Annotated in this window: 53 protein-coding genes (1 of these 53 cut by a window edge); 22 read left to right on the top strand and 31 right to left on the bottom strand. The window is 73.6% G+C overall.

What is annotated here, in order from left to right; genetic code table 11:
• Positions 1-70 precede the first annotated feature (70 nt).
• On the bottom strand, positions 71-307 hold the full coding sequence (locus tag AB0M92_RS22595; protein WP_366104067.1) for a hypothetical protein: 237 nt from the start codon (positions 305-307) through the stop codon (positions 71-73).
• A 218-nt stretch (positions 308-525) separates the two neighbouring features.
• Between AB0M92_RS22595 and AB0M92_RS22590 the strand changes: the two genes are divergently transcribed.
• Positions 526-792 (top strand): protealysin inhibitor emfourin, encoded by a 267-nt coding sequence (locus AB0M92_RS22590; protein ID WP_366104066.1) that lies wholly within the window; start codon positions 526-528, stop codon positions 790-792.
• Positions 793-867: 75 nt separating this feature from the next.
• Here AB0M92_RS22590 and AB0M92_RS22585 read toward each other — a convergent pair whose 3' ends face one another.
• The 4 genes from AB0M92_RS22585 to AB0M92_RS22570 form a co-directional block, all read right to left on the bottom strand.
• Positions 868-1,095, bottom strand: a complete 228-nt coding sequence (locus AB0M92_RS22585; protein ID WP_366104134.1) for a DUF5133 domain-containing protein — start codon at positions 1,093-1,095, stop codon at positions 868-870.
• A gap of 190 nt (positions 1,096-1,285) precedes the next feature.
• Positions 1,286-1,552 (bottom strand): DUF4235 domain-containing protein, encoded by a 267-nt coding sequence (locus AB0M92_RS22580; protein ID WP_366104065.1) that lies wholly within the window; start codon positions 1,550-1,552, stop codon positions 1,286-1,288.
• 105 nt (positions 1,553-1,657) lie between these two features.
• The gene (locus AB0M92_RS22575) at positions 1,658-1,852 is read right to left on the bottom strand and encodes a hypothetical protein (RefSeq protein WP_366104064.1); all 195 of its coding nucleotides are present in this window, start codon (positions 1,850-1,852) and stop codon (positions 1,658-1,660) included.
• Between the two features lie 53 nt (positions 1,853-1,905).
• Positions 1,906-2,274 (bottom strand): PRC-barrel domain-containing protein, encoded by a 369-nt coding sequence (locus tag AB0M92_RS22570; RefSeq protein WP_366104063.1) that lies wholly within the window; start codon positions 2,272-2,274, stop codon positions 1,906-1,908.
• A gap of 251 nt (positions 2,275-2,525) precedes the next feature.
• Here AB0M92_RS22570 and AB0M92_RS22565 point away from each other — a divergent pair, with 251 nt between their 5' ends.
• On the top strand, positions 2,526-3,758 hold the full coding sequence (locus tag AB0M92_RS22565; protein ID WP_366104062.1) for a M20 family metallopeptidase: 1,233 nt from the start codon (positions 2,526-2,528) through the stop codon (positions 3,756-3,758).
• Positions 3,759-4,105: 347 nt separating this feature from the next.
• The gene (locus AB0M92_RS22560; RefSeq protein ID WP_366104061.1) at positions 4,106-4,525 is read left to right on the top strand and encodes a subtilase-type protease inhibitor; all 420 of its coding nucleotides are present in this window, start codon (positions 4,106-4,108) and stop codon (positions 4,523-4,525) included.
• Positions 4,526-4,553: 28 nt separating this feature from the next.
• Here the strand turns inward: AB0M92_RS22560 and AB0M92_RS22555 are convergent, their stop codons facing one another.
• Positions 4,554-6,203 (bottom strand): FAD-binding oxidoreductase, encoded by a 1,650-nt coding sequence (locus AB0M92_RS22555; protein WP_366104060.1) that lies wholly within the window; start codon positions 6,201-6,203, stop codon positions 4,554-4,556.
• 61 nt (positions 6,204-6,264) lie between these two features.
• On the opposite strand from AB0M92_RS22555, the gene AB0M92_RS22550 reads away from it, so the two are divergent.
• Complete coding sequence (locus AB0M92_RS22550; RefSeq protein WP_366104058.1) at positions 6,265-6,945, top strand: TetR/AcrR family transcriptional regulator; 681 nt, start codon at positions 6,265-6,267, stop codon at positions 6,943-6,945.
• Between the two features lie 14 nt (positions 6,946-6,959).
• Here the strand turns inward: AB0M92_RS22550 and AB0M92_RS22545 are convergent, their stop codons facing one another.
• Positions 6,960-8,003 carry an aldo/keto reductase gene (locus tag AB0M92_RS22545; RefSeq protein ID WP_366104057.1) on the bottom strand — a complete coding sequence of 348 codons (1,044 nt, stop codon included), beginning with the start codon at positions 8,001-8,003 and terminating at the stop codon, positions 6,960-6,962.
• A gap of 100 nt (positions 8,004-8,103) precedes the next feature.
• Between AB0M92_RS22545 and AB0M92_RS22540 the strand changes: the two genes are divergently transcribed.
• Entirely contained in the window at positions 8,104-8,736 is a 633-nt protein-coding gene (locus AB0M92_RS22540) for a TetR/AcrR family transcriptional regulator (protein ID WP_366104056.1), read from the top strand.
• Positions 8,737-8,770: 34 nt separating this feature from the next.
• Here the strand turns inward: AB0M92_RS22540 and AB0M92_RS22535 are convergent, their stop codons facing one another.
• The 6 genes from AB0M92_RS22535 to AB0M92_RS22510 all read right to left on the bottom strand — a co-directional run bounded on the left by AB0M92_RS22535 (position 8,771) and on the right by AB0M92_RS22510 (position 12,761).
• Entirely contained in the window at positions 8,771-9,553 is a 783-nt protein-coding gene (locus AB0M92_RS22535) for a polysaccharide deacetylase family protein (protein ID WP_366104055.1), read from the bottom strand.
• A gap of 171 nt (positions 9,554-9,724) precedes the next feature.
• The gene (locus AB0M92_RS22530; protein WP_366104054.1) at positions 9,725-10,477 is read right to left on the bottom strand and encodes a hypothetical protein; all 753 of its coding nucleotides are present in this window, start codon (positions 10,475-10,477) and stop codon (positions 9,725-9,727) included.
• Positions 10,478-10,578: 101 nt separating this feature from the next.
• Positions 10,579-11,142 carry an SRPBCC domain-containing protein gene (locus tag AB0M92_RS22525; protein WP_366104053.1) on the bottom strand — a complete coding sequence of 188 codons (564 nt, stop codon included), beginning with the start codon at positions 11,140-11,142 and terminating at the stop codon, positions 10,579-10,581.
• A complete protein-coding gene (locus AB0M92_RS22520; protein ID WP_366104052.1) occupies positions 11,139-11,480 on the bottom strand; it encodes a metalloregulator ArsR/SmtB family transcription factor in 342 nt (113 codons plus the stop codon). The genes AB0M92_RS22525 and AB0M92_RS22520 overlap by 4 nt, the downstream gene beginning before the upstream one ends.
• Before the next feature lie 4 nt (positions 11,481-11,484).
• Positions 11,485-11,859, bottom strand: coding sequence for a VOC family protein (locus AB0M92_RS22515; RefSeq protein ID WP_366104051.1), 375 nt, complete (start codon positions 11,857-11,859; stop codon positions 11,485-11,487).
• A 68-nt stretch (positions 11,860-11,927) separates the two neighbouring features.
• Entirely contained in the window at positions 11,928-12,761 is an 834-nt protein-coding gene (locus AB0M92_RS22510) for a methyltransferase domain-containing protein (RefSeq protein ID WP_366104050.1), read from the bottom strand.
• Positions 12,762-13,063: 302 nt separating this feature from the next.
• Here AB0M92_RS22510 and AB0M92_RS22505 point away from each other — a divergent pair, with 302 nt between their 5' ends.
• Positions 13,064-14,104, top strand: a complete 1,041-nt coding sequence (locus AB0M92_RS22505; protein ID WP_366104049.1) for a substrate-binding domain-containing protein — start codon at positions 13,064-13,066, stop codon at positions 14,102-14,104.
• Here the strand turns inward: AB0M92_RS22505 and AB0M92_RS22500 are convergent.
• Genes AB0M92_RS22500 through AB0M92_RS22490 form a run of 3 tightly spaced genes read right to left on the bottom strand, consistent with a single transcriptional unit; the run spans position 14,088 to position 17,745 of the window.
• On the bottom strand, positions 14,088-14,798 hold the full coding sequence (locus tag AB0M92_RS22500; protein WP_366104048.1) for a sulfite exporter TauE/SafE family protein: 711 nt from the start codon (positions 14,796-14,798) through the stop codon (positions 14,088-14,090). The two genes, AB0M92_RS22505 and AB0M92_RS22500, sit on opposite strands and share 17 nt — an antisense overlap.
• On the bottom strand, positions 14,795-16,231 hold the full coding sequence (locus AB0M92_RS22495; RefSeq protein ID WP_366104047.1) for an amidohydrolase family protein: 1,437 nt from the start codon (positions 16,229-16,231) through the stop codon (positions 14,795-14,797). The genes AB0M92_RS22500 and AB0M92_RS22495 overlap by 4 nt, the downstream gene beginning before the upstream one ends.
• Positions 16,228-17,745, bottom strand: coding sequence for a uracil-xanthine permease family protein (locus AB0M92_RS22490; protein ID WP_366104046.1), 1,518 nt, complete (start codon positions 17,743-17,745; stop codon positions 16,228-16,230). Before AB0M92_RS22490 ends, AB0M92_RS22495 begins: the two co-directional genes overlap by 4 nt.
• Positions 17,746-17,943: 198 nt before the next feature.
• On the opposite strand from AB0M92_RS22490, the gene AB0M92_RS22485 reads away from it, so the two are divergent.
• Together AB0M92_RS22485 and AB0M92_RS22480 are read left to right on the top strand one after the other, a co-directional pair.
• Complete coding sequence (locus AB0M92_RS22485; protein WP_366104045.1) at positions 17,944-20,118, top strand: DUF4139 domain-containing protein; 2,175 nt, start codon at positions 17,944-17,946, stop codon at positions 20,116-20,118.
• A 7-nt stretch (positions 20,119-20,125) separates the two neighbouring features.
• Positions 20,126-21,685, top strand: coding sequence for a mucoidy inhibitor MuiA family protein (locus AB0M92_RS22480; RefSeq protein ID WP_366104044.1), 1,560 nt, complete (start codon positions 20,126-20,128; stop codon positions 21,683-21,685).
• Between the two features lie 105 nt (positions 21,686-21,790).
• Here AB0M92_RS22480 and AB0M92_RS22475 read toward each other — a convergent pair whose 3' ends face one another.
• Together AB0M92_RS22475 and AB0M92_RS22470 are read right to left on the bottom strand one after the other, a co-directional pair.
• Positions 21,791-24,136 carry a SpoIIE family protein phosphatase gene (locus AB0M92_RS22475; RefSeq protein WP_366104133.1) on the bottom strand — a complete coding sequence of 782 codons (2,346 nt, stop codon included), beginning with the start codon at positions 24,134-24,136 and terminating at the stop codon, positions 21,791-21,793.
• Between the two features lie 127 nt (positions 24,137-24,263).
• Entirely contained in the window at positions 24,264-27,731 is a 3,468-nt protein-coding gene (locus AB0M92_RS22470) for a HAMP domain-containing protein (protein WP_366104043.1), read from the bottom strand.
• 187 nt (positions 27,732-27,918) lie between these two features.
• On the opposite strand from AB0M92_RS22470, the gene AB0M92_RS22465 reads away from it, so the two are divergent.
• Positions 27,919-28,401 carry an ATP-binding protein gene (locus AB0M92_RS22465; protein WP_366104042.1) on the top strand — a complete coding sequence of 161 codons (483 nt, stop codon included), beginning with the start codon at positions 27,919-27,921 and terminating at the stop codon, positions 28,399-28,401.
• Here AB0M92_RS22465 and AB0M92_RS22460 read toward each other — a convergent pair.
• The gene (locus AB0M92_RS22460) at positions 28,396-28,743 is read right to left on the bottom strand and encodes an STAS domain-containing protein (protein WP_366104041.1); all 348 of its coding nucleotides are present in this window, start codon (positions 28,741-28,743) and stop codon (positions 28,396-28,398) included. The genes AB0M92_RS22465 and AB0M92_RS22460 overlap by 6 nt on opposite strands.
• 296 nt (positions 28,744-29,039) lie before the next feature.
• Between AB0M92_RS22460 and AB0M92_RS22455 the strand changes: the two genes are divergently transcribed.
• From AB0M92_RS22455 to AB0M92_RS22430, 6 genes are all read left to right on the top strand, one after another.
• Positions 29,040-29,840 (top strand): SigB/SigF/SigG family RNA polymerase sigma factor, encoded by an 801-nt coding sequence (locus AB0M92_RS22455; protein ID WP_366104132.1) that lies wholly within the window; start codon positions 29,040-29,042, stop codon positions 29,838-29,840.
• Positions 29,841-29,848: 8 nt separating this feature from the next.
• Positions 29,849-30,157 carry an STAS domain-containing protein gene (locus tag AB0M92_RS22450; RefSeq protein ID WP_366104040.1) on the top strand — a complete coding sequence of 103 codons (309 nt, stop codon included), beginning with the start codon at positions 29,849-29,851 and terminating at the stop codon, positions 30,155-30,157.
• A complete protein-coding gene (locus tag AB0M92_RS22445; protein ID WP_366104039.1) occupies positions 30,157-31,107 on the top strand; it encodes a sensor histidine kinase in 951 nt (316 codons plus the stop codon). The genes AB0M92_RS22450 and AB0M92_RS22445 overlap by 1 nt, the downstream gene beginning before the upstream one ends.
• A gap of 121 nt (positions 31,108-31,228) precedes the next feature.
• Positions 31,229-31,693: an ATP-binding protein gene (locus tag AB0M92_RS22440; protein ID WP_366104038.1), complete on the top strand. Its 465-nt coding sequence runs from the start codon at positions 31,229-31,231 to the stop codon at positions 31,691-31,693.
• Between the two features lie 69 nt (positions 31,694-31,762).
• Positions 31,763-31,885 (top strand): hypothetical protein, encoded by a 123-nt coding sequence (locus AB0M92_RS22435; protein WP_260145957.1) that lies wholly within the window; start codon positions 31,763-31,765, stop codon positions 31,883-31,885.
• A 49-nt stretch (positions 31,886-31,934) separates the two neighbouring features.
• On the top strand, positions 31,935-32,597 hold the full coding sequence (locus AB0M92_RS22430; protein WP_366104037.1) for a DUF4230 domain-containing protein: 663 nt from the start codon (positions 31,935-31,937) through the stop codon (positions 32,595-32,597).
• Here AB0M92_RS22430 and AB0M92_RS22425 read toward each other — a convergent pair.
• A complete protein-coding gene (locus tag AB0M92_RS22425) occupies positions 32,588-33,652 on the bottom strand; it encodes a mechanosensitive ion channel domain-containing protein (RefSeq protein ID WP_366104036.1) in 1,065 nt (354 codons plus the stop codon). The genes AB0M92_RS22430 and AB0M92_RS22425 overlap by 10 nt on opposite strands.
• Before the next feature lie 215 nt (positions 33,653-33,867).
• Between AB0M92_RS22425 and AB0M92_RS22420 the strand changes: the two genes are divergently transcribed.
• The 3 genes from AB0M92_RS22420 (at position 33,868) to AB0M92_RS22410 (ending at position 35,887) form a co-directional block, all read left to right on the top strand.
• A complete protein-coding gene (locus tag AB0M92_RS22420; protein ID WP_366104131.1) occupies positions 33,868-34,317 on the top strand; it encodes an SRPBCC family protein in 450 nt (149 codons plus the stop codon).
• A gap of 5 nt (positions 34,318-34,322) precedes the next feature.
• Entirely contained in the window at positions 34,323-35,147 is an 825-nt protein-coding gene (locus tag AB0M92_RS22415; RefSeq protein ID WP_366104035.1) for a DUF1206 domain-containing protein, read from the top strand.
• Positions 35,148-35,275: 128 nt separating this feature from the next.
• Positions 35,276-35,887, top strand: a complete 612-nt coding sequence (locus AB0M92_RS22410; RefSeq protein WP_366104034.1) for a response regulator transcription factor — start codon at positions 35,276-35,278, stop codon at positions 35,885-35,887.
• A gap of 7 nt (positions 35,888-35,894) precedes the next feature.
• Here the strand turns inward: AB0M92_RS22410 and AB0M92_RS22405 are convergent, their stop codons facing one another.
• The 5 genes from AB0M92_RS22405 to AB0M92_RS22385 all read right to left on the bottom strand — a co-directional run bounded on the left by AB0M92_RS22405 (position 35,895) and on the right by AB0M92_RS22385 (position 42,938).
• On the bottom strand, positions 35,895-37,673 hold the full coding sequence (locus tag AB0M92_RS22405) for an ABC transporter ATP-binding protein (protein ID WP_366104033.1): 1,779 nt from the start codon (positions 37,671-37,673) through the stop codon (positions 35,895-35,897).
• Entirely contained in the window at positions 37,670-39,445 is a 1,776-nt protein-coding gene (locus AB0M92_RS22400) for an ABC transporter ATP-binding protein (RefSeq protein WP_366104032.1), read from the bottom strand. Before AB0M92_RS22400 ends, AB0M92_RS22405 begins: the two co-directional genes overlap by 4 nt.
• A gap of 75 nt (positions 39,446-39,520) precedes the next feature.
• Entirely contained in the window at positions 39,521-39,661 is a 141-nt protein-coding gene (locus tag AB0M92_RS22395; RefSeq protein ID WP_366104031.1) for a SapB/AmfS family lanthipeptide, read from the bottom strand.
• Positions 39,658-42,291 (bottom strand): class III lanthionine synthetase LanKC, encoded by a 2,634-nt coding sequence (gene lanKC, locus AB0M92_RS22390; protein WP_366104030.1) that lies wholly within the window; start codon positions 42,289-42,291, stop codon positions 39,658-39,660. The genes AB0M92_RS22395 and lanKC overlap by 4 nt, the downstream gene beginning before the upstream one ends.
• 98 nt (positions 42,292-42,389) lie before the next feature.
• A complete protein-coding gene (locus AB0M92_RS22385; protein ID WP_366104029.1) occupies positions 42,390-42,938 on the bottom strand; it encodes a VanZ family protein in 549 nt (182 codons plus the stop codon).
• A gap of 2 nt (positions 42,939-42,940) precedes the next feature.
• On the opposite strand from AB0M92_RS22385, the gene AB0M92_RS22380 reads away from it, so the two are divergent.
• Entirely contained in the window at positions 42,941-43,927 is a 987-nt protein-coding gene (locus AB0M92_RS22380) for a YihY/virulence factor BrkB family protein (protein ID WP_366104028.1), read from the top strand.
• Positions 43,928-43,989: 62 nt separating this feature from the next.
• Here AB0M92_RS22380 and AB0M92_RS22375 read toward each other — a convergent pair whose 3' ends face one another.
• Positions 43,990-44,145 (bottom strand): DUF6131 family protein, encoded by a 156-nt coding sequence (locus AB0M92_RS22375; RefSeq protein ID WP_167352600.1) that lies wholly within the window; start codon positions 44,143-44,145, stop codon positions 43,990-43,992.
• Positions 44,146-44,285: 140 nt separating this feature from the next.
• Between AB0M92_RS22375 and AB0M92_RS22370 the strand changes: the two genes are divergently transcribed.
• Positions 44,286-44,708, top strand: a complete 423-nt coding sequence (locus tag AB0M92_RS22370; RefSeq protein ID WP_366104027.1) for a YjbQ family protein — start codon at positions 44,286-44,288, stop codon at positions 44,706-44,708.
• Positions 44,709-44,728: 20 nt separating this feature from the next.
• Here the strand turns inward: AB0M92_RS22370 and AB0M92_RS22365 are convergent, their stop codons facing one another.
• Positions 44,729-45,874 (bottom strand): glutamate--cysteine ligase, encoded by a 1,146-nt coding sequence (locus AB0M92_RS22365; RefSeq protein ID WP_366104025.1) that lies wholly within the window; start codon positions 45,872-45,874, stop codon positions 44,729-44,731.
• A gap of 160 nt (positions 45,875-46,034) precedes the next feature.
• On the opposite strand from AB0M92_RS22365, the gene AB0M92_RS22360 reads away from it, so the two are divergent.
• Entirely contained in the window at positions 46,035-48,290 is a 2,256-nt protein-coding gene (locus AB0M92_RS22360) for an ADP-ribosyltransferase domain-containing protein (protein WP_366104024.1), read from the top strand.
• Here the strand turns inward: AB0M92_RS22360 and AB0M92_RS22355 are convergent.
• The 4 genes from AB0M92_RS22355 to AB0M92_RS22340 are packed head-to-tail and all read right to left on the bottom strand — an operon-like array spanning position 48,250 to position 53,100.
• Positions 48,250-49,317: a peptidogalycan biosysnthesis protein gene (locus AB0M92_RS22355; RefSeq protein ID WP_366104023.1), complete on the bottom strand. Its 1,068-nt coding sequence runs from the start codon at positions 49,315-49,317 to the stop codon at positions 48,250-48,252. The genes AB0M92_RS22360 and AB0M92_RS22355 overlap by 41 nt on opposite strands.
• Positions 49,314-50,567, bottom strand: a complete 1,254-nt coding sequence (locus tag AB0M92_RS22350; RefSeq protein ID WP_366104022.1) for an MFS transporter — start codon at positions 50,565-50,567, stop codon at positions 49,314-49,316. The genes AB0M92_RS22355 and AB0M92_RS22350 overlap by 4 nt, the downstream gene beginning before the upstream one ends.
• Positions 50,564-51,841 carry an ATP-grasp domain-containing protein gene (locus tag AB0M92_RS22345; RefSeq protein ID WP_366104021.1) on the bottom strand — a complete coding sequence of 426 codons (1,278 nt, stop codon included), beginning with the start codon at positions 51,839-51,841 and terminating at the stop codon, positions 50,564-50,566. The genes AB0M92_RS22350 and AB0M92_RS22345 overlap by 4 nt, the downstream gene beginning before the upstream one ends.
• Before the next feature lie 5 nt (positions 51,842-51,846).
• Entirely contained in the window at positions 51,847-53,100 is a 1,254-nt protein-coding gene (locus AB0M92_RS22340; RefSeq protein ID WP_366104020.1) for an ATP-grasp domain-containing protein, read from the bottom strand.
• A gap of 219 nt (positions 53,101-53,319) precedes the next feature.
• Between AB0M92_RS22340 and AB0M92_RS22335 the strand changes: the two genes are divergently transcribed.
• Positions 53,320-54,132, top strand: partial view of a radical SAM protein gene (locus tag AB0M92_RS22335; RefSeq protein WP_366104019.1) — the 5' portion only. Its footprint extends 636 nt past the window's final position; 813 of the gene's 1,449 nt are visible here — the first part of the coding sequence; it begins with the start codon at positions 53,320-53,322; its stop codon lies off the right edge, out of view.

The following is a 54,132-nucleotide window of genomic DNA, read 5'->3' as shown; positions in this document are numbered from 1 at the left end:
AGCCCGGCGACGCCGAGGGGTACCGGAGTGCGCCCCCGCGCGGTGAGTGGCGCCCGGTCCGGCCGCGGTGTCACACGCTCCACGGCTCCAGGACGCTCCACGTGCCCCCGACCGCCCCGAAGACCAACTCGGAGCCCTCGAAGACCTCCTGCCCGCTCCCCGGCCGAAGGCTGCCGAAACGCTCAGCGCACAGGTCGACCTGCAACAGCCCGTCGAACCGGGTGAACTGCGGGGGGTCGTAGAGCACCCCACCAGGAGAGCCCTGGCTCTCCTCGACCCGGAAGCGCTTCACGTCGACCCGGGACACCGAACCCAGAGGCCGCGGCAGGACGCGACCGGCCGGCCCGGGACGCACCCCGTGGTGCGGGGCCGCGGCCACTTTCGGACATCTCCCGCCGATGCCGTGCGCAGAGGGCGCATGGAGGGCTTTCGGGGGCAGGCGAGAGGGTGTCCCCACCGCGTGCCACGCACACCCGGCCGAGCGGGCCGGCCACGCCGTGGCACTCGACTCAAGGAGGTTTCACCATGCTGATCACCGTCACCCGTACCGGCGGCTTCGCGGGCAGGGAACGTACCGCCTGCCTCGACACGGAGTACCGCGGCGACGGCGCCGAACTGGAGCGGCTGGCGGAGCGGGCCCTGAGCGGGGAGTGCCCCGCGGACCGCGGGCCCGTGCCGGACGGATTCGGCTACGTCGTCCGCGTCGACGGCAAGCTGGTGGAGTTACGGGATCCGTACCTCACCGACGAACAACGGCAGCTGATCGCCACCGTCTTGGGCGAAGGCGCCTGACCGGCCCGGCGCGCCGGCGCCGTACCGGGCTCCCGGGCCCGGTACGGCGCCGGCGCGGTGCGCGGCGCGGCGGCCTCAGGCCGCCGCCTCCGCGGCGTCGACGTCGACGATCCAGGCGGCGGCCATCCGTTCCCTGGCCGAGGCCAGGGCGGCTTCGACATCGCGCGTCCCGGTCGACACGCACAGCGTGTAGACCACGTCCTCCAGGCGCTGCCGCAGCGGTTCCCGACGGTCGCCGGCCCGGAGCTGCGACACCATCTCGTACTCCTCCACCAGACGCGCCAGCACCGCAGGGTGAGCCATCAGCACGATCTCGCTCCTTCTCACGTCGCCCTCACGGGGCCGGAACACCACCTGCGCACCATGTGCCCCGGGCCGGGCGTCCCATGCGCCACACGTGTCGTACTGGCCGATAGTGCGTCGTGTCGTAGCGCGGGCCCGCCCTTCTCGGCAGGGCGCTGCCGAGAAGGGCGGGCCCGGCGAGGTCCCGGGTTCAGGCCGGCCACGTACCCGACACGCGGCGTACGGCCACCGCCCCGGACCGCTGGACGGCCGCTTTGACGAGGGCGAAGATCGCGCCCTGGATGGCGGCGGCGATCAGGATCTCGCGCCAGCGCCGATCCTCGTCCGTGGCGTCGGGCGCGTCGTCCTGGTGCCCGGCGAGTTTCCAGACTTCCTTGAAGAGCGCCCCGGCCAGCAGACCGGCGCCGGCCCCGAGGGCCAACCCGACCGGCTTGTAGGCGACTTTCGATGCCTTCATCGCACGCACGCCTCCTCTTTCCCACTCTCTTTCCGTCACCGCGCAGCCCGACACGGCTCCTCGACACCCGAGCACCGGGAGCCGCCCGCGGGTCCGCCGCCGGGATCAGTCCCCGGAGCGGTCCCGCTCGCCCGCCCGGCGCCGTGCTCCGGCACCGGGCGTCAGCGCGTCTCCCGCCTCGCCGTCGTGGCCGCCCGGCACGACCGCCTCTTCGGCCTCCTCGCGGGCTTCGCGGTCGCCGCTCTCCCCCGGCGCCTTCGAGGGCGGGGTCGTCGGCTCGTGCTTCTCGTGCTCGGTCACCGTGCATGCTCCTCGCGTCGAGGGCGCTGCCGTCCCCACGACGGCGCGCCGGATCAGAAGATGCGGCCGCCGAACGGGCCGCCGATGCCGTAGTACGTGCCGATTTCCGCTCGGTAGGCCTCGTCCTGCAAATGCGTGTCGCGGTGGAACTCGGGGGCGCTCTTGATCTGTTCCTTGGTCCGGTCGACGTAGATCCTCTCCTCGTCCACGTCGACGCGGGAGACGGTGCCGGCCGGGAGGAGGACCTCCTTGCCGAAGATCCACGGACCGGTGTCCACCACGATGTACGCGGAGCCGGCCTCGTCGGAGTGCTTGTCCACCTTGCCGATGCCGCCGTCGACGGCCTCGACCTTGAATCCCGTGAGGTCGACGCCCTGCGGGCGGCCCGAGGTCTCGCGATAGCCCCACACGTTGTCCGTCATGAAAATGCCCTCCGTGGTGGTTGGGTCGGACTCTCGTCACAGCGCGCCTGCCCCTCGTCCGCGCTCCCACACCCGGCCATCCGGATTCCGTGGCTCCGCGAACTGACGGCCCGTCTCCGTCCTCCGCGCGCCGCAGCCGCCGCCGGGCACGCTCCCCCTCTACCCTCTGCGGTCAGAGTGGTGCGCGATCACGGGCGAGGTGCATGCGGCGTGGAACGGGAGCTGCCCGAGGGCGCCGTGGGGGCGGGCCGGTGACCGCCGCCCGGGAGGTGTTGTCGGGGCTGCTCGCGCAGGCGCACGCCCTCCAGCCCGACACCGTTGCCCTGCGCCGCGCCATCCACCGCCACCCCGAGCTCGGGACGCACCTGCCCCGCACCCAGCGGGCCGTCCTGGACGCACTGGCCGGGCTGCGGCTGCACCTCACCACCGGCTCCGGCCTCAGCTCCGTCACCGCCACCCTCGACGGCGCCCTGCCCGGCCCGACGGTCCTGCTGCGCGCCGACATGGACGCCCTGCCCCTGAACGAGGAGAGCGGCCTGGACTTCGCCTCCCGGGTGCCGGGGGCCATGCACGCCTGCGGACACGACGCGCACACCGCCATGCTCGTGACGGCCGCACGGCTGCTGTCGGCCCGGCGCGCGGAGCTGGCCGGGCGCGTGGTCTTCATGTTCCAGCCCGCGGAGGAGTCCGGCGGGGGCGCCCTGCGCATGATCGACGAGGGCGTGCTGAGGACCGCGGACGGCGGGGTGGTGGACCGCGCCTTCGCCCTGCACCTCACCACCCGCTTCGACAGCGGCACCCTCCACCTGCGCCCCGGGCCGACGTTCGCGGCGTCCGACCTGTTCCGGGTGGTCGTCCGCGGTCGCGGCGGGCACGCCTGCGCCCCGCACCTCGGCCTGGACCCGGTGCCCGTCGCGTGCGAGATCGTCCAGGCCCTGCAGGGCATGGTCACCCGTACCGTCGACGTGCACGATCCGGCGGTGGTGACCGTCGCCTCGGTCCACGCCGGTACCGCGGCCAACGTCATCCCCGACACCGCGGAGATCGTCGGAACCTTCCGCACCCTCTCCCCCGCCACCCGGCAGCTCGTACGGGAGGGCATCACCCGCGTCGCCCGCCACGTCGCCGCCGCCCACGCGGCCCGCGCCGAGGTCACGCTGACCGAGGGCTACCCGCCCGTCGTCAACGACCCCGCGCGCACCGCCGCCCTCCACGACACGGCGGTCGCGCTCCTCGGGGCCGGCCGGGTCCACCACCTGCCCCGGCCGTTCATGTGGGCCGAGGACTTCTCGTACGTCCTGGAGCGGGTTCCGGGCGCGATGGCCTTCCTGGGGGCCCGGCCACCCGCGATCGCACCCGCGGAGGCCGCCGACCTGCACTCCTGCCGGGTCGTCTTCGACGAGGAGGCACTGGCCGCAGGGGCTGCCCTGCACGCGGCGGCGGCCCTGCGGGCCGGGGACACGAGCGTGCCGGAACGCGGCTGAACCGGTGTGCGGTGCACGGCCGTTCGTTCGGAGCCCGGTGCGCAACGGCACTATCCGGTCAGCCTGGATGGCCGTTCGGTGAATCGCGCGCGGCCGACAGCAGGTCAACGGCCTGTGATGGGCCCCTCACCCCCGGTGTCACGCTCCGTCCGCGCCTGATCGCGAAGGGCACGCACCAGGGGTGAGCTGGCAGAACGACCGTTCGGTCGCCGGTAATCGAACGTCGTGTCCGTAAATCGGTCCTCGATGTGCGCACGACCTTCGCACCAGCAAGACTCAACGTCGTCAAGCCGATACACCGCAGCCAAATGCTGCATCCACCCTTCGAATTGAAAGAGAGTACTGTCGTGCGTCACCGCATCGCTGCTGTCACCGCCGCCGCCCTCCTCCCCCTCGCCGGGGCCACCGGGATCGCCGAGGCACAGCCCGCGAGCCTGTACGCCCCGTCCGCCGTGGTCCTCGCGGTCGCCCCCGGAGGGGACGACGCGGCCGTCTCACGTGCGGTCACCCTCAGCTGCGCACCGACCGCCCAGGGCACGCACCCCGACCCGCAGGGGGCCTGCGCGGCCCTCGCCGCCACCGGCGGCAGCCTCAACCAGCTGCTGGCGGCTCCGGACCGCGGCCGGGCCTGTCCGATGCACTACGACCCCGTCACCATCACCGCGGACGGCGTCTGGAAGGGCGGCCGCATCTCCTGGAAGCACACCTTCTCCAACGCGTGCACGATGTCCGCGACCCTCAACGGGAACGCCGCCTTCTCGTTCTGATCCCGCCGCGCAGCGCCGTCGGCCCGGCTCAGCTCCGCTCCCCGTCGAAGAGCACTCCGGGGTTGAGGATCCCCGCCGGGTCGAGCGCGTCCTTCGCGGCCCGCAGCGCCCGGGCGAACGGCTCCGGGCGCTGCCGGTCGTAGCCGGGCCGGTGGTCCCGCCCGACGGCGTGGTGGTGGGTGACGGTCGCCCCGTGCGCGCCGAGCACCTCCATCGCGGCGGACTTGATCTCGTCCCACATCGCGACCTCGGCGCCCCGCCTCGCGGGGGCGATGACGGTGAAGTAGGGGGCGGCGCCGTCGGGGTAGACGTGGGTGAAACGGCAGTTGATCATCCCCTCGGCACCGGTGACCTCGCGCACGACGGCGCCCAGGTCCCGGTGCACGGCCTCGTACAGGGCGTCGACACGGTCCCAGGTGCAGGCCGTTTCGAAGGTCTCGCTGATCACGCTCATCCGCGCGAGTCCGTCGCGCAGGTAGGGCATGCGCAGGAACGCGGAGCGCCACGCGCCGGCCGCAGTGTCGTCGGCGGGGCGGGCGGCGGATTCCGCGCCCGTGCCTCCGGCCGGCGAACCGCCGTGGTCCCGCGCCAAGGCGCCCAGTTCGGCGAGCCGGTCGGCGACGGGGACGTGCGCGGACTCCACTCCGAGGACGAGTACGCTCCGGCCGCCGCCGGCCACGCCCGCGAGCGCCGCCTCGCCCGGATCGAGCAGCCGGCAGTTGGCCGGGTTCAGCCCCGACTGCGCGATGGCGCGCACCGCCGCGGCCGCGGCCTTGAAATCGCCGAACACGAACGAGGCGGAGGCCTTGTGGCGGGGCCGGTCCTGGAGCCGCATCCACGCCTCGGTGATCACTCCGAGCGTGCCCTCCGATCCCAGGAACAGCCGGTCGGGGGAGGGCCCCGCACCCGAACCGGGCACACGCAGCGACTCGTTGACCCCGACCGGGGTGACCACGCGCAGGGATTCGGTCAGATCGTCGATGTGGGTGAGGAGCGTGGCGTAGTGGCCGCCCGCCCGGGTCGCCAGCCAGCCGCCGAGGGTGGAGAACTCGAAGCTCTGGGGAAAGTGGCGCAGGGTCAGCCCGTGCGGGCGCAACCGGGCTTCGAGGTCGGGCCCGAGCACGCCCGCCTGGATCCGCGCCGCCCTGCTGGCGGTGTCGATGTCGAGTACGCGGTCCAGGCCGGCGAGGTCCAGCGAGACCACACCGCCCCGCCGGTCCCCGCGGTACTCCACTCCCCCGACCACGGAACTGCCCGCCCCGTACGGCACGACGACCACGTCCGCGCCCGCGGCCCAGTCGAGCACGTCCACGACGTCCTGCTCGCTGCGGGGGAAGGCGACCTGGTCGGGAGCCGCACCGAGTTCGCCGCGCAGAGCCCGTACGACGTCGCGGTAGGCCTTGCCGTAGGTGTGCGAGGCACGGTCCAGCGGGGTGTCGGACATCAGGTGTGCGAGGGAGGAGGGCGGGGCGACCCTGGGCTTCGGCAGCTCGACGGACCGGACGTCGGGCACGGGCAGCGGGGTGCCGGCCGCTCCGGGGACCAGCGCGCCGAGCGCGACGCACTCGCTGTCGGGCAGGGCCTTGTCCGCGACGCCCCAGCCCCACCAGGAGCGGCGCGGGCGGGGCGGGGCGCCGGAGGCGGGGGCGGAGGGCGCGGCGGGTGCGGTCTCGGCCATGGAGATATAACCCTTCGGTAATTTACCGCTTGGTAATTTACTTCACCGTATAGTTCACCTCATGGATTCCACAAGCACCGGTGCGGAACCGGCCGCACTCCCCGCCGCCCCGCCCCCGCCGGGCAGGCGCCGGGGCCGACCGGCCGGGACGAAGGGCGTACCGCGCGCCGAGCGCGAGGAGCAGATCCTCGCCGCCGCGGTGGAGGAGTTCGGCCGGCACGGACACGCCTCCGCATCGATGGCGGCGATCGCCGCCCGGGTGGGCGTGACCAAGCCGATGCTCTACGCCTACTTCGACTCGAAGGACGGGCTCTACCTCGCCTGCCTCGAACGCACCGCCACCCGCGTCATCGAGGCCATCGACACGGCGATGGCCGGCGCAGCGGCCACCGCGGCCGGGGAGCGGCTCCCCCACGCCGTCCTCAGCGGGCTCTTCACGGCCCTCGAAAAGCGGCGCCACGCCTGGTTCGTCCTCTACGACCGGACCTTGCCGCCGGGATCCGAGCTGCGTCTCGCCGCCCAGCGGCACCGCGAGGCCATCGACGCGCTCGCCGCGACGGGCACCGCCGCCCTGCTGAGCGGCCACGGCAACGAGGACCCCCTCGACGCCGACGCCCTGAAACACGTGTGGACGGGCACCGTCAGCGCCCTCATGGGCTGGTGGATCGCCCACCCCGACCAGTCCGCCCGGGACATGAGCGCCCGCTGCGCCCGTCTGCTCACGGCCGTCCGCACCCCCTGACCCGGAGCCCGTCGTCAGTGCGCCTGGAACACCGGGGGGTTGAGGCGGGCGAAGCCCGGCTGACGGTGGTAGGGGAAATGGGGGTAGGGGGCCGGGCGGGCGCTGGCCCGGTCGAGCCTCGCCATGTGCTCCGGGTCGAGCGTCCAACCCACGGCCCCGAGGTTCTGCCGCAGCTGCTCCTCGCCCCGCGCACCGATGATGACGGAGGACACGGTCGGCCGCTGCAACAGCCAGCGCAGGGCTATCTGTGGAATCGCCTTGCCGGTTTCCCGGGCGATCCCGTCGAGGGCGTCCACCACCCGGTAGAGGTGTTCGTCCTCGACCGGCGGCGCGAACTCGGCGGTCTCGTGCAGCCTGCTGCCGGCGGGCAGCGGCCGGCCCCGGCGGATCTTGCCGGTGAGCCGCCCCCACCCGAGGGGGCTCCAGACGATCGCCCCGAGCCCCTGGTCGAGTCCGAGCGGCATCAGCTCCCACTCGTAGTCGCGGCCGACGAGGGAGTAGTAGACCTGGTGGGCGACGTAGCGCTCCCGGCCGCGGCGGTCGGCGGTGGCGAGGGACTTCATCGTTTGCCAGCCGGAGAAGTTGGAGACGCCGAGGTGGCGGATCTTCCCCGCCCGGACCAGGTCGTCGAGGGCCGAGACCACCTCCTCCACGGGAGTGCCGGCGTCGAAGGCGTGCAGCTGGAAGAGGTCGATGTAGTCCGTGTCGAGGCGGCGCAGCGCCTTGTCGACGGAAGCGATCAGGCGGGACCGGGAGGTGCCCGCGTCGCCGGGGGCGTCGCTCGTGGGCAGGCCCGCCTTGGTGGAGATGAGCACCTGGTCGCGGCGGCCCTTGAGGGCGGCCCCCAGCACCTCCTCCGACGCGCCGTCGGAGTAGACGTCGGCGGTGTCGAACATCGTGATGCCGGCATCGATGCAGATGTCCACGAGGCGACGCGCCTCCGCCACGCCCGTGCTGCCCCAGGCCCCGAAGAGCGGCCCCCGCCCGCCGAAGGTCCCGGCGCCGAAGCTGAGGGCCGAAACCTGAAGCCCGGACGCACCCAGTCGCCTGTACTCCATGACGAATCCCCTCTCACGCACCCAGCTAATGGGGCTGTGGTTCCGTTAAGATGGCCTCAGCGTAGCAACGCGAGACGGTTAATGGAACTGGAGTCCCGTTATGGAGTTCACGGAAGCCGCGTCCGATCCGGGGACCGCCCGGCCCGGGGGGCGTACGGCGCGGGTACGCGCGGCGGTGCTGGGCGCCACCGCGGACGTCCTGGCCGAACAGGGCTTCGCCCATCTCGACCTCGCCGACATCGCGCGCCGCGCGGAAGTGGGGAAGACGACCGTCTACCGCCGCTGGGGGACGGTCACCGCTCTCGTGACCGATCTCCTGCTCGACATGGCGCAGCAGTCCGTACCGCGCACGGAGACGGGCTCGCTCCTCGGGGACCTGACGGCCAACGCCCGGCTGGTGCGGCGGACGCTGGCCGATGCGCGGCAGGGGGCGCTGTTCAAGGCGGTGATCGCGGCGGCGGCCGGCTCCGACCCGAAGGCGGCGGAGGCGCTGTACGGCTTCTACTCGGCCCGCGTCGACGAATGGGCCCCCTGTGTGGAACAGGCCGCCGCCCGCGGCGAGGTGCCCGAGGGCACCGACGCCCGCGAGGTGATCCGGGCGACGTCCGCCCCCCTCTACTACCGCCTGCTGACCACGGCGTTCCCGCTCGACGAGGCCGACGCCGACCGCGCCGCGAGGGCCGCGGCGGTGGCGGCGCGCGCGGGGGTGTACGTACGGGAGCCCGCGGCCTGAGCACCGGAGCCCGGGCCCGGGCCCCGTCGGCGCCCTACGGGGTGGTGCGGGTCGGGAAGGTGAAGTGGTAGCCCTGCCCCGCGAGCCAGGGCAGGTACTGCTTGAGCGCCGCGACCGTCTCGCTGCGGTCGCCGCCGCCGTCGTGGAAGAGCACGGTCGGCTGCGGGGGCAGCTTGCCCTCCAGGGCGGTGACGATCGCCGGCAGGCCCGGACGGCTCCAGTCCTTGGGGTCCACGCTCCAGCCCAGCGGCCGCATCCCGCTCGCGGCGGCGATGGCACGGCTGTCGGGCGTGAAGGCACCGCCCGGTGCGCGGTAGTAGTTCACGGCGACGCCCGGCACGGCCTTCTCGATCATGGCCTTGCCGTCGAGTATCTGCCGCCGCTGGTAGTCCACGGGCTTGTGGTCCATCGTCACGTCGTGGTCGACGGAGTGGTCGCACAGCTGGTGCCCGTCGGCGGCGACCTGGCGCACCAGTTCCGGGTACTTCTGCGCCCTGGTTCCGATCATGCAGAAGGTGGCCTTGACGTGGTTCTGCCTCAGCACCTTGAGGACCTGCGGGGTCCAGCGGGGGTCCGGACCGTCGTCGATGGTGATGGCGACGTCGCGGCCCGGGCCCTGGGCCAGCCGCGATATCCCCAGCGGGATCCCGGTGGCGCCGTGGGCCGGCTCGGAGCCGGCCCCGGAACGCCCCGCCGAGCCGTCCGTGGCGGCGAAGGCCGGCGTGCCGGCCGCCGCGAGGAGAAGGGCGAGGACGGTCCCCGCCGCGGCGGATCCCGCCCGTCGACGACGCACGGAACTGCTGGTGGTGATGCCCATGGACGCGCTCTTCCTTTGCGCTCGACCCCCGGAACCCGTGATTGCGATCCAGGGTAGGTCACACGCGGGAGCGGCCACCTCGCCCGAATGGCCCATTCGCCCCGCCCCGGGCCGCAGGAAGATCCGACAGGCCCGGGGAGGCACGTTCGCGGCGGCCGCGGTACGGGCCGGTCAGGCGGTGGCCGGCGCCGGAGTGTTTTCCGTCTCCTTCTCCGTCCCGGCCGCCGCCCCGTCGGCGACGGCCGGGGCCGCACCCGACTCGCCGTGGTGCGGCAGGGCCGTGTAGTAGACGGTCGCGCCCTGCTTGACGCGCTCCGCCAGGCTGCGGGCCACCAGTCGCTCGGTGGTCGTGCGCACCAGGTTGTCGCTGACTCCGCGGTCCGGGTCCGCGGCCTTCAGCGCCTGAGCGATCTCGCGAGCCGTCTTCGGCTCCGCCTGGCCGCTCAGGTGCCGGTGGATCAGCTCGGTCAACGGGACCTGCTTCTCCTTGGCGGCGACGGCCTTCGCCCTGGCGGGCTCCTTCACGGCCTTCACGGGCTTCACGGGCTTCTCCGGCGCCGCCTTCACGGGCTTCTCCGCCGCGGCCCGCACGGCGGCCGCCTTGCCGCCCGTCGCCTTCTTGGCAGCCGGCTTCTTGACGGCCGCCTTCCGGGGCGCCGCCTTCTTCGCGGTGGCGGTCGTCGCGGCCGTGGCCGTCGCGGCCTTCCTGCCGGTGCGCGGGGCGGGCACCGCCGTCACGCCGTCACCGAGGGCCGCCCGCATCCCCACGAGGAGTGCGTGGTCCTGCTCCAGACCGGCCAGGCGCTCCTGGAGGGAGGTGATCTCTTCGCGAATGCGTTGCTGCTCACCGGTGTTCAGGTCGAGGTCGGCGGCGACCTTCTCTGCGTACTGGGACTTGAGGGTGGGAATCTCCCGAGCGGACATGACGGCTCCTCCGATGGACAGTGTTGCGCGCGGACTCTACCCAGGTGACCTGTGAGGTGTGTGAGTTTGAGCAGTACACGACCCAAAGGATGCGCCTGCGGTCACAGTTGTCCGGCGACCCGGACCAGCGCGTCCATGATGTGGGTCCGCCAGCCGCCCCCCATGATCTTGCGGGCCATCATCTGCAGGTCGTCGTCCGGATCGAAGCCCTCGTGGACGAGGAACAGGCGGGTGCCGCGGCCCTCGGGGGCGAGGGTCCAGGTGATCGTCCAGTCCGCGCGGTTCGTGCCGGAGGCGTCCTGCCAGCGGACGGCGAGCATGCGGCCCGGCTCGAAAGCGAGGACCTCCGCCGCCGTGGTGCCGGAGAAGCCGGTGTTGGGCCGGGGCGCGGTCGTCATCGTGTAGCGGTGGCCGACCTCCAGGCGGAAGTCGCACGGCATGAGCCACTGGGCGATCAGCTCGGGCTCGGTCAGGGCCCGCCAGACCTTGGCGGGCGGGTGGGGCAGGAACTGGTCGACCCGTACGCTCGTCAGGTCGTCGTACGCGTGGGGCCCGTCGTACGCGTGGGGCCCGTCGTACGCGCCGGGCCCGTCGTACGCGTGGGGCCCGGCGGCGTGTTCGGGCGCGGACGCGGACGCGGGATCCGGATCGGGTTCAGGGGTCATGTCTCATCGTCGGGCATGCGGTCGAGGAGCCTTCCGAGCTCTCCCAGCCTGCCGCGCCAGTACCGCTCGTATGGATGCAGCCAGTCCTGGACGTCGGCCAACGGGGCGGCTTCGAGCCGGTAGATCCGTTGCCGTCCGGCGCGTTCCTCGGATACGAGCCCGGCCTCCCGGAGCACCTTGAGGTGTTCCGAGAGGCTGGGACGGCGCATGTCGAAGTGGTCCGCGAGGGCCTGCACGGGCTGTGGGCCGCGCTCGCGCAGGAGGCGCAGCACTTCGCGGCGGGTGCCGTTGGCGAGCGCGGCGAACACGCGGTCTTCGTCGACACCCGTCGTGACCATGGGGCTAACGGCCTTCCTTCTCCGTGACCAGCATGAGGCCGTTGCCGTCGGGGTCGCGGAAGCCGGCCATCCGCCCCCAGGGGGCGTCCTGCGGACCGCTCACCTCGACCCCGGCCGCGACGAGCTTCGCGCAGTCGGCGTCGACGTCAGCCGTGACCAACATGATCCCCCGGGTGGAGCCGGGCGTGAAATCCCCCATGCCCGGGCCGGAGAGCGTGAAGACGGTCTCGGCCCCCTCGGGGGCGACCTGGAGCCAGCGCACGGGGCCGACCCGGCGGTCCGCACGGACCTCGAATCCGAGGACCCCGGTGTAGAAGGCGAGGGCCCTTTCCTGGTCGGTGACGGGGAGCGTGACGAAGGAGGCGTGCTTGATGTCCATGACTCCACGATAGGTAGGTGATTTCCTACCTGTCAAACGTAGGGAACTTCCTACCTATCGCGGGTGGGCTACGGGCGGGTGGCGGTGACCAGGTAGTAGTCCAGGATCCGCTGCTCCCAGGCGGCGTGGAAGTTCCGGGGCCAGGTGCCCGGAGCCCAGAGGCGTGCGAGCCACCGGTCCCAGCCCGGCCAGACCTGCGGACCGATGGAGGTGATCCGTACGTCGGTGAAACCGGCGTCCGCCAGGGCCTCGTCGAGCCGGGAGACGGGCCGGGCGATGTCCAGGCCGCTGGCGAACGAGTCGAGCAGCCCCGCGAGCCGCTCCGCCGCGGCGGACGCGCCCTCGACGCTGAAGAAACTGGCGACCGCCACCCGCCCGCCGGGGCGCAGGACCCGCGCCGCCTCGCGGGCGAACGCGGGCAGGTCCGGGAAGTGCTGGGCGGCCTCGACGCTGTAGAGGCAGTCGAACTCGGCGTCGCCGAGCGGCAGGCTCTCCGCCGCCCCGAGCACGAAGCGCAGCCGGGGCGGCCGGGCTTCGAGGAGGGGGGCGTTCGCCTCGCGGGCCCGCCGGAGCTGCTGGGGGTGGATGTCCACGCCGGTCATCTCCGCGGGCCCGTACTCCTCCAGGGCGAGGGCGCAGCCGAGGCCGAGACCGCAGCCGATCTCCACGGCCCGGCCGCCCGCGGGACCGACGGCGTCGAGCACGTGCCGGTAGAGGTCCCGCTCGCTGCGGATCCGGTCCCCCTGGGACAGCGGCCGTTCGAGATCGACCGCCTGCCAGTAGCCGAAGTTGATGAACCCGCCGGCGAACACCGGTACGGCGCTGAGATCGGCCGGCCCGTACGTCTCCCACACCTCGGGCCGCACGACCGGAGCGGGCTGCTCTTGCGGGGTCCCCGACACCGTCCCACCACCTCCTCGCGACGGGGCGCCGCGCCCCGAAATCCCCAGTGTGGCCCGTGGATCCCCGCCGCGACAGAGGACCCGCCCGGCCACGCCGGACGGGCGCGTGAGGTGTTGACGCGTGATGCGCGCCATGTGCGACGTGTTGACGCGTGACGTGTGACGCGCGTGAAGGAGCCCGCCCGCGCGGCCGCGGGACCGGGTCCCGGGCGATCATTGGCCGACCCGCAGGGCGCTTCCGCCGGGCGGTTCGGCGAGGATGACGGGGTCGCCCGTCCGCAACACGTGAGGAGTCCGCGCAGATGCCCGCGTCCGGTCCCGGTCCCAAGCCTCCGACGATCGCCGATGTCGCCCGGGTCGCCGGGGTGTCGCGCACGACGGTCTCGCACGCCCTCAACGGGCTCGGCAAGGTCGACCCGCGCACCCGGGAGCGGATCAAGCAGGTCGCCGCCGAGCTCGGATACCGGCCCAACCTCAGGGCCCAGCGGCTGCGGCACGGGCAGGCCAAGGCCATCGCGCTCGCCTCCTCGATGCCGTTCGCGGTGGCCGGCGGGCCCTCGCGGCTCGGGTTCTACATGGAGATCGCCGCCGCCGCGGCCGAGAGCGCCCTGCTGCACGACTACGCGCTCGTCCTCGTGCCGCCCGTCCAGTCCGGCTCCGGGCTGCACTCCGTCGACATCGACGGGGCGATCGTCGTCGAGCCGGACGTGAACGACCCCGCGACGGCCCGGCTGCGCGAGCGCGGGCTGCCGTACGTGGCGCTCGGCAGGCCCGTCTCCCCGGACGAGCAGGCTCCGTACGTGGACCTGCACGGCGGGCTCGTGGCCGAGATGCTCCTGGCCCACCTGCGCGAGCAGGGCGCCGAACGGCCGGCGCTGATCATCGGGTCCGGCGAACGGCACTCCTCCGTCGACGCGCGCGAGGCCTACGGACGCATGGCCGCGGAGCACGGCTGGCCGCCGGTCGTGGCCACCGCCCCCGAGGCGGGCGGCGAGCAGGCCGGGTACGAGCGCTGCGCGGCCCTGCTCGCCGAGCATCCCGGGACCGACGCCGTCTGCGCGCTGGTGGACGCCTTCGCCGTGGGCGCGGTCCGGGCGATCCGCGACAGCGGGCGGACCGTACCGGACGACGTCATGGTCGTCACCCGGTACGACGGACTGCGCGCCCGCACCTGCGATCCGCTGCTCACCGCCGTCGACCTGCACCTGGACCGGGCGGCGGCCGACGCGGTGGAGCTGCTGCTGGGACGGCTGCGGGGCGCGGAGGGCGTGCCGGCGGTGGTGGCGCCCGCGCCCCGGCTGGTCGTACGGGCGTCCTCGCTGCGGGTCAGGCCCCCAGCATGAGGACCACACCGGAGACCAGGGCGAACACCAGGACGAACACGCGCATCCTGCGGGCGTCCAGGCGGTGGTGCACCGAGCGGCTGAGCCACGCCCCGGCGGCGATCGCCGGAAGCAGCAGGAGCGCCCGGCCCAGGTCGCCGACACGGCCCTGCCCGGTGGCGAACAACAGGGCCAGCGAGGCCACTTCACCGATGAGGAAGCAGACGGCGACGGTGGCGCGCAGCTCGGCGGGCGGCCGGTGCTGGTACACCAGGGCGAGCGGCGGGCCGCCCACGCCGGTCGCGGTCTCCGTCAGCCCCGTCACGGCGCCCGCCCCGACGTAGGCGGCCCTGCCGGGGGTGAACGCGGGAGCGGCGAGACTCGCCACCGCCGCCAGGACGGTGGCGACGCCCACGAACAGGCCCAGGCTGCGGTCCGGGATCAGCCAGAGCAGGGCCAGGCCGCCGGGGGTCGCGGCGAGCCGGGCGGCGGTGATCCAGCCGGCGCCGCGCAGGTCCAGCGCGGCCCGCTCGCGCCAGGCGACGTACAGGTTCAGCGGGATCATCGACGCCAGCACGAACACCGGGAGCAGGCCGGGGTCGAGGATCCCCGCCACCGGGGCGACGATCAGGGCGAAGCCGAGCCCGCTGCTGCCCTGGACGAAGGCGGCCAGGGCCACGGTCAGGGCGAGCGCCGTCAGCGTCGCGGCGCTCATCGCGCGGTGTCCCGGGCGCGGGCCGCCGTGGACGTGGGGTGGACCCGGGTGATGGGCGCCCCCTCCACGGCGACGCGCGCCAGTTCGGCCGCTCGCCGTACGAGCGCGGGGCCGTCCCATCCGGTGGGCAGGCCGCGCCACAGGCGCATCCGGCCCGCGACGAACACGGCGGTGATCTGGTCGCGGTTGCCTCGCCGTACCAGCTCCCACGGCAGGTCCCAGGAGAGTGCGAGTTCGGGGTTGGTGACGTCGACGAGGAGGAAGTCGGCGGCCGGGCCCGCGGCGACGGTGCCGGTACGGGCGCCGAGGCCCACGGCGTCGGCTCCGCCCCGCGTGGCGTGTTCGAGCCAGGTCCACCCGGCGCCGCACGAGGAGTCGCCGGTGGCGAGGCCGTACGCGATGCGCTGGGCGAACTCGGCCGCGTCGGCGAGCCGGAACCCGTCGCCCCGGGTGCCGTCGGTGCCGAGCCCGAAGCGGACGCCGCGATCGGCCATGGCGGTGGCCGGGGCGACGGCGTTGCCCTTCCAGGCGCTGGCGACGGGGTTGTAGCTGACGGCCGTCCCCGTGTCGGCGAGCAGGGTCAGCTCGCGTGGGGTGAGCAGGGTGGCGTGCGCGGCGAGCAGCTGTGGGCCGAGCGCGCCGATGTGGTGAAGGTGTTCGAGCGGGCGCCTGCCGTGGCGCACCAGCGATCGTTCGACGCCCGCCAGGTGCTCGTTCACGTGGATCTGCACGGTGGCCCCGGCTTCCGCGGCGAGGGCGGCGGTGCCCCTGAGGGTGGGCTCGGTGGCCGCCTCGGGGACGGACACGGCGAGGGAGGCGTGGACGAGCGGGTCGCCTTCGTACCGGGCCAAGTGCTTGACCGCGGCGCCCAGTACGGAGTCGGGTACCGGGGGTTCGCCCGTCGCGGCGTCGTCGCAGACGAGTCCCAGGACGCAGCGGATGCCGGCGTCGCGGGCGGCCGAGGCCACGACGTCGACGTCCACGCCGGTGCGGTTGCCGGCGTCGGCGACGGTGGTGAACCCGCCGCGCAGCGCTTCGAGCGCCGCCAGTTTGGCCGCCGTGTACGCCGACTCCTCGTCCAGGGCGCCCTCCAGCGGCACCCAGACCCGGCGGAAGATCTCCGAGGGCTCCCCGTAGGCGAGCGCGGAGCCGAAGCTCTGCGTGAGGTGGTGGTGGGCGTCGACGAAGCCGGGCATCAGGAGATGGCCGGGCAGCCGGACGGGGTCGAGCCGCGGATGGGTGCGCCCCAGCTCCTCGGCGGGGCCCACGGCTTGGAACCGGCCGTCGGCGACGACGACGGCCGTGCCGTCGGCGGGGCCTTCGGGCAGCAGCACGGCGTCGGGTACGAGGAGGAAGGGGCCGGCCCCGCCGAGGAGTTCGCGAGTGAGGCCGGGGGTGAGGTCGGGGGTGAGGTCGGGGGTGGGCTGGTTCATCGGTCGCTTTCCGTACGGGCCACGGCAAGGCGCGCGGCGACACCGGGCCTGACGTGGTGGAAGAGGAAATGGAGCAGGGCGGCCGTGAACGCGCCGACGGCGACGCCGCTCTCCAGGAGGATGCGGAGGTTCGGCGGAAAGCCCGCGTACACGCCGGGGACGAGGATGGGCAGCAGGCCGAGCGCGAGGGCGACGGCGCAGACGAAGGTGTTGGCGTGCCGGTCGAGGTCCGAGCGGCCGAGCAGCTGGATCCCGAGCACCGTGATGACGGCGAAGACCACCACGGCCGTGCCGCCGATGACGGCGGGCGGGATGACGCTGATGGCGCGGGTCACGGGCGCGAGGAAGCCGGCGGCGATGAGGACGAGGCCTGCCGCGGCGGTGACGAAGCGGCTGCGCACGCCGGTGACGCGGACGATCCCGATGTTCTCGCCGCTGGTCACCATCAGCGGCAGTCCGAGGAAGCCGCCGGCGAGGGAGGTGAGCGCGTCGCCCCGGATGGTCCGGGGGACGGCGGTGCGCCGGTCGATCTCCTTGCCCACGGCCTCGGCGTTGATGACGGTCTGGCCGGTGGCCTCCGCCATGGAGGCGAGGCTGTAGAGCATCAGCGGCAGCGCGGCGACGAGGTCGAACCGCGGTGAGCCGAAGGGCAGCGGCTGCGGCGCGTTGAACAGGCCGCCCCCGGCGGCGCGGCCGAGGTCGACGGCGCCGAGGACCGCCGCGAACGCGGTGCCGGCGAGCAGGCCCAGCATGACGGCGAGTTGGCGCAGGACGCCGGTGCACAGCAGGTAGCAGACGACGGTGAAGCCGATCGTGGCCATGCCGAGCCCGAGGTTCACGGGGTCGGCGAAGCCCGGCTCGCCGGGACGGCCGGTGACGAGGACGGCCCCGACCTTCACCAGGTTGACGCCGACGATGACGATCATCGTGCCGATGACGAGGGCGGGGAAGAAGGCCAGCAGCCGCGAGAAGACGGGGAGGACGACGAAGGAGAAGAGCGCGGTGAGGATGACCGCCCCGGTGGCCGTGCGCAGGCCGTGCTGCTCGGCGATGGCGAGGAAGAGGACGAGGGGCGCGCCGCCCGGCAGCATCACGAACGGGAGCCGGGGGCCGAACTTCCAGGGCCCGAGCGACTGGATGAGGGAGCCGACTCCGGAGAGGACGAAGGCCGCGGAGAGGAGGTCGACGGTCAGGTGCGGGTCGAGGCGGAGGGTGGCGCTCATCAGGAAGATCGCCGAGATCGGCGTGGCCGCCATGACGAGGACGTGCTGGATGCCGAAGAGGAGGATCCGGCCGAGGGGGCGGGACTCGTCGACGGGGTGGACGCCGTCGGTCGGGTGAGCCTCGGGGCGGGCGGCTTCGGACATGCCGTCTTCGGAGCGGCCGTCTTCGGGGCGGGGACCCTCGGGTCCGGCGTCTTCGGGGCCGTCTTCGGGGCCGGCGGTGCGGGAACCGGTCGGCTGCGGCGCCGGGGGCTGGTGGGCACCGGGGAGGGTGTGGCGGGGGCTTGACACGTTCGAGCTCCGATCGGCGTTCGATACGTACGGGTTCAGCCGCGATCCGGCCCTGGACGGGGAGCCAAATCGATTTGGCCAAATCGATTTGGCCGTCAGTATGTGAGGGCCCCGAACGGCCGTCAAGGGTTCCGGCAACGGCCGCACGACCTGCGGGCGTAGGCTTCGCTGAGCACGAGCGCGACGGGGGCGGGACATATGGCGAACAAGACGGCACGGACCTGGGGTTCGACCCTCGATTCGGTCGTGGTGTACGCGCAGGGGGCGGTCTGCCGCCGCCTGGTGCGCGGCGGCATGCCATCGGACGGCCGGGTGCGGGTGAGCGGACTGCCTCGTTCCGTGGACCCGGGCTCCCTGCGGGTCCGTGTTCTGAACGCTCCGGGAGTGCGCGTCACCGATTCCCGGGTGGAGGTCGAGGCCGAGCCCCTCGGCTCGGGCGTGCCCGACGCGTTGCGCCGCGAGGTCGTACGGCTGCGCGAGGAGTGTGCGGCGACGCAGGGCCGCCGGGAGCGGCAACTGGGCCTGATCGAGGAGGTCAGGGCCCTGCACCCGGTGCCGCCCGAGCGCAGGCGCGGGGATCCGCACCGCCGGACCCCCGTCGACGCGTGGCTGGAGCTCGCGGAGTTCGTCGACGCCCGGCTGGTACGGCTGCACGCACGGCTCGCCGAACTGGACGAGGCGCGGCGCCGCGCCGAACACGAACTCTCCGTCGCCGCGGACCGGCTCGCCCGCGCTTCCACCGACGCGCCGTCGGCGCACGTGGAGACCACGGTCTGCGCGGCGCTGACGCTCGTCCGCACCTCCGGCGCGCAGGACGCGCAGGCGCAAGCGGAAGCGGAGGAGCAAGCGGCGCCGGAATCCGAGGTGGAGCTGGTACTGGAGCTGGAGTACGCGGTGCCCGGCGCCGTCTGGGTCCCGGCCTACCGTCTCACCCACCGGCAGGGCGAGGGCGCCGGCCGTCTCCTCCTGCGCGCCTCGGTCGCCCAGCGCACCGGTGAGGACTGGACCGGCGTGCGCGTCGCCCTGGCCACCGCGGACCTGCGGCGCCGCACCGACCTGCCGAAGCTGCGCTCGTTGCGGATCGGACGCCGCCAGGCCGCGCCCGCGCCGTCCGGCTGGCGCGAGCCTCCGGCGGGGCTCGCCGACCTGTTCGCGGGTTACGAGGCCGCCGGCCCCCGACCGGCCGCGCCGGCCCCGGTACCCGCTGCACATCCGGCCGCCGGGGCCGGTTCCGCACTCGGATCCGTTCCGCCTCCGGCGCCTTCGGCGCCCGTACCCGCGCCCGTACCGGTTTCGGCACCGCCGCCGGCACCCCTGGGTTACGGAGCTCCTCCGGCCTCGTTCCCGGCGCCGGGCGGCGCGGACGGCCTGCAGCCCCAGACCTTCGGCGCCGCCGCCCCCTCCCCGCCGAGCCGGTCACGGGCCGCGGGCAGGCCGGCCGGCGGCGGAACCTTCGCCGCGCCCGCCGCCGCCCCGGTGGCCCCCGCGGCTCCCGGCGGGGCCCCGCCACCGCCGCCACCGGCGCCGCCGGCCGGTCCGCCGCGCCCGAGCGGTGCCGAGCTCGACTACGCATCCCTCGTCCTGTCCGGCCCCGGTGAACAGGGCGGCCGCCAGGGCCGGCTGTTCCCGGACGCCCCCTTCGACCCGGTCGCGGCCGAACACCGGCGCCGCGCCGAGGCGGTGGCGGCGCTGCCGCTGCCCGGACACGCCGTACGTCCCCGTGAGTCGGCGGGCTCCTTCGACCACCGCTTCGACGCCGCCGCCCGCGCCGACGTTCCCTCGGACGGCACCTGGCACACCGTCACCGTCGGCGAGATTCCGGTCGGTCTGCGCACCGAGTACCTCTGCGTGCCGTCCGTGGAGCAGACCGTGTACGCGACGCTGGTGCTCTCCAACGCCACCGACCAGGCCCTGCTGGCCGGTCCGGTGGAGGTCACCGTCGACGAAGAGTTCCTGCTGACCGCCGCCCTGCCCACGCTCGCCCCCGGCGCGGTCCGCCGGGTGGGGCTCGGTCCGGCCGAGGGCATCGGGGTCACCCGCCGCACGAACCTGCACGAGTCGACCGCCGGCCTGCGGGGCAACACCACCGTGCTGGACCACCGCGTCCACGTGGAGCTGGCCAACCGGCTCGCCGGGCCCGTCACGGTCGAGGTCCGCGAGCGGGTACCGGTCACCACCGAGCCGGACGTCCGGATCGAGGAGCGTGCCGGCTGGACGGCGCCCGAGGAGGGCACCGGACCCGAGCACCACGCCCCGGGAACCCGCGTCTGGCGGGTGGACCTGCCGGCCGGCGCCACCACCGCCCTCGACGGCGGCTACGAGATCCGCATCCCGGCCGGCAAGGGCCTGGTCGGCGGCAACCGCAGGAGCTGACACAGCCATGTCCACGGCCCCCATGCCGATAGCCCTCCCCGTCACCGCCGTGACCTGCCTGGAGGACCGGGCCCACGTCGAGCGCACCGCCCTGCTCGACCTCCGGGCCGGAGTCCAGCGGCTGCGTCTCGGGCCGGTCAGCGCACTGGCCGTCGACCGCAGCCTCCATGCCGAGCTGGACGCCGATCACCCGGCGACCGTGCTCGACGTACGGCTGGTGCGCACCTGGACGCCCGGCGGACCGCTCCCGTCCCCCGACGACTCCGCACTGCGCCGCCGCCTGCACGAACTGGAGGACGAGCGGCACGCCGTGGAGCAGCGGCGCGAGCGGCTGCACGCCCGCCTCGGCCTGCTCGGCCGGCTCGCGGCCGATCTGCTGCGGGACATCGGCGAAGGTGCCGGTTCCGGAGAGAGCGACGGGCCCCGCTGGGCCCGCGAGCTGGACCGGGTGGACGGCGAGCGCGAGGAGTTCGGTCAGCGGCTCTGGTCGGCCGAGGCCCGATTGATGGCGCTCGACACCGAACTCGGCGAGGTCCGCCGGGCCATGGCCCGCTCCGAGACGCCGCCCGCCGAGCTGCTCGGCCATGTCGAGCTGACCGTGGACGCCGCGGCGGCAGGCCCGGCCCGGCTGCGCCTGAGCCACCTCACCCCGTGCGCGCTGTGGCGGCCCGCCTACCGGGCCGTGCTCGGCGGCGACTCGCTCACGCTGGAGACCGACGCGATGGTCTGGCAGCGCACCGGAGAGGACTGGTCCGGCGTACGGCTGACCCTGTCGACGGCCCGGTCGGCGCTGGCCACCGACCCTCCGCGGCTCGGCGAGGACCGGCTGACGCTGGGCGACCGCACCCCCGCCGAACGCCGCACGGTCGACGTCGAGTTGCGCGAGGAGGCGATCGGGGACATCGGCCCGGCCCCGGTGCTCGGCCTGCCGGGGGTGGACGACGGTGGAGAGGCGCGGGTGCTGGGCGCGCCCGCACCGGTCTCCGTACCCGGTGACGGGCGCGCCCACCGGGTGTCGCTGTCCGCGTTCACCGCGCCCGCGCGCAGCGAGTACGCCTGCTCGCCGGAGCTGTCCCCGCTGGTCACCCGGGTGGTGCGGTTCCGCAACGGCTCCGGCCACGCGCTGCTCGCCGGGCCGGTGGACCTGGTCCGTACGGGCGGGTTCGGCGGCCGCGGCACGCTGGACTTCACCGCGCCCGGCGCCCCGGTCGTGCTGGCCTTCGGCAGCTGCGACGACCACAGCGTGGTCCGGGAGGCCGAGGAGTCCCGGACGACCGCCGGGATCACCCAGCGCACCGTGGTCACCCGTACGGTCCGCGTGCACCTGTCACGGTTCTCCGCACCGGCGGAGGAGGGCGAACGGGTGGTCGTCGTACGGGAACGGATCCCGGTCTCGGAGGTCTCGGCGGTGGAGGTGCGCCTGCTCAAGGAGGCCTGCTCCCCCGAGCCCGCCGCGGTCGACGCCGACGGCGTCGCGCGCTGGGAGGTCGGGCTCCCGCCCGGCGGCCGCCGTACCGTCACCCTGGTCTACGAGCTGTCGGCGAGCGCCAAGGTCGCCGGGATCTGACGCCACGCGCACCGGCGCCGGCACTGGCACTGGCACTGGCACTGGCACTGGCACTGGCACGAGCGGCACCGGCACGGGCGGCACCGGCACGGGCGGCCGGAGGTGTCAGCCGACCTGGATCCCGATGACGCAGGTGTCGTCGTCCGTGTCGGAGCGGCTCTCGGCGAGCAGGCGGTCCAACCGGTGGTCCAGGTCGCCGGCCCCGCTCGCCGCCGCGCCCACCAGGTGGGCCAGGGACTCCTCCACCGCGGAGTCCCGCCTCTCCACCAGCCCGTCCGTGAACATCAGCAGCGTGTCGTCCGGTTCCAGCCGGACCTCCCGTTCGACGTACGTGACGTCGGGCATCGCTCCGAGGAGCAGGCCCTCGATGAGCGGGAAGGCCTCGGGCTCGCCGCCGCGGACGAGCACGGGCGGCAGGTGCCCGGCGCGCGCCCAGCGCATCACCCGGGTACGGGGGTCGAAGATCCCGCAGACGGCGGTGGCCGTCACGTACTTCGCCAGGTGGTGGGTGACCGTGTTGAGCCACGACAGCAGTTGGGCGGGGCCCGCCCCGGTCACGGCCAGGCCGCGCAGGGCGTTGCGCAGGACGACCATGCCGGTGGCGGCCTCGATGCCGTGTCCGGCGACGTCTCCCACGGAGAGCATGATCAGCCCGGAGGGCAGGACGACGGTGTCGTACCAGTCGCCGCCGACGAGCGACTCGGACTCCGCGGGCCGGTAGCGGACGGCCACGCGCAGGCCCGGGGCTTCGACGGCGGGCGGGGTGGGGGGCATGATGGCGTGCTGGAGCTGGAGGGCGAGGCGGTTGCGTTCGGCGGACTCGGCCGCCGTGTGGGCGAGCTGGTCCCGCGTCGCGGCCAGGGCGACCTCGGTCCAGTGCTGGGCGGAGATGTCCTGGTAGGCGCCGCGTACGGCGTGCAGGCGCCGGTCGGCGTCGAGGACGGGCTCGGCGACGACGCGGATGTGCCGGGTGATCCCGTCGGACCTGCGCAGGCGCAGGTCGACGGAGGCGGGGCGGCGGTAGCGCAGTACGGCCCGCAGGAAGCGGCCCAGGGCCTCGGAGTCGTCGGGGTGGGTGTAGTCGGGCAGTTCCCGCAGCGGTACGGGCGGTGCGCCGACCGGCAGGCCGTGCAGCGCGTACAGCTGGGCGTTCCAGGTGATCTCGCCGGTGACGAGGTTCTCCTCGAAGCCGCCGATCCGGCCCAGGCGCTGGGCGTGCTGGAGGAGGTCGGCCAGGCGTGCCGTCTCGTCCTCGATCCGCCAGATCAGCAGGACGGCGGCGCCGTGCCGGCTGACGCTGATGTCCGCGACCGAGGTCAGGGGGATCTGGTCGACGAGCGCGGTCAGGCTCATGCGTTCGGCCCTGAAGGGCTCACCGGTGGCGTGCACGCGCTCGATGATGTCGAACAGCCCGTTCTCGCCCGCGGCCATGGGATAGGCCTCCAGCAGCAGGGCGCCGTTCACGTCGGCGCGCCGCCGCCCGGCGGGGTCGACGAAGCGGCTGCTGGCGTGGCGGATGCGGAAGTCGCTCAGCCGTCCCCCGGGGTCGAGCACGGGGGTGAGGATGACGGCGGGATCGTGCAGTCCCTCGGCGAGGTCGGTCAGTTCCGAGACGTCCGGGAGCACCGCTTCGGGGAGGTCGGGGTCGCCCGGGGCCGAGGCGTCCATGGCGCGGGCGCAGAGTTCGGCGAGGGCCTCGACCTGGCGCTCGATCTGCGGGGGCTGCGGCGCGAGCGGTTGCGGCCAGCAGATTTCGAGGACGCCGTGGATGCGGCCGCCCGTCCCGGCCGGTACGGCCATCCGGCCGCCGTCGGGCCAGTGCAGGTGCGCGATCGAGGGCAGACCTTCGCGTTGCAGGCGGGCGAGGGTGACCAGGCGGCGCTCGCGCAGCGCGAGGCGGGCGACGGTGGAGACCCCCGGGGGGACGTGGCGCCAGCGCGCGGCCTCACCGGGCGGGAAGCCGGCGTACCCGGCGAGGGCCAGGGAGCCGTCGGGCGCCGCGGTCCACATGGCCACGGCGACCGCTCCCAGGGGTTTGAGGGCGTTGGTCAGGAGGGATTCGGCCATGGCCTGGGTGTCGTCGGCGGCGGCCAGCATCCCGCTCTCGGCGGTGCGCAGCCGGACCGACACCCTGGTGGACGGCTCGGCCGGGCCGAGGGTGCCGGTGCGTTCGACGAACTCGGCGGCGACCTCGCTGACGTGGTCGCGGGCGGCCTGGTTGACGATGTCCGCGGCGAGGTCGAGCGCGGACAGCCCGGTCTCGCGCGCCAGTTCCTCCAGTTGCCGCGCCGCCGCGGCGGGGGTGCAGCTCAGCTGTCCGATGAGGATGCCCTTGGCCAGTTCGACCAGGGCCCTGCCGTCCGCCGCCGCGTGCGCCGCCCGCACCTCGCCGCGCAGGCGCTCGACGGTGGCGACGAGGCGTCCCAGGGGGGTCGGGGCCTGGTGCGGGATCGTCGGGCGGCAGGGGTCCGCGGTGAGCGCTTCCGGTGCCCGCGCATCGCCGTGCCACTGAGTGTCGGGGGTGCTCACGGTGTTTCCGGCTCCTTGCTCGGACGGTCCCTGGTCTGCGGCGCGGTGGTCATCTCGTGAGCCAGTGCCGGACGCGGGCGATGAGGTCGTCGGCGTCGACCGGCTTGGTGACGTAGTCACTGGCCCCCGCGGCGAGGCTCTTCTCCCGGTCGCCGGGCATCGCCTTGGCGGTGACCGCGATGATCGGGAGGCCGGTGTGGGCCGGCATCCGCCGGATCTCTGCGGTCGCCGCGTACCCGTCCAGTTCCGGCATCATCACGTCCATCAGGATGAGGTCGACGCCCTGGTTGCGGGTGAGGGTTTCGATGCCCTTGCGCCCGTCCTCCGCGTGGAGCACACGGATGCCGTGCAGTTCGAGCACGCCGCTGAGGGCGTACAGGTTGCGCGCGTCGTCGTCGACGACGAGGACGGTGCGCCCGGCCAGGCCGTCGTCGAGCACGTGGGCGGGTGCCTGCGTTCCTTCCGCGCCCGCGTGGACGAAGGGCAGTACGTCCCCCGGCTGGTCCGCGGTCAGGTGCAGCACGATGCGTTCGCGCAGCTCGTCCAGGCTGGACAGCAGCTCCAGGCGGCGCGAGGCGGCCCGTTCCCGCAGGGCCGTCTCCTGGCCCGTGTTCAGGCGGGGGTTGTTGTGTGCGAGGACGGGGAGGGAGGCGAGCGCCGGGTCTCCGTCGAGGGCGTCGAGGAAGCGCAGGGCCTCGCCGTCGGGCATGTCGAGTTCGAGGACGACGCAGTGGAAGGAGTCCGAGGCGAGGGCGGCCGCCGCCTCCCGCGAGCTGGTGACGCCGACGACCTGGATGCCCCCGGTCTCCCCGGCCGGCCGGTGGCGGGGGGCGAAGTCCCGGTCGGCGCTCTCGGCGACGAGGGACAGCAGGCCGCCCTGGCGTTCCTCGATGACCAGCAGACGGCGGGACTGCCGCTGCGCGGGGACGGCCGGAGCGGCCGCGTGACCCGCTTCGGCGCCTCCGGCCGCGCCGTTCGGGGCGGGCGACGGCACTTCGGGGAGCGGGTCCCTGTCGTACTCCGCCCACCTGACCGGCAGGTAGAGGGTGAAGGTGCTGCCCTGCCCCGGGGTGCTCTCCGCGGTGACGGCGCCGCCGAGCAACTGGGCGATCTCGCGGCTGATGGAGAGGCCGAGGCCGGTGCCGCCGTACTTGCGGCTGGTGGTGCCGTCGGCCTGCTGGAAGGCACCGAAGACGGATGCCAGCTGCCGCTCGGGGATGCCGATGCCCGTGTCCCGTACCCGGAAGGCCACCACGGGCCCGCGGCCGGGGACCCCGGCGGGGACCTCGGTCGCGGCGGCCGGTTCGATCCGGAGCTCGACGCCGCCGCGCTCGGTGAACTTGACGGCGTTGGACAGCAGGTTGCGCAGGACCTGGCGCAGCCGTGAGTCGTCGGTGTGCAGGGCGTCCGGGGCGTCGGGGGCGGTGGTGACGGTGAAGTCGAGGCTCTTTTGGGTGGTCATCGGCCGGAAGGTGGCGTCGACGTACTCCAGCAGCTGCGGCAGGGACACCGCCTCGGGGTTGATGTCCATCTTCCCGGCCTCGACCTTCGACAGGTCGAGGATGTCGTTGATCAGCTGGAGCAGGTCGGACCCCGCCGAGTGGATGACGCCCGCGTACTCGACCTGCTTCGGGCTGAGGTTGCGGGTGGGGTTCTGGGCGAGCAGCTGGGCGAGGATCAGGAGGCTGTTGAGCGGGGTGCGCAGCTCGTGACTCATGTTGGCGAGGAACTCGGACTTGTACTTGGAGGCCAGCGACAGCTGCTGGGCCCTGTCCTCCAGCTCCTGCCGCGCCTGTTCGATCTCCAGGTTCTTGGCCTCGATGTCGCGGTTCTGGCTGGCGAGGAGGGCCGCCTTCTCCTCCAGTTCCGCGTTGGAGCGCTGCAGTTCCTCCTGCTGTACCTGGAGCTCCGCCGAACGCGCCTGCAGTTCGCCGGTCAGCCGCTGGGATTCGCCGAGGAGCTCGTCGGTGCGGGCGTTGGCGACGATCGTGTTGACGTTGACGCCGATGGTCTCCAGCAGCTGGCCGAGGAAGTCCCGGTGTACGGGGGTGAAGGCGGTGAAGGAGGCGAGCTCGATGACGCCGAGGACCTGGTCGTCCACCACGATCGGCAGGATGATCAGACTGCCCGGGGTGGTGCGGCCCAGTCCCGAGGAGATGACGTAGTCGCCGGGTACCTGGTCCGTGGCGATGATGCGGTGGCTGCGCGCGGCCTGTCCGACCAGGGACTCGCCGAGGGCGAAGCGGATGCCCTCGCCGGTGCCGGCGGGGCGGCCGTAGGAGCCGACCAGGGTGAGTACGGTGGTGCCGGGGCCGTCCTCGGCGAGGTAGAAGGCGCCGTACTGGGCCGCGACGAGCGGGGTCAGCTCGTCCATGACGAGTGCGGCGACGACGGACAGGTCGCGGTGGCCCTGCATCAGGCCCGAGATCCGGGCCAGGTTGGACTTGAGCCAGTCCTGTTCCTGGTTGGCCCGGGTGGTCTCGCGCAGCGAGCCGACCATCGAGTTGATGTTGTCCTTGAGTTCGGCGACTTCGCCGGAGGCGTCGACGGTGATCGAGCGGGTCAGGTCGCCCTCGGCGACCGCGCTGGCGACCTCGGCGATGGCCCGTACCTGGCGGGTGAGGTTCCCGGCCAGTTCGTTGACGTTCTGGGTCAGGCGCTTCCAGGTGCCGGAGACGCCCTCCACCTCGGCCTGCCCGCCGAGCCGGCCCTCACTGCCCACCTCGCGGGCGACGCGCGTGACCTCGGCGGCGAAGGCGGAGAGCTGGTCGACCATCGTGTTGATGGTCTCCTTCAGCTCCAGGATCTCCCCGCGCGCGTCCACCCGGATCTTCTGCGTCAGGTCCCCCTGGGCCACCGCGGTGGTGACCTGGGCGATCGAGCGGACCTGTGCGGTCAGGTTGTCGGCCATGACGTTGACCGACTCCGTGAGGTCCTTCCACGTACCGGAGACGCCCTTGACGTCCGCCTGGCCGCCGAGCCGGCCCTCGGTGCCCACCTCGCGGGCCACCCGGGTGACCTCCCCGGCGAAGGCGGACAGCTGGTCGACCATCGTGTTGATGGTCTCCTTCAGCTCCAGGATCTCCCCGCGCGCGGTGACGGTGATCTTCTGCGAGAGGTCGCCCTCGGCCACGGCCGTCGCGACCTGGGCGATCGAGCGCACCTGGTCGGTGAGGTTTCCCGCCATGAAGTTGACCGAATCCGTGAGGTCCAGCCAGGCGCCGTCGACTCCGGGCACGTCGGCCTGGCCGCCCAGGGTCCCCTCGGTGCCCACCTCGCGGGCCACACGCGTCACCTCGGAGGTGACCAGCGACAACTGGTCGGCCATGCCGTTGAAGACCGTGGCGATCTCACCGAGCAGCCCGTCGGAGGTATCGGGCAGCCGGGTACGGAAATCCCCGTCCCGCACGGCGGTCAGGCCGGCCAGCAGCCGGCGCAGCTCCGCTTCGCCGATCCCCGTCCCGTCCGCGGGACCCGGCGAACCGCTCAGTGACTCCGGGCTCGTCCGCTCAGCCATCCGTCAACCCCTCGCCAAACGACCGGTCGACGAAGGTTAACGCCGACCGGAAGGACCTTATGGCACGACGGATCACACTGAAGCAGCGCTTCCGCACACTTCCGCACACTGCCGCGGGATGTCACGGGTGCGGGGGCGGGTGGCGGGTAGACGAATCGGTGACGAAGGACACAACTGACGAAAAGGGGTGAGGGCGTTGTCGGTCAAGGTCGTGGGCTGGGCACGCTCGTTTCCGGTGTCGAGGGGAGTTCGGGCGGCGCGGCAGTGGACCGCCGGGCACCTGGCCTCGCTGCCATGGGACGACTCGGCCGCGGACACGGTGCACTCCGTCCTCCTCAGCGTCTCCGAACTCGTCACCAACGCCCACCTGCACGCCGCCGGAACCGCCCACCTCGTGCTCACGTGGGACGGCCGGTGCCTCCATGTCAGCGTCGCCGACTCCGACCCGCGGCTGCCCTCCGCGCGGCCGGCCGACGCCGAAGCCGATGCCGGCGCCACCTCCGGACGGGGGCTGGGGATCGTCACCACCCTGGCGGACTCGTGGGACATCCACGCGTGCCACGGCGGCAAGGCGATCACGGCCTGTTTCCGCCCCTACGGCGGGGCCGACCCCCACACCGGCCCCCACGCCGGCCCGACCGCGGGCCTGGGCGGGCCGCTCCCGTCATGAACCGCCGAGCGCGTCTTCGACGCTGGGGTACAGGGACAGGACGGTATCGGCGCCCGTCAGGGCGAAGAGCCGGCTCAGCTGTTCCCCGGGAGCGGCGATCCGCAGGCCGGTCAGATGGTGCACCCGCAGCAACAGGTTCAAGAAGGACGAGTCGCCGAAGGTGACCGATCCCACGTCCAGCACCACCAGCCGGTGCCCCTCCGCGGCGGCGGCGAGGGCCTCCTCCAGAGGGGCCAGCGTGTCCTGGTCGAGCTCTCCCTGCGCGGCCACCACCCATCCGGCCCCGGCCGGGTAGTTTTTCCCGACCACGCCTGCGCGGTGCGCGTCTCCTGCTCCGGTCATGTCCGCCTCCCCGGATCGTCACGTGTGCGGCCTCCGCAAGGGAGTATGCCTTCCCCTGGATCGTACGGAAGCAGAAAGTTTTCGCGCCGGGCGGGTAAGAACGAGAAGTCTGGGCATGAGCGCCCGGGCAGCCGTCAGTCAATCGGGAGGGAACGGCCACCATGTCTCGCTCGGCCACCGCCGTAAGCCCCATTCGTTCATCAGACGTGCAGTTCGCACCCTCTGTACCCGCCGACGGGATCGCGGGAGCCACACAGCGGGACGTGGCACTGCCCGAGGTGAGGAACCCCCGGGAGATGGCGCCGGGCGACGCACGCGAGCTCTCCAGGCTCTTCTTCGGGAGGCTCCGCTCCCTGGAGGAGGGCACGCGCGATTACCAGTACGCCCGCAACACCCTGATCGAGATGAACCTCTCGCTCGTGCAGTTCGCCGCGCGGCGCTTCCGCGCCCGGGTGATGGGCGGGGGCCTGGACATCGAGGACATCATCCAGGTGGGCACCATCGGCCTCATCAAGGCCATCGACCGCTACGACCCCGAGCGGGAGGTCGAGTTCTCCACGCTCGCCCTCCCGTACATCACGGGCGAGATCAAGCGCTACTTCCGCGACACGACCTGGGCCGTGCACGTACCGCGCCGGCTCCAGGAACTGCGCACGGAGCTCGCCAAGGCCCAGGAGTCGCTGACCGACGTCCTGGGGCGGGCCCCGACGGTCAAGGAGGTCGCCCAGCACCTCGAACTGACCGAGGAAGAGGTCATCGACGGGCTGGTCGCCGCGAACGGCTACACCAGCGGCTCCCTGGACACCGCCGGGGCCGACGGAGACGAGCCCGCGGGCTCGACGAGCCGGGCGACCCGGCCCCTGGCGGACCGTCTGGGTGACGTCGACCCCGCCATGGAGCTCTTCGAGGACTTCCACACCCTCGCCCCGCTGCTGGAGCAGCTGGACGAACGCGATCGGCTGATCCTGCAACTGCGCTTCGGTCAGGAGAAGACGCAGGCCGAGATCGGCGCCGAGCTGGGCATCTCTCAGATGCAGGTCTCGCGCCTCCTCTCACGCACGCTCGCCCGGCTGCGCGCCGGAATGCTCTCGGTGTAGGCGGCGCCATGCCGCTCACCGCCCGGCCGCTGGGTGACCGTCCCGGCACCCGGCTGCAGGGCAGCTGCGACTTCGACACCCGGCCGATCCTGACCGCGGCGCTCGGAGTCGTCACCCGGACCCCCGGCCCGGTCGTCCACCTCGACCTGTCCGGGGTGGCCTTCCTCGACACCGCCGCCGTCGGCGCCCTGGTGCGGGCGAACGCCACCGTCACGGGTCAGGGGCGCCGCCTGGTGCTCCACCACCCGCCGTACTCGCTCCGCAAGGTAGTGGAGTTGTTCCCGGACGAATGTGCCGCGCTGGAGGTCGCAGCATGATGAACGACGCTTCTGCGCCCGCCTCCCCCGGGGACTTCGTCCACCCCGCCCTCTTCTACCGGGACCAGGCGGAGTACCTGGCGGGAGTGGGCGGGTTCGTACGGACCGCCCTCGCGGCCGACGAGCCGGTGCTCGTGGCCGTGCCCGGCCCGCGGCTGGACGCCCTCCGCGAGAGCCTCGACGTCGGCGCGGCCGAGGTCACCTGGGCGGACATGACGCGACTGGGCCGCAATCCCGGCCGCATCCTGGCCGCTCTGCAGGACTTCGCCGGCCGGCAGGAGGGCCGGCCCGCCCGGATCGTGGGCGAGCCGATCTGGCCCGGCCGCACGCCGGCCGAGGTGCTGGAGGCCACCCGTCACGAGGCCCTCATCAACACCGCCTTCGCCGGCCGGCGGGCCACCGTCCTGTGCCCGTACGACGTCCTGGGCCTGCCGGCCGCGGTGGTGTCCGACGCCAGGCGCACCCACCCCACGGTCATCGCGGAGGGGAAGGACCTGCTCAGCCCGGATTACGCGGACGCCCCGGCGGTCCGCGCCGACTGGGACGGCCCGCTGCCCGAACCCGACGGGGCCGTGCCCCGCTTCGCCTACGCCCTCGGGGAACTGGGCGAGGTACGGGCCCACGCCGAGGCCTGGGCCCTGGGCACCCCCCTGGGCGCGGCCCGGCGCGGTGATCTGGTCCTCGCGGTCAGCGAGGCCGCGGCGAACTCCCTCGCCCATGGTGGCGGGAGCGGATCGCTGCGGCTGTGGCGGACCGGCGGTGGCGGGGTCGTGGCCGAGGTCCGCGACGCGGGCCGTCTGACCGACCCGCTGGCCGGACGCCGCCGCCCCTCCCTCGCATCGGTCGACGGGGGCCGCGGCCTGTGGATGATCCACCAGCTGTGCGACCTGGTCGAGATCCGCTCCTCGGAGAGCGGCCTCACGCTGAGGATGCACATGGCATGTTCCTGAGACCGGCGGTTCCCCTAAACTGTCACGGGCCTGCTCGGGGGACCGGGCAGGCGTCGATCGTGGCCACAAGGGTCCCGACGGACAGAGAGACCAGCGTCAACGGCGGGGGTGAGGTAGCACAGTGGAAACCATTGGACCGGGAACCGGCGATCCGCTGCCCGCCGGGCCTTCGGCCGTGGTGCAGCGCCGCCGCCTCGCCCTGTCCGGCGTCCGCGGCCACGTCGCGAAGGGCCGCGACTTCACCCGCCAGGCCTTGCGGGACTGGGGCTGGGACGGCACCGAGACCTCCGAGGACGCCCTGCTCCTCGTATCCGAGCTGCTGACCAACGCCTCCCTGCACGCCGGTGGCTGCGTCGAGCTCGTGGTCTGCGCCGGCGACGTCCTGCGGATCGAGGTCTTCGACGGCTCGACGGCGCTCCCCCACCGCCACCCGTCTCCGCAGCGCGGGGTGCCGGGCGGACACGGCCTCTACATCGTGCAGCGCCTCTCCGATCGCTGGGGCACCCACACCCACGAGAACGGCAAGGCCGTCTGGATCGAGATCGAGGCATCGCGGCTGACCTCGGGCAGGCCCACCGGCCGGTGACCCGGTCGGCCACCGGTCCCGTGTGCGCGTGAGGAGCGTCGTTCCGGGAGACCGGGGCAAGCGCACGGTATGACATCGAACGCACTCACTTCCCTGGCCCTGACCCCGGCGCCCGGCCCGGCCTGGGTCCACCTGATCGTCATCGCCTTCGCCCTCCTCGTCCTCGTCCGCACCCTGGCCCGCCACCGGTAGGCCCTCCCGCTTCCGGGCTGTCCGGGCGTCCACGGGGTATGCGCGGAGCATGGAAACCTCTTCGGATCGGCCGGGCGGCTCGCGGCGCCCGTGGTGGGGACGGATCGCCGCCGCAGCGGTGGTGGTCGCGGTGCTGATCGCGCTCGTGGCGCGCTTCGGCCCGGTCCCGGGATTAGGCGCCCTCTTCGGCGAGGAGACCCGGGACCGCTCCGGCCCGGCTCTGCTCAAGTCCATCCAGGACATGGACCGTTACGAGGCCGCCGTCGGCAACTTCCAGGTGGTCGTGGACCTGGAGAAGGACGCGGCGTTCCTGCCGGACGCCATCCGCGGCACGCGCACCCTGTACGTGGGGGCCGGCACGGTCGGCGGCTACGTGGAGCTGGGCGGGCTGGGCGAGCGGAACGTCTCCGTGAACGACGACCGCACCAAGGCCTCGCTCCGGCTGCCGCACGCGGTGCTCGGCTCGGCCGCCCTCGACCCGGACCGCTCGTACGCGGTGTCCAAGCAGCGGGGCCTGCTCGACCGGATCGGCGATCTGTTCTCCGACAACCCGGCCGGCGAGCAGGCCGTGCAGAAACTGGCCGCGCAGCACGTCAACGAGGCCGCCCGCGACAGCGGTCTCGCCGCGCGCGCCGAGAAGAACACCACGGCGATGCTGGAAGGGCTGCTCCGTTCCCTCGGCTTCCGTGAGGTGACGGTCTCCTACGGATGAGGGGTGGGCCCCGCCCCGCCCTCCGGCGACGGCGCCACGAGCAGGCGGGGCAGGGCGCCCGGGTGCTTCTCCGAGAGCCAGGCGACCAGCTGTTCCCGTACGGCGCAGCGCACCGTCCACAGGTCGTCGGCGTCCTTGGCCGTGACGATCGCGCGGACGACCATGGTGGAGGGGGTCGTCTCCGTGACGGCGACGTCCCAGCCGCGGCCGTCCCACTGCGGGCACTGGTGCAGGATCTCGTGGACCTTGTCGCGTATGAGGTCCACGGGTGCGCTGTGGTCGCAGTGGAGGAAGACCGTGCCGGTCATCTGGACGCCGCCGCGGGACCAGTTCTCGAACGGGCGGGTGGTGAAGTACGAGACGGGCATGGTGAGGCGGCGCTCGTCCCAGGTCCGTACGGCGAGGAAGGTGAGGGTGATCTCCTCCACCACTCCCCACTCTCCGGCGACCACGACCGTGTCGCCGATGCGCACCATGTCGCCGAAGGCGATCTGGAACCCTGCGAACAGGTTTCCGAGGGTGGACTGGGCGGCGACGCCGGCCACGATGCCGATGATGCCGGCGGAGGCGAGCACGGACGTGCCGAGCGCGCGGAAGCTGGGGAAGGTCAGGAGCATCGCCGCGGCCGCGACGACGGCGACGACGGCGGTCAGGACCCGCGTGATCAGGGTGACCTGGGTACGGACCCGGCGGAGCCTGGCGGGGTCGCGGGTGCCGGCCGCGTAGCGCGCGTAGCCGGACTCCACGGCGGCCGAGGCCACGACCACGATCAGCCAGGCGCCGGCGCCGATCAGCGCGAGCGAGAGGACCCGGCCGACGGCCGCCTCGTGCTCCCGCAGCGGCCGCCAGGCTGTCTGCCGGTAGGCCCCCCTGAGCAGGGCGGCGAACAGCACGATCTGCAGGGCCCGGCGGCAGCGGCGCAGCGAGTTCCACAGGGGCGTTTCCGGGTGGCGTGCGTCGGCTCGGCGCAGCACCAGGTCGGCGGCCCACCCGGCCGCGGCGGTGAGGAGGACCGAGCCTCCGAGGACGATCAGCAAACGCAGGGCGTGGTTCATGTCTCCTCGACGGGTGTAGGCGGCATGGACTTCCCCCGCGCATGCCCGGACGAGGAGGGGCGACACACGGAACCTGCGGCGCGGCCCCCTCGTCCCGTGACCGCGGCGGCCTGCGCATGGCGCGACCGGGGGCGGGTAGCCGGGCCGTGAACGGTCTGGAGGCGGCGACCGGTACCGCCCGGTGCCGGGCCGCCGACGCCACGGAAGGGGTGCACGTGTCACACGTCGAGGAGTACGTCGAGGTCAACGTCCCCGTACGAACCGCGTACAACCAGTGGACGCAGTTCGAGGACTTCCCCGTCTTCATGGAAGGGGTCGAGCGCATCTACCAGCGCACGGACACGCTGACCCACTGGGTCACGAACGTCAACGGTGTGCAGCGCGAGTTCGACGCGCAGATCACCGAGCAGCTCCCGGACCGGCGCGTCGCGTGGATGACGGTGGACGGTGAGGCGCGCCAGGCCGGCCTGGTCACTTTCCAGCCGATCGACGCGACCACCACCAAGGTCGTCCTGCACATGAACTGGGTGCCCGACGGCCTGGCCGAGACGGCCGCCGACAAGCTGGGCTTCGTCAAACGCCAGGTGGCCGGCGATCTGAAGCGGTTCAAGACGTTCATCGAGTCGCGCGGGATCGAGACGGGCGCCTGGCGGGGCGAGGTCTGAGCGCCATGAGACACGGGGGTGCGGGCAAGGGAGTCAGGGCGGCGTCCCGCGGCGGCGGGTTCCGTGAGGTCACGGCCCGTTGCGGTCTGCTGGCGCGCGGGGTGCTGTACGCACTGGTCGGGCTGCTGGCCCTGCGCGTGGCCTTCGGCGACGCCGGGGGCCAGGAGGCCGACCGCGAGGGCGCCCTCCGGGAGCTGGTCGGCAAGCCCTTCGGCGGCGTCCTGGTCTGGGCCGTCGGCGTGGGGCTCGTCTGCATGATGCTGTGGCGGCTGTCGGAGTCGGTGTTCGGCGCGGCCGGGCCCGACGGTGGCAAGCCGCCGAAGCGGCTGGCCTCGGCCGGCCGCGCGGTCTTCTACGCCACGGCCGCCTTCTCCGTCCTGTCGTTCGCGGCGGGCGCCGGCGGACGCTCCGGGGACCAGCAGTCCCGCGATGTGACGGCCAGGGCCCTGGAGCTGCCCGCCGGGCAGTGGCTGGTGGGCGCGGCGGGCCTCGGGATCGCCGTGGCGGGCGTGGTCATCGCGGTGCAGGCGGCGCGGCGCACCTTCCGCAAGCACCTCGCGATGGGCGGGGTGCCCGGCTGGGGGCAGGCGTGCGTCGATTTCCTCGGGGTGGGCGGCGGCCTGGCCCGGGGCGCCGTGTTCGCGGCGGCCGGGGCCTTCGTCGTGTACGCCGCCGTGCGCTACGACCCGGGGCAGGCGAAGGGCGTCGACGACACCCTGAGGTCGTTCGCCGGGACCGCGGCGGGGCCGTGGCTCCTGGTCGCGGTCGCCGTCGGGCTGATGCTCTTCGGGGCGTTCTCGTGGGCGATGGCCCGATGGCGCGAGGTCTGACACGGGAAACCGTGGCATCTCGGCCAACTTGCCCGTACGCCCCTGCACGCCCCCCGCAGTGACGTTCCATCAGCCCTGAATGGGGGCACCCGTGGTGCCGTTGGTACGTCTACCGAGGAGCGCACACGATGACGAAGGTCCTCGTCCTGCACAGCGTCAGCCTGGTCAGGTCGGCACTGGCCGCCCTTCTGAGATCCGAAGGGCCGTTCGAAGTCACGTCGGCGGCCTGGCGGGCCGCGGCCCGCCAGGCCGAGTCCTTACGACCAGACGTGACGGTCGTCGACCTCGACTGTCCGGGAACGACGGCCGTCCTCTCCGCCGACAAGCGCGTGGACCACCAGGTCCTCGCGCCCCCGTCCCCGGTCCTGGTGCTCGCGTCCTCGACCGGCGCACCCGGGCTGCTGCACCGCGCGTTCCGCGCCGAGGCGCGCGGCTACGTCGACAAGGACGGCTCGCCGGGGCGGCTCGTACGGGCCGTCCGAAAGGTCGCCGCGGGGGAACGGTTCATCGACGCCTCGCTGGCCTCCGCGTTCATGGAGGCCGACCCCGTGCCGCTGAGCCCGCGGGAGCTCAGCGTGCTGACCCGGGCCGCGGAGGGCGATTCGATCGCCGAGATCGCCCGTACGCTGCACCTGGCGAGCGGGACGGTGCGCAACTACATGGCCGCGGCGACGCGCAAGACCGGGGCGCGCAATCTCATCGACGCGATCCGGATATCCCGCCGGGCCGGCTGGGTCTGATCCGGCCTCACCGGCAAGACGCCTCCTCGTTCCATCTCCCCACCAGATCGCGGTACAAGGCTGACCTGGCGGGGAGTTCCTCATGGGTGCCGCAGACGGCGCGGGTCCCGTCGAGCACGAGGACCCGGTCGGCGCGGGCCGCGGAGGAGACGCGGTGGGCCACGACCACGAGGGTGCCGCCGCGGTCCGCGAGGGCCCGTTCGGCACGCTCCTCGGCGGCCGGGTCCAGGTGGCAGGTGGCCTCGTCGAGCAGCAGCAGCGGAGCGGGCGAGAGGTAGGCGGCGCCGAGCGCGAGCTGCTGGCTCTCGCCCCGGGACAGCAGCCGGGGGGACACTTCGCCGTCCAGGCCGCCGAGCCGTGCCACCAGGTCCTCCAGCCCGAGGGCGCGGACGGCGCGCCGCACTTCGGCCTCGCCGGGCCCGGGGGCGCCCGGGGCCGCGGCGAGGTGGGTCAGGTTCTCCCGTACCGTGCCGGTGAAGACGTAGGCCTGCTGCGGCAGCAGGGTCCGCCGCGGATCGGGCCCGCCGGCGCCCTCCCCCGGCTCCCGGCGGGCGGCCGCTCCGGCGACGAGGACCGCTCCCGCGTCGGGTGACAGCATTCCGGCGAGCAGGGCGGTGAGCGTGGACTTGCCGATGCCGCTCGGTCCGACCACCGCGAGGTGCTCCCCCGGGCGCACCACCAGGTCGAGGTCGTCGAGTACGGGAGCCGCACCGGGGCCGTAGGCGAAGGTGACGCCGCGGAGCTCGGCCGCGGCTCCGGTCAGCGAGGGGCTCGGCGGGGGTCGGTCCGGCTCCACGGGGCCGTGACCGGCCGGGTCCGCCACCACCGGCGCGCTGAAGCGTTCGAGGACCACGAGCAGCCGGGTCCCGGCGGAACCCATGGCGGTCATCAGGGAGTTGAGAGCGGGCAGCAGGGACTGCACCAGGTACGTGAGCCCGCCGGCCAGCGTACCGGCGGTGATCCCGCGGCCCAGCAGCCAGGGCGTCGCCGCGAGGAGCGCGATCACCGGCAGCCGGCCCGCCGTGCCCAGGGCCAGGGTCCGCAGGGCCGCCCAGCCCGCGAGGGTGCGCGCCAGCCGTTCCTGGGCCGCGATCAGGGGCTCCACCCGGGCTTCCGCGGGGGCCTGCCCCCCGCAGGCGGCGATGTCGCGCAGTCCCTCGGCCAGCGTCCCCACCCGGTCGGCCAGCGCCTCGTCGGTGTCGAGGGACCTGCGCTGTACGGCGGCCAGGGGGCGCAGCGTGGCCAGGAAGGCGGCCACGCCCAGCAGCAGGGGCGGCAGCACGACCAGCAGCAGCACGGGCGCGAGGGCGGCCATCCCGAGGAAGGCGCCCACGGCGGTGAACACGAACGAACGCGCCGTCAGGACCAGCCCCGCGAAGGAGTCCCGGGCCATTTCCGTCTGCTGGGTCAGCCGGGACACGGCGCCGGTGTCGCCGGAGCCCGCCGGGTCGGCGACCGCCCGGTCCAGCGCCTGCCGCACCGCCCGCCGGACCAGGCCGTCCCGCAGCGGCTCCACCAGGTCCGCGAGCCCGGCGAACACGCCGCGCAGAGCCCATCCGCCGAGCAGTGCTCCGGCTCCGGCCGCGGCCAGCCAGCCGAGACCGGCGGCGGTGCGGCCGGCGAGGAAGCCGTCGTCGAGGGCGCGGGCCACCCCGTAGCCGCCCAGGAAGGTGTGCGCGGACTCCAGGAGCGACCATCCGGCCAGCCGCCCCAGGGCCCGCTTGTGGCCGCGCAGGAACCGCCGGCCCTCGGGGGCCACGCGGCCCCGGACCCCTCCCCCGGTCATCGCGCGGCCTCCCGCTCCGTGTCCTGCCGTTCCGTTCCGTCGGCGAACACCGCCCGGTAGGCGGGCTCGTGCCGCCACAGCTCGGCGTGGGGTCCGGTCGCCCGTACCCGCCCACCCTCCAGCCAGACGACGAGATCGGCGCGGGCGGCGGACGAGAGGCGGTGCGCGACCACGATCCGGGTGCCGGGCCGGACCTCGCGGGCGAGGGCCCGCTCCACCTCCCGGGCCGTGACGGTGTCGAGGCTGGAGGTGGCGTCGTCCAGTACGAGGAGCCGGCCCGCGTGCGCGAACGCCCGCGCCAGTCCCAGACGTTGGACCTCCCCGCCCGACATGGGGGCATCGGCGAGGCGGGTTCCGTACCCGTGCGGCAGGCGCTGTACGAACGGATCCGCTCCGGCGGCACGGGCCGCGGCGCGCACCTCTTCCGGGCCGGGATCCGGACCGGCGCCGAAGGCGATCGCCTCGCCGACCGTGTCCCCGAGCAGCACCGGCCGGTCGAAGGCGTACCCGACCTCGCGGCGCAGCGCCCCGGCGGCCAGCTCCGGCAGGGGCACCCCGTCCAGCACCACCCGGCCCGCGTCGGGGTCGGTGAGCCGCCCGGCCACGGCGGCGAACAGCGTCTTGCCCGCCCCCGAGCGGCCCACCACGGCCACCGTGGCGCCTCCGGGGATCACCAGGCTGATGTCGTGCAGGACCGTCGCACCACCGCGCACGACCCGCACGCCCCGCAGTTCCAGGGTGCCGGGGCCGCCTTCGGGCAGTCGCGCCCGTCCGTGGCCGAGTGCGGGCAGGGCCAGGAGGGCGGCGGTCCGGCGGGCCGCGGACCGGCCCCGGACCACGGCCGCGAGGCCGCCGGTGACGGCGCCGATGCCGGCCGCGAGACCCGCGTACCGTACGGCGGCGAGGAGTTCGCCGACCCCGATGGCCCCGGCCGACAGGCGGATGCCGCCGACGGCGAGGACCGCGTACAGGAGCAGCGGCATGAGGGTGGCCGAGCGCGCCGTGGTGCCGCCGTAGACCTGCCACATCCGCCGGCCCTCGGTGCCCAGCTCGGGCAACCGGGCCAGGATCCGGGCGCGTTCGCGCTCCGCGGTGCCGGCGGCGGCGATCGTACGGGCCCCGGCCAGCGCCTCGGTCAGCCGGCCGGCGGTCTCCAGCTGGACCTGCTGGTAGCGGGCGATGCTGGTGTGGGTGTCGCGGGCGAAGGCCCGCAGCAGGAGCACCAGGAACGGAACTCCGGCGAGGAAGGCGAGCGCCGTCCACACGTCGATCAGGAAGAGGGCGGTGACCGCGCCGAGCGGCGGCAGCAGCGCGGCGGCGGCGTGCGCGACGGCGGCCGGGACCTTGCCGGCCTCGGTGGCGTGCGCGGTCAGCCGCGCGGCGGTCTCGCCGGGTGCGTGGCGGGCCGCGTGGTGCGGGGCCGTCCGCAGCAGCCCGGCGAGGGCGAGCCTGCGCAGGCGGGCGGTGGAGCGGCCGTCGACCTCGCCGGTCAGCCGGGCGGCGGCCGCGTCCAGCACCACTTCGGCCGCGATGACCGCGGCGCACAGCAGGGTCCAGGCAGGGCCCGACGGGGCGCGGCGCAGCAGCAGGTCGAGACAGTGGCCGAGGACGGCGGGTTCGGCGAGCGCCGCCGCGGCGGCCCCCAGCGTGCATCCGAGTACGGCGGCGGTGCGCCCGGCGCTGTGCCGGGCCGCCGTCGCGAGAGCCCGGTCGGCGGTGCGCGCCTCGGCCGCCGCCTGCGCCGTACCGGCCTCCGCGTCGGGGGAGCTCATCGGCGGATGCCTCCAGTCGCGGGGTACGTGGTGCGGGCCCGGGCGGCGAACCGCCCGGGCCCGAGGTGACCCGTGTCAGTTACAGGTCGTGATGCTCAGGCTGCTGTCGCCGCAGAGCAGCAGGCTGGCCCGGCTGCCGCCACCGCCACCGCCGCCGTGCAGCTCGGTGACCTCTTCCTTGGGGGTCTCCATCGACTGCAGGTCGAGAAGCGTCATGTCAGATTCCTCTTCTGTCGAGTGGTGCGATGGGTCACGGCCCCGGACGGGGCCGGCTCTGGGGCCGCCGCGGTGTGTCGCAGCGGCGGGAGGAACGGCAGGTGCGCGCGCCCGCCGGGCGCGGCGCTGCCGAGGGCGAGGAGAGCGCCGGCGGTGCCCGTGGCGAGGTCCATGGACAGGCGCATCATCTGCTCGCCGGGGAAGGCCAGATGTCCCTGGTACGGCACGGCGTGCCGGGCCAGCGCGTCGATCTGGCGGGAGATGTCCTCGGGGCCCGTTCCCGGGCCGGGGGTGGTGGTCCGGGCCAGGTGGAGGATCATCCCGGCGGCGCCGCGCAGCAGTCCGGGCTGGGCGTAGAAGGTAGCCTGCGCCGCCCGTACGATCTCGCGCCGGGCCCGTTCGAACCGCTCGTCGGGAGCGTGCTCCAGCCAGTCGTCGAGGACCATGCCGATGCCGACGCTTCCCTCGCCGAGGTACGGCATCGTGCGCCAGCCCTCGTTCACCTGGAGGGTGCCGTACGCGCTGGTGACGCAGCGGTCGAGGTCGCGGTGGAGCGCCCGGGCGGACTGGAGCAGCAGCTCCTTGTCGCCGGTGCGTTCGTACAGCCGCAGGAAGAGCAGGGCGGGGCCGGTGTTCCCGTACATCAGTCCGGCGCGGGCGGGGCGCTGTTCGGGCCGGCCGAGGAGTTCGGCGCAGCGCAGGGCCGCGGTGTGCAGCTCTCCCTCGCCGCTCGCGGTGCCGAGTGCGTCCAGCGCCAGGCCGATGCCGGCGAGTCCGCCGTGCAGGTCCGGACCCGCGCTCTGCCAGGGCTGGTGCAGCAGCCGCTCGGCGAGAGCGAGGGCGCGGTCCGCGTGTCCGAGCCGGTTCAGGGTCCAGGCCGTGCCGGCGAGGCCGTCGTAGAAACCGAGCGGGGTGCCGGAGGCCGGTTCCCCGGTCCGCTCCAGCAGCCATTCCTCGGCTTCGGGCCAGGGGCCGGCGCCGGTCTCGGCGAGGGCGTGGAGCACTCCCGCGATCCCGTGGCCGAAACCGGTGCCTCCGCCGGCGGCCGCGAACTGGGCGATGTCGCCCGGCACGAAGCGGTCCTCGCGCTCCGGGGTGGCGCTCGCGCGGATCGCCGCGGTCATCGACGTGCGGGCGGCCGGCCAGTCCCCCGGCTCGACGGGCAGGTACGGGCCGGGCGGCGCGGGCATGCGGCCGCCCGGTGCGCCCTGCGGGGCGCCGGACAGGATCTCCTCGACGGCCTCGTCGAGGAACCGCCTCGGTACGGGGAACTGCTCGGCGATGACGGCCGCCAGATGGGCGGCCTTGGCCCGGTCCAGGACGAGCAGGCTGGTCAGCGGGAGGAACAGGGCGAGCCGCAGACAGGCGAGGGCGTAGCGGTCGACGGAGAACCCGCGCCGCTCGGCGGGGGCGACGAAGGCCGGGTTGGCCACGGTCTGGCGCAGTCCCTCGTCGACGTGCGCGGCGGCCTCGAAGTCCAGCAGGGCGACGGACGGTTCGCCGCTCTCGTCCTGCGCGACCATGATGTTGAAGAGGTGGAGGTCGTTGAAGACCACGCCGCGGGCGTGCACGGCTTCGACGGCCTCCGTGACGCGGCGGTGGATCTTCAGGGCCCACTCGGTGTACGCGGCGAGCTCCACCGGGTCGGGGTCGGCCTCGATCAGCGGGTGGCGCCGTGCGAAGTAGGTATTGAGCGGTTTGCCTTCGAGGTGTTGCAGCACCAGGAAGTGGTGGTCTCCCACCGTGAACGTGCCCCGTACCGCGGGCACGCAGTCCAGGCCCGACAGCCTTTCCAGCGCGGCCTGTTCACGGTGCAGCCTGGTCACCGCGTCGGCGCCGTCGGCGGCGAGCCCGGCGTACGGGCGGGCCTCCTTGAGCACCACGGACTCGCCGGTGCGGCTGTCCTTGCCGACGTAGACGCCGCCGCCGTTGGAGAAGTGCAGCGCCCGCTCCACCGTGAAGGGGATGTCGGTGAGGGTGGTCGCGGAGCGCGCCGCGAGGTGCGGCTCCAGGAAGGCGGGCAGTTCGAGCCACTCGGGCGGCTGGAACACCGGTCCGCGCGGGTCCGGTACGAGGCGCCCGTCGGGGGTCTCGATCGCCGGGACCAGCTCGCCGTGCTCGTCGTAGCAGTGCCGCAGGGTGAAGCTGCCGTAGCGCAGGTGGACCGGTCCGGCGCCCCAGCGCAGGTCGCTGAGGATGTACGGGCCCGCAGCCCCGGCCAGCGCGGCGTCGAGGTCCTCCGCGATGCGGCGGCACTGCTGCTCGTCGGCCGGGTACACGGTGATGAACTTGCCGCTCGCCGCGCGGTCGGCGTACTTGGCGTTGCGCAGGTGCAGCAGGTACCGGCTCGGTATGAACTTGAAGGCGATGCGCCGTGCGGTGCAGTACTCGTACACCGTCGTCAGCAGCGATTCGGCGTTGTCGAGCGTGGCCGAGACGTGGATCTTCCAGCCCTGGGCGGGCAGTTCGGCGTCGGCGGGGCGCAGGGCGAGCCAGTCGCCGCTGCGGTGCGAGCGCCACCCCGACGGGACGGGGGCGAGCGCGGCCGGGTAGCTCTCGCCGGCGCGCCGGTACGGCGCGTCGTAGAACCATCGGTCGGCGTCGCAGAAGGCGGCGTACCCCTTGTTCACACCTGCTCCCTCGTTCGGCGGCAGACCCGAAGGTGTCATGTCCGGAGCAGGCGGCGACAGTCACGTCTGTCATCGATGGGGTGTGCAGTACTCACGAGTCACGAGTCGGGTGTCACCGGTTCGGCGGGCCGTCGGGTCCACCAGTGGCGGCGGCGCGGGTGGACGGCCCGCCCGAGCTGGCGGCCGATCAGCAGGTATCCGAGGAGGGCGCCGGCCGTGTTGAGGATGACGTCGTCGATGTCGAAGACGCGCCCCGTGACGAGGGCGCCCTGGATCAGCTCCACCAGGGTCATCAGGCAGACCGTCACGGCCCCGACCCGCAGCAGCCCCCGCGCCGGGGGCAGCAGGACGGGCAGGAGCACGCCGAACGGCAGGCCGAGCACCACGTTCCCGCCGAGCTGGCGCACCGCCTCGGTCGTCGACGTCCCGTCCAGGTAGGCGCTGATGGAGCTGCCGGGCCGGACGTTGGCGTGCACGAGGGCCACCGAGGCGGCGGACGGTTCCAGCGTCAGCCGGGCCAGGACCACGCCGAACAGCACGGTCCCTGCGAAGGCGGTCACCATGGCGGAGGCCCGGACCACCGGATGGGCCGGGCGGCGTCGTTCCGCCCGCTTCTCGCTCCTGCGTCGTGCGTAAGTCCACGTCATGCATGCGCGTGTACCCGGCGGCCCGCCCGGTACGCGGCCGCGCGGAGCGGCCCCTCGGGGCCGCCCCGTACGCGGCCACGCGGGCCCGGCGCATGCGGCGGGGCCGGTTCGGGCACCCGCGCAGCGTGACCGACATCCCCCGCACCTCATCCCGCCGAAGCGGCCCGCCCGCGGCCGCCCTCGCGGCGCGCACCCGCGCCGAGCTGCGGCGTACGGCCGTACGCGTCTGGACCGACAACCTCGCCGACCACGCGGCCGCACTCACCTACTACGCCGTCCTGGCGCTCCTGCCCGCGCTCGTCATCGCGGTCTCCCTCGTGGGACTGCTGGGCGGGGCCACGCGGGACCGGCTGATCACCGAGCTCACCTCGTACGCACCGCCCCAGTCGGCGCAGGTGCTGCGCGACGCCCTCGGCGGACTCGCGGCGGAGCAGTCGTCGATGTGGGCCCTGCTGATCAGCGGCGTGCTGAGCGCCCTGTGGTCGGCGTGCAGTTACCTGGCGGTGTTCCGCCGTGCCCTGCACGCGATGCACGGGGTGCCCGACCGGCGGCCCCCGCTGCGCGCGGCCCACACGCTGCTCATCAACGCGGCGCTGCTGCTGGTCCTGCTCGTCGTCGCCGCCGCGGTACTGGTCGTGTCCGGGCCGGCGGCCCGCTGGGTGGCGCGGACCACCGGGGGGAGCGGGCCTGAGGCCATCGCGCTCCTGCGCTGGCCCGTACTGCTCGCGGCCGTCACCTTCCTGGTGCTGATCCTCTTCCGGACCGGGCCGGACCGGAGCCGCGGCACCCGCCGGGGCCTGCCCGGCGGCGTACTGGCCGCCCTGCTCTGGCTGGCCGCCTCGGTGCTGTTCACGCTGTACACGGAGCTGGACACCTACGGCCGGCTTTACGGTTCGCTGGCCGGCATCGTGGTCTTCCTCGTCTGGCTGTGGATCGCCAACCTGGCCCTGCTCACCGGGGCCCAGTTCAACGCCGAACGGGCCCGGTAGGCACGCGGGCGGGCGGGCCCCCGTGAGGGACCCGCCCGTGCCGTGTGCACCGCAGGGTGCGGTCACCAATAGTGGCGCCGACCGCCGACCGCGTGCCCGACGGAGCCCAGGATCCACAGCACCGCGCCCACCACCAGCAGGATGACGCCGAGGGTCCAGAGGATGGAGATCCCGGTCAGGAATCCGATGACCAGGAGGATGAGACCGATGAGAATCATGATGTCCTCGTTCTGATGTCGGGGATCGGCGCGGCGGTGGTGACCGCCGGGTGCCTCGAACGGCGTGTACCCCCGAATTCCGTTCCTATCGGCATCGGCCCGCCTTCGCGGTACGGGCCCGTCCCGGTCAGGATGGGTGCATGACCGACACGTTCACCACACGGACCCTCGATGTGACGACGGGCTCCACGGAGACCGTCCACGATCTGACCGCGGCGTGCGCGGAGTTCCTGCGGGACGCCGCGAGGGGGCGGGACGGGCTGCTCAACGTGTTCACTGCGCACGCCACGGCCGGGCTGGCCGTCATCGAGACGGGGGCGGGCAGTGACGACGACCTGCTGGACGCCCTGCGCACGCTGCTGCCCGCCGACGACCGCTGGCGGCACCGGCACGGCTCCCCCGGCCACGGTCGCGACCACGTCCTGCCCGCCTTCGTACCGCCCCACGCCACCCTCCCGGTGGTGGGGGGCGAGCTGGCGCTCGGCACCTGGCAGTCGGTGGTGCTGGTGGACACCAACCGGGACAACCCCCGGCGCACGGTACGGCTGTCCTTCCTGTGCTGAGCCGGCCGGGGCCCGGGACCTCAGATGGACGGGGCGGGGCCGCTCCCGGCACCGGTCTCGTCCGCCAGGGTGCGGCGGGCGCACCGGAGCACCACGGAGGCCAGGTCGCCGTCCGTGCGCAGCAGCTCGCGCTGCACGCGGGCGCCGTTGCCGCGGGCCTGCAGCCCGGCCAGGCCCTCCTTGACGAAGCCGGCGTCCCCGTTGTCCTCCAGGGCTTCGCGCACATGGCCGTACAGTCCCCGGACCACGGCCGCGGCGGAGTCCTCGCGCAGGGTGGCCGGGTGGATCAGGGGTCCGTCGAGCCCGGACCGGGCCGCCCGCCAGGCGGCGAGCCGCAGCAGGCTCGTATCGACCGCGGGAGACGGTTCGCCCGCGCGCCAGTCACGGGCCGCGGTGTCGACGAGGCCGCGCACCAGGGCCGCGAGCAGCACGGCCGTCGACGCGTCGAGGCAGACGTCGGCCACGCGGATCTCCACGGTCGGATAGGAGGCTGCCAGCCGCGCGTCGAAGTAGATCATCCCCTCGTCCCGGATGGCCCCGGTGGCGACCATGGCCCGTACCCGCTCGTGGTAGCGCTCGGGCGTGCCGAAGAGGTCCACCGGGCCCGCCGAGGGCCAGCGGTTCCAGACCCTGCTGCGATAGCTGCCGTACGCGGTGTCCTCCCCCTGCCAGAACGGTGAGTTCGCGCTCAGTGCGGTGAGGACCGACAGCCAGGGCCGGATCCGGTCGAGCACCGCCACGCCCTCCTCGTCGGAGTCCACCCCCACGTGCACGTGGCAGCCGCAGGTCAGCTGCTCCTGGGCGGGCAGGCCGAACTGGCGGGCGATCCACTGGTAGCGCTCCCCCACGCTCAGCGAGGGCTCCACCGGCAGCGGGCAGGTGGCGAGCGCCGCCACCAGGACGCCGGCGGCTTCGGCGTGGCGCGCGGCCTCGGCCCGCCACCGGCGGATCTCCTGGTGGAGTTCGTCCATCCGGGTCAGCGGGCGGGTCGCGCACTCGACCTGTTCCTTGTGGAGTTCCTTCTCCAGCGGGATCTCTCCGCCGGCGCCGGCCGCCCGGCCGCCGGAGCGCAGGGCGGATGCCAGCACGGCGCCGGCGGAGGCCGCCGGCCGGCCGGTCCGCGGATCGACCAGCAACAGTTCTTCCTCGACGCCGACGCTGCGCATGCGGGGCCTTTCGCTTGCTCTCCGTGCCGTATCCCCGGCGTATGCCCGCTCGCGCGGCGGCCATCCACGACCTCACCCGGATGCCCGAGCCCGCAGAACTGTCAGTGGCGGCGGTTACGTTCGAGGTGTTGCGCGAGCCGTTTTCCGACAGGAGTGGATGATGACCGAGAGCAGTGCTCCGCCTGTGCTCAGGGTGGTGCTGACAGACGTCAACGAGCGTGTGGTGGAGGCGTGGCGGGCCGCTTTCGCGGACACCCCCGGCATCGAGATCCGCCGGGGCTCGATCCTCGACGAGGACGTCGACGCCTGGGTCACGCCGACGAACTCCCGGGGCCGGATGGACGGTGGGGTCGACGCCGCCGTCAAGCGGCACCTCGGACCGGGCATCCAGCTGCGGGTGCGGCGGGCGATCCGCGACCGGTTCGCCGGCGCGGTGCCGGTGGGCAGCGCGGTCTGCGTCCCCTCGGGGGCGGCCGTTCCCCGGTTCCTGATATCGACGCCGACCATGGTCGAGTCCTCGCAGGACGTGAGCGCCACGCTGAACGTGGCCCTTGCGTGCGCCGCCGCGTTCCAGGCCGTCCACCGGCAGAACCGGAAGGCACCGGGCAGCATCCGCTCCGTGGCGCTGGTCGGGATGGGGGCGCAGACCGGTCGGGTGCCGGCCAGGGTGTGCGCCAACCTGATGTGGACGGGCTACATGCTCTTCCAGGAGCACTGGTTCGAGGACGACGACGAGTTGCGCGCCACGATCACCGCACAGCTGAGCGGCATCGAGAAGCGCCCGGTCGAGGAGCGGGTGCGCATCGTGCCGCCGAAGCCCGCCGCCGACACCCTGGCCCTCGCGGAGCTCTTCGACGGCGGTGGTGAGCCGTGGCTTCCGCTCCTGAGGCCCGTCATCGAGGCGCAGCCGGACGCCGCCCGGTTCATCGGGAAGGGGCGCGGCCCCGAGGTGGTCCCGGTCCGGGAGCTGACCTTCCAGGCGCTCAAGCCGCACCCGCCGCACCAGTGGAAGGTCGTCGTCTTCGGCCAGAACCCTTACCCGCGGCCGGAGAGCGCGACCGGCATCGCCATGTTCGACAACACCTTCAACGACTGGCAGGACAGCCAGTTCGGCAGGGTCGTCAGCATCCGCTGCATCATCAAGGCGGCGGCGATGTGGAAGTACGGCATCGCCAGGAAGACCCCGATCGCCGACGTCCGCGCGCTGTTGAGGGAGCGCGAGACGGTCCAGCCGCCGGAGTGGTTCCAGGCGATGCTCACGCAGGGCGTACTGCTGCTGAACGCCTCGCTCACCGCCAGTGGCGACGCAGCGATGGGGGCCGACCGGCACACGGCGTTCTGGCGGCCCGTCGCCGAGCGGATCGTCGAGGAGATCCTCAAAGCCAAGCAGGACGGCGACGAGGAGGACCGCGGGGTCGTGTTCGCCTGGTGGGGTGCGCACGCCCGCGCCCTCAAGAAGGTCGTCCTGCGGCTCCAGGAGAAGTACCCGGACGTCGAGGTCCGGCACATCGACCACGCGAACCCGGCGGCGCAGGGGGACGTCTTCTGCGAGGGCGACCACTTCGCCATGGTGAACGAGGCTTTGGCCTCGCTGGGTTCCGACGGGATCGACTGGCTGCCGAGCAAGGGGTGGAACGAGGGGACGGCGGCCTGTGCGGGCGGGGCCGGCGCTGCGGACGGGGGTGTCGCGGCCCGGATGGGCGCCTTCATCGAGTCGACCATGAACCTGCACCAGCTGTACCTGGAGCGGCTCGGCGGCGTCAAGGACGAGGGCCTGGTCCTCCCCGCGATCACGGGCGTGTTCGCCACCCCGCTGATGGACTTCCAGGACGCCGTCGCACCGGTCGCCGGGACGCTGTCCGGGCTCACCGGACACATCGACCGCTCGCGGGACTTCGGCGAGCGGCGGGCGGACGAGGCGTCCGGCGGCCTGTCCGCGGAGGCGATCGCCGCCCTGCACCTCTACACCTGCGAGTCCGCGTTCTACCGCGAGATCAACGCCGTCCTGCGCTCCCCGGACCGCACCAGGGTCACGCCGTACCTGCCGTACCTGCGGCTGCTGTTCTCGGCGGTGTCGGCGCTGCCCGCCCGTACGGAGCCGCTGTGGCGCGGTGTGTCGCTGGACCTGCGCTCGCAGTACCCGGTGGGCCGGACGGTGACCTGGTGGGGCGTGTCCTCGTGCACCTCCGAGCTGAGCGTGGCCCGGTCCTTCCTGGGCAGCCGCGGCAAGCGGACGCTGTTCGAGGTGACGCCCGCCAAGGCGGTCGGCATCAGGCGATTCTCCGCGTTCACCGGTGAGGAGGAGTACATCCTCGCGCCGGGCACGCAGCTCAAGGTGACCGACGTGAAGAGCGAGCGCGGCGGCCTGTGCACGGTCAGGCTGACGGAAGCGGACGCCGATCCCGTGGTGTCCTGACCCGCGGGCCTCCGGGCTCCGCGGAGTGCCGGTCGACCAGGGCGTACAGGCCGGACACCCCGGCGCCGCGGCGGCGCTTGGCCTCGATGGCCGTCATGCCCGCGTGCAGGGCGCTCGTGCCGTGGGCGTAGGCGTCCTCGATGGGCAGGTAGTACATCAGGTTGAAGTACGGGTGGGGCGCCGGGTGGCCGCGATCGAGGGCGACCGCGCGGATCCACGTCGTGCTCCCGTAGTGGTAGTAGAGGCAGAAGCCGGTCATCCGGTGTCCGTCGTAGGCGGCCACCACCCGCGCTTCGCCGCCCATCGCCACCGCCTGCCGTTTCAGCAGGCCCGTCATCGCGTGGATGCCGTCCCGGTCGTGCCCGTGGTCCTGCTGGTGCCCCGCCAGCAGGACCGCGGCGTCCTCGAAGCAGTCCGCGAGCACCTGTCGGCGCACGTCGAGGCCGGCCGCGGCGAAATGGCGGCGTTCGCGGCGTACGCCGACGCGGCGCTGTGAGGGCAGGGAGGCGATGTAGTCGTCGATGCCCGTACCCGGGAGGGGGATGAGCGCGTCGTCCTCCAAGTGGAGGGCGGGCTGCGGGTAGAGGGGGGCGAGGCGGCCCGCCGCCGTGGTGGTGAGGTAGGGCCACCAGTGCGTCGTGCCGTGGTGGTCGGCGAAGCGGCGTACGGCGTCCCGGAGGAGGGCGAGGCAGGCGTCTCGCCGGCCGGGACCCAGGCCGGGGGCGGTGAGCGGGGTGTTGTGGTAGCCGCGCCGGGCGCCGGCGATCACACGGGGCCGCAGGTGCGGGGGCAGTACGGTCTCGGGCCGGTAGCCGTCGTTCGGCTCGTCCCGCACCAGGTAGAGGGGGGTCGCGGCCAGCAGGGAGCCGTCGGGGTCCCGTACGAGCGCGTACGCACGGCTGGCGGTGGGGTCTTCCTCTTCGCCGGCGAGCCACCGGTGGGAGAGGTAGAGGCCGGCCGGGCGGGCGAGGTGCTCCCATTCGGCGGCGGGGACCTCGTGGACGGACTCGATGACGCTCGTGATCAACGGGGATTCCTCCGGCGGTGGCGGTTGGGGGCTTTGAGGGCGGGCGCGGCGAGTACGCCGATCAGGCATGCGGCGGCTTCCACACCCCACGGCAGGAGCGGGCCGGCTTCCAGCAGCAGGGTGAACAGGGCGGGAGCCGCGACCATGCCGACGGCCCACGAGAACTGGTACAGGCCCTGCGTGAAGCCGCCGGATGCCTGGGGGGTGAGGCTCACGGACAGCTCGCTCAGCGCCGGGCCGAGGAGGATCTCCGCCACGCTGAACAGGGCGATCGCCGCGACGAGGGCCGCCCAGGCGGTGGCGGCGGCGCCGGGCAGCGCGGGCAGCGCGAACGCCGCCATCCCCACGGCCATGATCAGGTATCCGGCGGCCACGGCACGCCGGGGCGCCTTGGGCGCCACGTGCGCGGTGACGGCCGTCGAACACGCCGAGACGATCACGGTGTTGATGACGAACAGCACGCTCGCCGCCGAGGCGGGCAGGCCCAGGGCCCGAGTGGTGTAGACGGCGACGAGGACGGCGAGGGCGGCCTGCGCGAGGACGTAGGGGAGGTTGACTCCCACGAGCAGGAGGTAGCGGCGGGTGTGGTCGGAGCGGGTCACGAGGGCGCTCGGCGGCGCGCCGTCCGGTTGCGGCGGGTGGGTGGTGAGGACGGCGAAGCAGGCGGCGGCCAGGAGGTAGGTGGCGGCGTCGACCGCGATCATCCAGCGCAGCGAGCCGTTCCCGAACACGGTGAGGGCGCCCGCCGCGGCCGCGGACCCGGCGGCGAGCCCCGTGTTGCGCAGCGAGCCGGTGAACGCGAACCAGGAGCGGCGTTCCCCGGCCTGGGTGACGTGCGTGATCAGGGTGCGCTGCGCGGTGAAGTACATGTTGATGCCGGCCTGTACGAGCACGTACACGCCGGCGACGTGGCACGGCTCGCGGGCGAGCAGGAACAGGGCGAACCCGGCGGCGGAGAGGACGTTCGCCCACACCACGACGCGCTTCGGCCCGACGCGGTCCATGAGGCGTCCGGCGAGGAACGTGACGGGCAGGGCGAGTGCCTGGCCCACGGTCATCGCCGCGCCGACCTGTGCCAGGGGCAGGCCCTGGACGTCGGTGAAGTACAGCAGCCCCAGCGGCAGCAGCATGCCGTTGCCGACGGAGTCGATGAGGTTGCCGGTGATGAAGAGGCCGTGCCCGCGCAGTACGGGCAGGCCGAGGCGGTCCGACGCGGTGCGCGGGCGGCGGGTGCCGGTGGCCGCGCTCACCGGTTCAAGAGGGAGATGATCTTGACCAGGACATCGGCCGCGGGGAAGCCGGTCGCCTCGTGCAGCTCCGTCAGGGTCTTCACGGTCCGCTCCTCCTCGCCCTCGGCAAGGGTGATCACGACGATGTCCCCGCGGGAGGCGCCGTCGATGACCAGCTCATGGGCGGTGACCACCCGGACGTTGCGGCGGAGTTCGGCCACCACCGGGGCCGCAATGCCGTCCGGGTCGAGGAACTCGATCGCCCAGCCCGCCCGTCGTGCCCTGCCTCCGGGGACGGACAGGCCGCGGGCCATGCGGGCGAGGGAGGTGAAGGTGTTGGTGCCGGACGCGGCGCACGAGAGGGTGGTGGCGCCGCCGATGCGCGGGTTGACCTCCAGGACCACGAACCGGCCGCCGGTGTGGACCATGTCGACGTTCACCGAGCCGTACACCCCCAGGCTGCCGCAGAGGTCCACCAGGGCGCGGGCCACTTCGCCGAACGCGGCGTCCGTCTCCTCCCGGGGACCGCACCACCGCAGGCCGGCGAAGGTGAACACCGGCTCGGCGCCGGCGCGTCCGGTCCAGCACAGGGGCAGCACCTGGTACGAGCCGGGGCGCCCCACGATGTCCACGCTGCACAGATCGCCCTCGACGACCTGCTCCACCACCGCCGACACCGCCTGCGGGCCGGGCGTGAAGGAGGTGTCCAGGTAGGTGTCCAGGTACGCGTCGAGGTCCGTGGGGCTGCGCACGGTGCGGATGCCCATGCTGGTCGAGTCCCATACGGGCTTCGCCATCAGCGGATATCCGATCCGTCCGGCCTGCACGCGCAGCGCGTCCCGGTACCCGGGCACCGCGAGCCCCCGCCCCGACAGCAGATCGGAATCCACGCGGAACCCCTCGGGCACCGGCAGCCCGGCCCGCTCGCACAGCCGCTTGGTCTCCCACTTGTCCACCAGCAGCATCGTCGCCGCGAGCGGGGTCATCACCGTCGGGATGCCCTCGGCGTCGAGGAAGGCCTTGGCCGCGGCGTCGCGCACCGCGTTCTCGCACGGCAGCGAGATCGACACCGCCGCGTCCGCCCCCCAGTCGGCGACCGCGTCCGCGAGCTCCCGCGGCGTCACCCCGCGATCGAGTCGTCGCCGGTGGCCGGGGAAGTCCTCGTCACCGGCGGCGCCGCCGGTGTGGAACAGCCCGGCCTCGATCCCCTCGGCCGCCAGGGCGCGTACGGCCTGCTGGATGTACGGGTCGGCGCGCCGGATGGCCACCGACCGTAAGAACGCGATCTTCCGCACCTGCTTCAGCCCACTTCCACTCGGGACCGGGCGACCACCCGGTCGGCCAGCCCGCGCGCCTGATCAACCGTTTCCGCACGAGCCACCACGTGCGCGATCCGGCAGGCCGAATCCGCCGGCTCCGGCACCACCTCGCCGGGCCGCAGGTGCACTTCGCTGTGCGTCCCGGGCAGGTCCGGGACGGCCACCGCCCGCAGGACACCGCCGCGTTCCGGCAGCAGGAACCGGATCGACGCCGCGTCCGTACGGGAGGGGACGGTGTCGGGCACCAGGCCGAGCACGGCCTGGAGCTGGGCCACGGCTTCGTTCACGCCCGTCGCGGCCTCGACGATCTCGCACAGGTTGTCCCCCGGCAGCCGGGCGCCGGTCTCGATCACGTACGGCGTCTGCGAACCCGGCGGGATCTTCACCTCCGTGTGCGCGATCCCGTTGCGGACGCCCACGGCGAGCGCCGCCCGCGCCGCGGTGTGCTGCACCTTCGCGACCATCGCGGCGGTCAGGCCGGAAGGGCAGGTGTGGCCGGTCTCGATGCGGTACCGGCCCTCGGTCGTGTCCTTCGCGACGACGGGCAGCGGGTAGGCCACCCCGTCCGCGACCACGGTGTCGCACGAGTACTCCTCCCCCGGCACGTACTCCTGCAGCAGGGCCCGCGTGTCGAGTTCCAGGCCGTGCGGGCGGGCGTACGCGTACTGCCGTGCCGCGTCGACCGCGCCCGCGAGCCGGTCCGGGCCGTCGACCACGGACACGCCCCACGAGCCGCCCTGCTCCGCGGGCTTCACCACGAGCGGCCACCCCAGCCCGTGCTCCCGCGCCGCCCGGTGCGCCTGGGCGCCGTCGTGCGCGAGCGCCCAGCGGGGGGCGGGGATGCCGGCGGCCGCGAACGCCTCGCCCATCAGGATCTTGTTCCTGGCCGCGCGAGCGAGCCGCGGATCGTTGCCCGGCAGGCCGGTCCGCTCGGCGAGCAGCGCGGCGAGCGGGGTGAACAGCTCGAAGCAGGGGGCGACACCGGCGATGGCGTGCTGCCGGCAGAAGGCGTCCATGTCCTCCAGGGCCCTCGGGGTGTCGGTCAGGTCCGTCGCGCACACCCCCGCGAGGGCGGCCCGCAGCCGGTCCGGATAGCCGGCGTGGACGTCCTTGTGGGTGGCCGCGTACAGGCGCACTCCCAGCCGGTCGGCCGCCTCGACGAGGAAACGTCCGGCGTTCCCCATCGGCTCGATCACCAGCACTCCCGGCCCGCGCGGGCCCGCCCCGATTGTCATTCCTCCAGCAAAGCCGTGGTGTGGGCGCGGCGGCTATGGGCCTGACGAACGAAAACAACTCGCCGTGCGGCGACCGCCTTTGGAGCAACCACCAACGAACTGGCCAGTAGCCGCACGGGATTTGGTGCGCCCACCCGATGGAACCGGCCAAGCGTCCCGTGATCGGATCGCCAGGGTAGGAAACGCCGCGCCTGCAAACCCGTACGGGAAGGCAACACCGTGACCAGCAGCCTGCACCAGCAGCTCGCCGACCACATCGACCAGGGCGTCATTCCGCCCTACCAGTACTCGTACCCGCCCCGCTCCACGTACCGTCCCCTCCCCGGGGGCAAGTGGAGCATCCCCGACGTGTGGGCGGCGGATCTCGCCAACCACCAGGTCCCCGAGCTCAACCTGTACCTGCACGTCCCCTTCTGCGACCGCAAATGCGGCTTCTGCAACCTCTACACGATCATCAGCACGGACGAGGACGTCTACGACGCCTACACCGACGCCCTCTGTACGCAGATCCGCGATCACGCGGAGATCATCCAGGCCCGGCGTTTACGCACCATCTACATCGGCGGCGGCACCCCCGCGCTGCTGAAGCCCCGGCACTTCGAGCAGATCTTCACCACCATCGGCGAGATCTACCCCAACTGGCGCTCCACGGCCGAGGAAGTCGCCGTGGAAGCCACCCCGTCGTCGATCGCCGACGCGCCGGACGAGTTCAAGGCCCTCATCGACATGGGCCTCACCCGCGCCAACGTCGGCATCCAGTCCCTCGTCCCGCGCGAGATACGCGAAGCCGGCCGCGGCGGCGAGGACGAGGACGTCATACGCCGCGCCATCCGCACCGCGCACGAGCTCGGGCTCCCGGACCTGTCCACCGACCTGATCATGGGCTTCGCGGGGCAGACCCCCGAGACCTGGCGCCAGAGCGTGGACGAGCTGGCCGCGCTCCGGCCCACCACCATCAGCACCTACTTCCTCACGGTGCGGCCGGACGCCTGGTTCTCCAAGACCGGCGCCTACCAGTACATGTGGCAGCCC

Origin of the sequence: Streptomyces sp. NPDC051582, from assembly GCF_040681715.1 — a bacterium.
Lineage (GTDB): Bacteria > Actinomycetota > Actinomycetes > Streptomycetales > Streptomycetaceae > Streptomyces.
The sequence above is the reverse complement of the archived record's forward strand: the minus strand, read 5'-3'. Positions and strand labels throughout refer to the sequence as shown.

What these genes read in the sequence shown, in the direction of transcription:
- AB0M92_RS22450 (WP_366104040.1), top strand. Translation starts at nt 29,849, where the DNA reads ATGCCGCTCACCGCCCGGCCGCTGGGTGACCGTCCCGGCACCCGGCTG.
- AB0M92_RS22550 (WP_366104058.1), top strand. Translation starts at nt 6,265, where the DNA reads ATGGATTCCACAAGCACCGGTGCGGAACCGGCCGCACTCCCCGCCGCC.
- AB0M92_RS22590 (WP_366104066.1), top strand. Translation starts at nt 526, where the DNA reads ATGCTGATCACCGTCACCCGTACCGGCGGCTTCGCGGGCAGGGAACGT.
- AB0M92_RS22415 (WP_366104035.1), top strand. Translation starts at nt 34,323, where the DNA reads ATGAGACACGGGGGTGCGGGCAAGGGAGTCAGGGCGGCGTCCCGCGGC.
- AB0M92_RS22470 (WP_366104043.1), bottom strand. Translation starts at nt 27,731, where the DNA reads ATGGCTGAGCGGACGAGCCCGGAGTCACTGAGCGGTTCGCCGGGTCCC.
- AB0M92_RS22425 (WP_366104036.1), bottom strand. Translation starts at nt 33,652, where the DNA reads ATGAACCACGCCCTGCGTTTGCTGATCGTCCTCGGAGGCTCGGTCCTC.
- AB0M92_RS22495 (WP_366104047.1), bottom strand. Translation starts at nt 16,231, where the DNA reads ATGAACCAGCCCACCCCCGACCTCACCCCCGACCTCACCCCCGGCCTC.
- AB0M92_RS22540 (WP_366104056.1), top strand. Translation starts at nt 8,104, where the DNA reads ATGGAGTTCACGGAAGCCGCGTCCGATCCGGGGACCGCCCGGCCCGGG.
- AB0M92_RS22505 (WP_366104049.1), top strand. Translation starts at nt 13,064, where the DNA reads ATGCCCGCGTCCGGTCCCGGTCCCAAGCCTCCGACGATCGCCGATGTC.
- AB0M92_RS22410 (WP_366104034.1), top strand. Translation starts at nt 35,276, where the DNA reads ATGACGAAGGTCCTCGTCCTGCACAGCGTCAGCCTGGTCAGGTCGGCA.
- AB0M92_RS22405 (WP_366104033.1), bottom strand. Translation starts at nt 37,673, where the DNA reads ATGACCGGGGGAGGGGTCCGGGGCCGCGTGGCCCCCGAGGGCCGGCGG.
- AB0M92_RS22530 (WP_366104054.1), bottom strand. Translation starts at nt 10,477, where the DNA reads ATGTCCGCTCGGGAGATTCCCACCCTCAAGTCCCAGTACGCAGAGAAG.
- AB0M92_RS22555 (WP_366104060.1), bottom strand. Translation starts at nt 6,203, where the DNA reads ATGGCCGAGACCGCACCCGCCGCGCCCTCCGCCCCCGCCTCCGGCGCC.
- AB0M92_RS22400 (WP_366104032.1), bottom strand. Translation starts at nt 39,445, where the DNA reads ATGAGCTCCCCCGACGCGGAGGCCGGTACGGCGCAGGCGGCGGCCGAG.
- AB0M92_RS22375 (WP_167352600.1), bottom strand. Translation starts at nt 44,145, where the DNA reads ATGATTCTCATCGGTCTCATCCTCCTGGTCATCGGATTCCTGACCGGG.
- AB0M92_RS22380 (WP_366104028.1), top strand. Translation starts at nt 42,941, where the DNA reads ATGCGCGTGTACCCGGCGGCCCGCCCGGTACGCGGCCGCGCGGAGCGG.
- AB0M92_RS22445 (WP_366104039.1), top strand. Translation starts at nt 30,157, where the DNA reads ATGAACGACGCTTCTGCGCCCGCCTCCCCCGGGGACTTCGTCCACCCC.
- AB0M92_RS22570 (WP_366104063.1), bottom strand. Translation starts at nt 2,274, where the DNA reads ATGACGGACAACGTGTGGGGCTATCGCGAGACCTCGGGCCGCCCGCAG.
- AB0M92_RS22435 (WP_260145957.1), top strand. Translation starts at nt 31,763, where the DNA reads ATGACATCGAACGCACTCACTTCCCTGGCCCTGACCCCGGCGCCCGGC.
- AB0M92_RS22385 (WP_366104029.1), bottom strand. Translation starts at nt 42,938, where the DNA reads ATGACGTGGACTTACGCACGACGCAGGAGCGAGAAGCGGGCGGAACGA.
- AB0M92_RS22370 (WP_366104027.1), top strand. Translation starts at nt 44,286, where the DNA reads ATGACCGACACGTTCACCACACGGACCCTCGATGTGACGACGGGCTCC.
- AB0M92_RS22460 (WP_366104041.1), bottom strand. Translation starts at nt 28,743, where the DNA reads ATGACCGGAGCAGGAGACGCGCACCGCGCAGGCGTGGTCGGGAAAAAC.
- AB0M92_RS22535 (WP_366104055.1), bottom strand. Translation starts at nt 9,553, where the DNA reads ATGGGCATCACCACCAGCAGTTCCGTGCGTCGTCGACGGGCGGGATCC.
- AB0M92_RS22340 (WP_366104020.1), bottom strand. Translation starts at nt 53,100, where the DNA reads ATGACAATCGGGGCGGGCCCGCGCGGGCCGGGAGTGCTGGTGATCGAG.
- AB0M92_RS22360 (WP_366104024.1), top strand. Translation starts at nt 46,035, where the DNA reads ATGACCGAGAGCAGTGCTCCGCCTGTGCTCAGGGTGGTGCTGACAGAC.
- AB0M92_RS22395 (WP_366104031.1), bottom strand. Translation starts at nt 39,661, where the DNA reads ATGACGCTTCTCGACCTGCAGTCGATGGAGACCCCCAAGGAAGAGGTC.
- AB0M92_RS22455 (WP_366104132.1), top strand. Translation starts at nt 29,040, where the DNA reads ATGGCGCCGGGCGACGCACGCGAGCTCTCCAGGCTCTTCTTCGGGAGG.
- AB0M92_RS22580 (WP_366104065.1), bottom strand. Translation starts at nt 1,552, where the DNA reads ATGAAGGCATCGAAAGTCGCCTACAAGCCGGTCGGGTTGGCCCTCGGG.
- AB0M92_RS22430 (WP_366104037.1), top strand. Translation starts at nt 31,935, where the DNA reads ATGGAAACCTCTTCGGATCGGCCGGGCGGCTCGCGGCGCCCGTGGTGG.
- AB0M92_RS22585 (WP_366104134.1), bottom strand. Translation starts at nt 1,095, where the DNA reads ATGGCTCACCCTGCGGTGCTGGCGCGTCTGGTGGAGGAGTACGAGATG.
- AB0M92_RS22515 (WP_366104051.1), bottom strand. Translation starts at nt 11,859, where the DNA reads ATGGACATCAAGCACGCCTCCTTCGTCACGCTCCCCGTCACCGACCAG.
- AB0M92_RS22520 (WP_366104052.1), bottom strand. Translation starts at nt 11,480, where the DNA reads ATGGTCACGACGGGTGTCGACGAAGACCGCGTGTTCGCCGCGCTCGCC.
- AB0M92_RS22480 (WP_366104044.1), top strand. Translation starts at nt 20,126, where the DNA reads ATGTCCACGGCCCCCATGCCGATAGCCCTCCCCGTCACCGCCGTGACC.
- AB0M92_RS22500 (WP_366104048.1), bottom strand. Translation starts at nt 14,798, where the DNA reads ATGAGCGCCGCGACGCTGACGGCGCTCGCCCTGACCGTGGCCCTGGCC.
- AB0M92_RS22545 (WP_366104057.1), bottom strand. Translation starts at nt 8,003, where the DNA reads ATGGAGTACAGGCGACTGGGTGCGTCCGGGCTTCAGGTTTCGGCCCTC.
- AB0M92_RS22485 (WP_366104045.1), top strand. Translation starts at nt 17,944, where the DNA reads ATGGCGAACAAGACGGCACGGACCTGGGGTTCGACCCTCGATTCGGTC.
- AB0M92_RS22365 (WP_366104025.1), bottom strand. Translation starts at nt 45,874, where the DNA reads ATGCGCAGCGTCGGCGTCGAGGAAGAACTGTTGCTGGTCGATCCGCGG.
- AB0M92_RS22525 (WP_366104053.1), bottom strand. Translation starts at nt 11,142, where the DNA reads ATGACCCCTGAACCCGATCCGGATCCCGCGTCCGCGTCCGCGCCCGAA.